55 protein-coding genes (1 of these 55 only partly in view) are annotated in these 55,434 nt (G+C 52.2%); 38 read left to right on the top strand and 17 right to left on the bottom strand.

The features are described 5' to 3' along the window. Positions 1-214: 214 nt before the first annotated feature. Together HZ297_RS04535 and HZ297_RS04530 are read right to left on the bottom strand one after the other, a co-directional pair. Complete coding sequence (locus HZ297_RS04535) at positions 215-934, bottom strand: VIT1/CCC1 transporter family protein (RefSeq protein WP_178861789.1); 720 nt, start codon at positions 932-934, stop codon at positions 215-217. A 76-nt stretch (positions 935-1,010) separates the two neighbouring features. Continuing rightward, complete coding sequence (locus tag HZ297_RS04530; protein WP_178861788.1) at positions 1,011-1,466, bottom strand: acyl-CoA thioesterase; 456 nt, start codon at positions 1,464-1,466, stop codon at positions 1,011-1,013. A gap of 73 nt (positions 1,467-1,539) precedes the next feature. Here HZ297_RS04530 and aroC point away from each other — a divergent pair, with 73 nt between their 5' ends. Together aroC and HZ297_RS04520 are read left to right on the top strand one after the other, a co-directional pair. Next, positions 1,540-2,640 (top strand): chorismate synthase, encoded by a 1,101-nt coding sequence (aroC, locus tag HZ297_RS04525; RefSeq protein ID WP_178861787.1) that lies wholly within the window; start codon positions 1,540-1,542, stop codon positions 2,638-2,640. After that, positions 2,627-3,817, top strand: a complete 1,191-nt coding sequence (locus HZ297_RS04520) for an MFS transporter (RefSeq protein ID WP_178861786.1) — start codon at positions 2,627-2,629, stop codon at positions 3,815-3,817. Before aroC ends, HZ297_RS04520 begins: the two co-directional genes overlap by 14 nt. A gap of 95 nt (positions 3,818-3,912) precedes the next feature. Here HZ297_RS04520 and HZ297_RS04515 read toward each other — a convergent pair whose 3' ends face one another. Next, entirely contained in the window at positions 3,913-5,934 is a 2,022-nt protein-coding gene (locus HZ297_RS04515; protein WP_178861785.1) for an EAL domain-containing protein, read from the bottom strand. Between the two features lie 136 nt (positions 5,935-6,070). Here HZ297_RS04515 and gloA point away from each other — a divergent pair, with 136 nt between their 5' ends. The 12 genes from gloA to ppnP all read left to right on the top strand — a co-directional run bounded on the left by gloA (position 6,071) and on the right by ppnP (position 19,075). After that, the gene (gene gloA / locus HZ297_RS04510; RefSeq protein ID WP_178861784.1) at positions 6,071-6,466 is read left to right on the top strand and encodes a lactoylglutathione lyase; all 396 of its coding nucleotides are present in this window, start codon (positions 6,071-6,073) and stop codon (positions 6,464-6,466) included. 230 nt (positions 6,467-6,696) lie between these two features. Then, complete coding sequence (locus tag HZ297_RS04505) at positions 6,697-9,372, top strand: methyl-accepting chemotaxis protein (protein ID WP_178861783.1); 2,676 nt, start codon at positions 6,697-6,699, stop codon at positions 9,370-9,372. A 146-nt stretch (positions 9,373-9,518) separates the two neighbouring features. Further along, positions 9,519-10,067, top strand: a complete 549-nt coding sequence (locus HZ297_RS04500) for a cytochrome b (RefSeq protein WP_178861782.1) — start codon at positions 9,519-9,521, stop codon at positions 10,065-10,067. A 70-nt stretch (positions 10,068-10,137) separates the two neighbouring features. Next, complete coding sequence (locus tag HZ297_RS04495) at positions 10,138-10,770, top strand: YceI family protein (RefSeq protein ID WP_246261620.1); 633 nt, start codon at positions 10,138-10,140, stop codon at positions 10,768-10,770. 93 nt (positions 10,771-10,863) lie between these two features. After that, a complete protein-coding gene (locus HZ297_RS04490) occupies positions 10,864-11,097 on the top strand; it encodes a DUF2798 domain-containing protein (RefSeq protein WP_178861781.1) in 234 nt (77 codons plus the stop codon). Between the two features lie 64 nt (positions 11,098-11,161). Next, complete coding sequence (locus HZ297_RS04485; RefSeq protein ID WP_178861780.1) at positions 11,162-12,103, top strand: LysR substrate-binding domain-containing protein; 942 nt, start codon at positions 11,162-11,164, stop codon at positions 12,101-12,103. A 239-nt stretch (positions 12,104-12,342) separates the two neighbouring features. Beyond that, positions 12,343-13,743, top strand: coding sequence for a ribulose-bisphosphate carboxylase (locus tag HZ297_RS04480; protein ID WP_178861779.1), 1,401 nt, complete (start codon positions 12,343-12,345; stop codon positions 13,741-13,743). 355 nt (positions 13,744-14,098) lie between these two features. After that, complete coding sequence (locus HZ297_RS04475; RefSeq protein ID WP_178861778.1) at positions 14,099-14,899, top strand: CbbQ/NirQ/NorQ/GpvN family protein; 801 nt, start codon at positions 14,099-14,101, stop codon at positions 14,897-14,899. Between the two features lie 159 nt (positions 14,900-15,058). After that, positions 15,059-17,323, top strand: coding sequence for a nitric oxide reductase activation protein NorD (locus tag HZ297_RS04470; protein ID WP_178861777.1), 2,265 nt, complete (start codon positions 15,059-15,061; stop codon positions 17,321-17,323). Between the two features lie 29 nt (positions 17,324-17,352). Continuing rightward, positions 17,353-17,790, top strand: a complete 438-nt coding sequence (locus HZ297_RS04465) for a ferrochelatase (protein ID WP_178861776.1) — start codon at positions 17,353-17,355, stop codon at positions 17,788-17,790. 185 nt (positions 17,791-17,975) lie between these two features. After that, complete coding sequence (locus HZ297_RS04460; RefSeq protein ID WP_178861775.1) at positions 17,976-18,632, top strand: carbonic anhydrase; 657 nt, start codon at positions 17,976-17,978, stop codon at positions 18,630-18,632. 131 nt (positions 18,633-18,763) lie between these two features. Next, positions 18,764-19,075: a pyrimidine/purine nucleoside phosphorylase gene (gene ppnP / locus HZ297_RS04455; RefSeq protein ID WP_178861774.1), complete on the top strand. Its 312-nt coding sequence runs from the start codon at positions 18,764-18,766 to the stop codon at positions 19,073-19,075. A 95-nt stretch (positions 19,076-19,170) separates the two neighbouring features. Here ppnP and HZ297_RS04450 read toward each other — a convergent pair whose 3' ends face one another. From HZ297_RS04450 to HZ297_RS12105, 6 genes are all read right to left on the bottom strand, one after another. Then, complete coding sequence (locus tag HZ297_RS04450) at positions 19,171-19,443, bottom strand: type II toxin-antitoxin system RelE/ParE family toxin (RefSeq protein ID WP_178861773.1); 273 nt, start codon at positions 19,441-19,443, stop codon at positions 19,171-19,173. Then, the gene (locus tag HZ297_RS04445) at positions 19,440-19,736 is read right to left on the bottom strand and encodes a hypothetical protein (protein ID WP_178861772.1); all 297 of its coding nucleotides are present in this window, start codon (positions 19,734-19,736) and stop codon (positions 19,440-19,442) included. Before HZ297_RS04445 ends, HZ297_RS04450 begins: the two co-directional genes overlap by 4 nt. Before the next feature lie 322 nt (positions 19,737-20,058). Then, on the bottom strand, positions 20,059-20,739 hold the full coding sequence (locus HZ297_RS04440) for an HhH-GDP family DNA glycosylase (protein ID WP_178861771.1): 681 nt from the start codon (positions 20,737-20,739) through the stop codon (positions 20,059-20,061). Between the two features lie 73 nt (positions 20,740-20,812). Next, complete coding sequence (locus tag HZ297_RS04435) at positions 20,813-21,448, bottom strand: phospholipase D-like domain-containing protein (protein ID WP_178861770.1); 636 nt, start codon at positions 21,446-21,448, stop codon at positions 20,813-20,815. A 261-nt stretch (positions 21,449-21,709) separates the two neighbouring features. Beyond that, a complete protein-coding gene (locus HZ297_RS04430) occupies positions 21,710-22,003 on the bottom strand; it encodes a hypothetical protein (RefSeq protein WP_178861769.1) in 294 nt (97 codons plus the stop codon). Between the two features lie 3 nt (positions 22,004-22,006). Next, the gene (locus tag HZ297_RS12105) at positions 22,007-22,138 is read right to left on the bottom strand and encodes a hypothetical protein (RefSeq protein ID WP_281357395.1); all 132 of its coding nucleotides are present in this window, start codon (positions 22,136-22,138) and stop codon (positions 22,007-22,009) included. Positions 22,139-22,241: 103 nt separating this feature from the next. Here HZ297_RS12105 and HZ297_RS04425 point away from each other — a divergent pair, with 103 nt between their 5' ends. The 5 genes from HZ297_RS04425 to HZ297_RS04405 all read left to right on the top strand — a co-directional run bounded on the left by HZ297_RS04425 (position 22,242) and on the right by HZ297_RS04405 (position 29,598). Then, entirely contained in the window at positions 22,242-23,822 is a 1,581-nt protein-coding gene (locus HZ297_RS04425; RefSeq protein WP_178861768.1) for a SulP family inorganic anion transporter, read from the top strand. 290 nt (positions 23,823-24,112) lie between these two features. After that, positions 24,113-24,694 carry an ANTAR domain-containing protein gene (locus HZ297_RS12165; protein ID WP_178861767.1) on the top strand — a complete coding sequence of 194 codons (582 nt, stop codon included), beginning with the start codon at positions 24,113-24,115 and terminating at the stop codon, positions 24,692-24,694. A 105-nt stretch (positions 24,695-24,799) separates the two neighbouring features. Then, positions 24,800-25,984 carry a sensor domain-containing phosphodiesterase gene (locus HZ297_RS04415; protein WP_178861766.1) on the top strand — a complete coding sequence of 395 codons (1,185 nt, stop codon included), beginning with the start codon at positions 24,800-24,802 and terminating at the stop codon, positions 25,982-25,984. Between the two features lie 32 nt (positions 25,985-26,016). Beyond that, positions 26,017-28,653 carry a methyl-accepting chemotaxis protein gene (locus HZ297_RS04410; protein ID WP_178861765.1) on the top strand — a complete coding sequence of 879 codons (2,637 nt, stop codon included), beginning with the start codon at positions 26,017-26,019 and terminating at the stop codon, positions 28,651-28,653. A 78-nt stretch (positions 28,654-28,731) separates the two neighbouring features. After that, positions 28,732-29,598, top strand: a complete 867-nt coding sequence (locus tag HZ297_RS04405; protein WP_178861764.1) for a PDC sensor domain-containing protein — start codon at positions 28,732-28,734, stop codon at positions 29,596-29,598. Positions 29,599-29,726: 128 nt separating this feature from the next. Here the strand turns inward: HZ297_RS04405 and HZ297_RS04400 are convergent, their stop codons facing one another. Beyond that, entirely contained in the window at positions 29,727-30,017 is a 291-nt protein-coding gene (locus tag HZ297_RS04400) for a peptidylprolyl isomerase (RefSeq protein ID WP_178861763.1), read from the bottom strand. A gap of 157 nt (positions 30,018-30,174) precedes the next feature. On the opposite strand from HZ297_RS04400, the gene HZ297_RS12160 reads away from it, so the two are divergent. Continuing rightward, positions 30,175-31,128 carry a PilZ domain-containing protein gene (locus HZ297_RS12160; RefSeq protein ID WP_178861762.1) on the top strand — a complete coding sequence of 318 codons (954 nt, stop codon included), beginning with the start codon at positions 30,175-30,177 and terminating at the stop codon, positions 31,126-31,128. Between the two features lie 203 nt (positions 31,129-31,331). Next, the gene (locus HZ297_RS04390) at positions 31,332-32,195 is read left to right on the top strand and encodes a Cof-type HAD-IIB family hydrolase (RefSeq protein ID WP_178861761.1); all 864 of its coding nucleotides are present in this window, start codon (positions 31,332-31,334) and stop codon (positions 32,193-32,195) included. A gap of 294 nt (positions 32,196-32,489) precedes the next feature. Here the strand turns inward: HZ297_RS04390 and HZ297_RS04385 are convergent, their stop codons facing one another. From HZ297_RS04385 to HZ297_RS04370, 4 genes are read right to left on the bottom strand one after another with little or no spacing between them, the layout of a single operon-like run. Further along, on the bottom strand, positions 32,490-33,398 hold the full coding sequence (locus tag HZ297_RS04385) for a metal ABC transporter permease (RefSeq protein ID WP_178861760.1): 909 nt from the start codon (positions 33,396-33,398) through the stop codon (positions 32,490-32,492). Then, positions 33,395-34,744: a metal ABC transporter permease gene (locus tag HZ297_RS04380; RefSeq protein WP_178861759.1), complete on the bottom strand. Its 1,350-nt coding sequence runs from the start codon at positions 34,742-34,744 to the stop codon at positions 33,395-33,397. Before HZ297_RS04380 ends, HZ297_RS04385 begins: the two co-directional genes overlap by 4 nt. A gap of 4 nt (positions 34,745-34,748) precedes the next feature. Beyond that, entirely contained in the window at positions 34,749-35,546 is a 798-nt protein-coding gene (locus tag HZ297_RS04375) for a metal ABC transporter ATP-binding protein (RefSeq protein WP_178861758.1), read from the bottom strand. Continuing rightward, positions 35,543-36,445 carry a metal ABC transporter solute-binding protein, Zn/Mn family gene (locus HZ297_RS04370; protein ID WP_246261619.1) on the bottom strand — a complete coding sequence of 301 codons (903 nt, stop codon included), beginning with the start codon at positions 36,443-36,445 and terminating at the stop codon, positions 35,543-35,545. Before HZ297_RS04370 ends, HZ297_RS04375 begins: the two co-directional genes overlap by 4 nt. A 300-nt stretch (positions 36,446-36,745) precedes the next feature. Between HZ297_RS04370 and HZ297_RS04365 the strand changes: the two genes are divergently transcribed. Beyond that, positions 36,746-37,540, top strand: coding sequence for a transporter (locus HZ297_RS04365; RefSeq protein WP_178861756.1), 795 nt, complete (start codon positions 36,746-36,748; stop codon positions 37,538-37,540). Positions 37,541-37,549: 9 nt separating this feature from the next. Here HZ297_RS04365 and rlmD read toward each other — a convergent pair whose 3' ends face one another. Further along, the gene (gene rlmD / locus HZ297_RS04360) at positions 37,550-38,785 is read right to left on the bottom strand and encodes a 23S rRNA (uracil(1939)-C(5))-methyltransferase RlmD (RefSeq protein WP_178861755.1); all 1,236 of its coding nucleotides are present in this window, start codon (positions 38,783-38,785) and stop codon (positions 37,550-37,552) included. Positions 38,786-38,834: 49 nt separating this feature from the next. Continuing rightward, a complete protein-coding gene (gene queE, locus HZ297_RS04355; protein WP_178861754.1) occupies positions 38,835-39,476 on the bottom strand; it encodes a 7-carboxy-7-deazaguanine synthase in 642 nt (213 codons plus the stop codon). A gap of 129 nt (positions 39,477-39,605) precedes the next feature. Between queE and leuC the strand changes: the two genes are divergently transcribed. The 15 genes from leuC (at position 39,606) to HZ297_RS04280 (ending at position 54,689) form a co-directional block, all read left to right on the top strand. Further along, positions 39,606-41,021, top strand: coding sequence for a 3-isopropylmalate dehydratase large subunit (gene leuC, locus HZ297_RS04350; RefSeq protein WP_178861753.1), 1,416 nt, complete (start codon positions 39,606-39,608; stop codon positions 41,019-41,021). A 17-nt stretch (positions 41,022-41,038) separates the two neighbouring features. Continuing rightward, positions 41,039-41,680 (top strand): 3-isopropylmalate dehydratase small subunit, encoded by a 642-nt coding sequence (gene leuD / locus HZ297_RS04345; RefSeq protein ID WP_178861752.1) that lies wholly within the window; start codon positions 41,039-41,041, stop codon positions 41,678-41,680. A 129-nt stretch (positions 41,681-41,809) separates the two neighbouring features. After that, complete coding sequence (gene leuB / locus HZ297_RS04340) at positions 41,810-42,883, top strand: 3-isopropylmalate dehydrogenase (RefSeq protein WP_178861815.1); 1,074 nt, start codon at positions 41,810-41,812, stop codon at positions 42,881-42,883. A 47-nt stretch (positions 42,884-42,930) separates the two neighbouring features. After that, a complete protein-coding gene (locus HZ297_RS04335; RefSeq protein ID WP_178861751.1) occupies positions 42,931-43,911 on the top strand; it encodes a M23 family metallopeptidase in 981 nt (326 codons plus the stop codon). Then, complete coding sequence (locus HZ297_RS04330; RefSeq protein WP_178861750.1) at positions 43,812-44,288, top strand: bactofilin family protein; 477 nt, start codon at positions 43,812-43,814, stop codon at positions 44,286-44,288. Before HZ297_RS04335 ends, HZ297_RS04330 begins: the two co-directional genes overlap by 100 nt. Positions 44,289-44,396: 108 nt before the next feature. Next, on the top strand, positions 44,397-45,419 hold the full coding sequence (locus HZ297_RS04325) for an aspartate-semialdehyde dehydrogenase (protein ID WP_178861749.1): 1,023 nt from the start codon (positions 44,397-44,399) through the stop codon (positions 45,417-45,419). A 15-nt stretch (positions 45,420-45,434) separates the two neighbouring features. Further along, the gene (gene truA, locus HZ297_RS04320) at positions 45,435-46,226 is read left to right on the top strand and encodes a tRNA pseudouridine(38-40) synthase TruA (protein ID WP_178861748.1); all 792 of its coding nucleotides are present in this window, start codon (positions 45,435-45,437) and stop codon (positions 46,224-46,226) included. 2 nt (positions 46,227-46,228) lie between these two features. After that, complete coding sequence (locus HZ297_RS04315; RefSeq protein WP_178861747.1) at positions 46,229-46,882, top strand: phosphoribosylanthranilate isomerase; 654 nt, start codon at positions 46,229-46,231, stop codon at positions 46,880-46,882. Beyond that, a complete protein-coding gene (gene trpB / locus HZ297_RS04310; protein ID WP_178861746.1) occupies positions 46,879-48,084 on the top strand; it encodes a tryptophan synthase subunit beta in 1,206 nt (401 codons plus the stop codon). Before HZ297_RS04315 ends, trpB begins: the two co-directional genes overlap by 4 nt. Before the next feature lie 167 nt (positions 48,085-48,251). Next, the gene (gene trpA / locus HZ297_RS04305) at positions 48,252-49,070 is read left to right on the top strand and encodes a tryptophan synthase subunit alpha (RefSeq protein WP_178861745.1); all 819 of its coding nucleotides are present in this window, start codon (positions 48,252-48,254) and stop codon (positions 49,068-49,070) included. A gap of 13 nt (positions 49,071-49,083) precedes the next feature. Continuing rightward, the gene (gene accD, locus HZ297_RS04300) at positions 49,084-49,938 is read left to right on the top strand and encodes an acetyl-CoA carboxylase, carboxyltransferase subunit beta (RefSeq protein ID WP_178861744.1); all 855 of its coding nucleotides are present in this window, start codon (positions 49,084-49,086) and stop codon (positions 49,936-49,938) included. A gap of 35 nt (positions 49,939-49,973) precedes the next feature. Beyond that, entirely contained in the window at positions 49,974-51,299 is a 1,326-nt protein-coding gene (locus tag HZ297_RS04295; RefSeq protein WP_178861743.1) for a bifunctional folylpolyglutamate synthase/dihydrofolate synthase, read from the top strand. After that, positions 51,300-51,872, top strand: a complete 573-nt coding sequence (locus HZ297_RS04290) for an SPOR domain-containing protein (RefSeq protein ID WP_178861742.1) — start codon at positions 51,300-51,302, stop codon at positions 51,870-51,872. 88 nt (positions 51,873-51,960) lie between these two features. Continuing rightward, positions 51,961-53,478: an amidophosphoribosyltransferase gene (gene purF, locus HZ297_RS04285; RefSeq protein ID WP_178861741.1), complete on the top strand. Its 1,518-nt coding sequence runs from the start codon at positions 51,961-51,963 to the stop codon at positions 53,476-53,478. A 26-nt stretch (positions 53,479-53,504) separates the two neighbouring features. Further along, positions 53,505-54,689 carry an O-succinylhomoserine sulfhydrylase gene (locus HZ297_RS04280; RefSeq protein WP_178861740.1) on the top strand — a complete coding sequence of 395 codons (1,185 nt, stop codon included), beginning with the start codon at positions 53,505-53,507 and terminating at the stop codon, positions 54,687-54,689. A gap of 57 nt (positions 54,690-54,746) precedes the next feature. Here HZ297_RS04280 and yhbY read toward each other — a convergent pair whose 3' ends face one another. Then, positions 54,747-55,055, bottom strand: coding sequence for a ribosome assembly RNA-binding protein YhbY (gene yhbY / locus HZ297_RS04275; protein ID WP_178861739.1), 309 nt, complete (start codon positions 55,053-55,055; stop codon positions 54,747-54,749). Between the two features lie 60 nt (positions 55,056-55,115). Here yhbY and rlmE point away from each other — a divergent pair, with 60 nt between their 5' ends. Beyond that, positions 55,116-55,434 carry the 5' portion of a 23S rRNA (uridine(2552)-2'-O)-methyltransferase RlmE gene (rlmE, locus tag HZ297_RS04270; RefSeq protein ID WP_178861738.1) on the top strand. 299 nt of this gene lie beyond the right edge of the window, so 319 of the gene's 618 nt are visible here — the first part of the coding sequence; it begins with the start codon at positions 55,116-55,118; its stop codon lies off the right edge, out of view.

Raw genomic sequence — 55,434 nt, 5'->3', positions numbered from 1 at the left:
GATAGACTTGCCCCCAATAACGTATTTGACGACTGGGTATGCCGGTGAGTGTTGAGAGAGCGGTAGAATTTTCGCCCTGAAGATAGCGCTTTGCTATGGTGACTTTTGTATTGCGACTGTATTTGGACATGAAAAACCCCCAAAGTTGGTGTCCAACATTTGGGGGTCACTTCAAATTGCCGGTTTTTTTGTGACATTTGCGGAGGGTGGGTAATCAGCCAGCAGCACCAAAAACCAAGCCCACATAAGTGGTCACGGCCATGGCGATGGCACCCCAGATAAACATGCGCACCGCACCGGTCAGCATGTTGGCGCCGCCGGTTTTGGCGGCCAGTGCGCCCAGAAACGCCAATAGCAGTAATGAAGCGCCGGCCACAATATATCCCATGTTTTCCATCGGGAGCAGGGCGACCAGCAGTACCGGCACCGCGGCACCGGAAACAAAGGAGGCGGCGGAAGCAAAAGCCGCTTGCAGCGGGCGGGCGCTGTGTACTTCATGCAAACCCAGTTCGTCTTTGGCATGTGCGCCCAAGGCGTCATGCTCCATCAATTCCAGCGCGACCTGATGTGCCGTGGCTTCACTGACACCGCGCTGGCGGTAGATGAGTGCCAGCTCGGCCAGTTCTGTGTCCCAATCCTCTTCAAGCGCAATGCGTTCTTTCTCCAGATCGGCTTTTTCGGTGTCGGATTGCGAGCTGACGGAAACATATTCGCCGGCCGCCATGGACAGAGCGCCGGCGACGAGTGCGGCGACGCCGACCAGCAATATCGAATCCTTGTCGGCACCCGAGGCGATGACGCCCACCAATAGACTCACCACCGAGATAATGCCGTCGTTGGCGCCGAGCACCGCCGCTCTGAGCCAGCCCATGCGGTGGCTGAAGTGTTCTTCGACCAGATGTTTTTCCAGCATCTCTTCGGTAAAGTGCGCCATGCCAATCTCCTTGTAAGCGGTTTGTCCCATCTTACCCGGCCCGTTGAGTTTGCAAAAGCCCTTTTTGAAAACGCTTTTATTCGTCGCTTTGCTGGCGGTACGGCTCTATAAAGGCATTAGGAATCGGGCGGGGTTTGTGTTTGACCAGGTCGATGCAGACATAGGTGGCTTCGGCGCTAAAGACGGTTTTGGCGTCGCGCGGACGGATAATCTGGAAATGACGTTTGCGTAGGCAGCAGCCAAGGCGTTCGCCGACCCAGGTGGCGATCAGAAGTTCATCACCTTCGTAGCAGCTGGCGTGGTAGTGCATGCAGTTTTCATAGACGGCCATGATGCGGTTGAGCTGTTTCTGTAGATCATGGTTGATGCCGACCGCTTTGGCATGCGCCCAAGCGACCTGTTCCATCCACGCTAGATAGCTTTTGTTGTTGACGTGGCCGAGGAAGTCGAGTTCGTCCTGGCTGACGGTGTGCGGCTGAATAAACGGGGCAGGATGTTGCCACTCAAGCGCGGCTGAATCGTTGGTTCGCATTACTTTTACAGGCTTTTTAGGTAGAATACTCCGCATTATAAAGAATTTAGCCAAGAGTTTAGAGAGACAGCTTATGTCGGGTAATACGTTAGGACAAAATTTTCGCGTCACCACCTTCGGTGAAAGCCACGGGATTGCGTTGGGTTGCATTGTGGACGGCTGCCCGCCGGGATTGGCGTTGAGCGAGGCCGATATTCAGATTGAACTGGATCGCAGAAAGCCGGGTACCTCCAAACACGCTACGGCGCGCCGCGAGGACGATGTGGTGCAGATTTTGTCGGGGGTGTTCGAGGGCAAGACCACCGGTACGCCGATCGGCATGATTATCCACAACACCGACCAGCGTTCGCAGGACTATTCCAAGGTGGCGGAAACCTTCCGTCCCTCGCATGCCGACTATACTTATACGCAGAAGTACGGCTTGCGCGATTACCGCGGCGGCGGGCGTTCTTCGGCGCGCGAAACGGCGATGCGCGTGGCCGCCGGGGCGATTGCCAAGAAGTACCTGAAAGAACGTTTGGGTGTGGAGATCAAAGGCTATCTGTCGCAGTTGGGGCCGATCAAGGTCGAGAACGTGAGCTGGCCGTTTGACAACGACAACGAGTATTTCTGCCCGACCGTGGAAAAGCGCGAAGAGATTCGCGTTTATATGGACAACCTGCTGAAACAGAAAGATTCGGTGGGCGCGAAGATCACGATTGTGGCCAAAAACGTGCCGGTGGGGTTGGGCGAGCCGATTTTCGACCGTTTGGATGCGGATTTGGCGCACGCCTTGATGAGCATCAATGCCGTGAAAGGCGTGGAGATCGGCGACGGTTTTGCGGTTGCCGGACAACGCGGCACGGAGCATCGTGACGAGATGACTCCGCAAGGCTTTGTGTCGAACCATTCGGGCGGGATTCTGGGCGGGATTTCCACCGGTCAGGACATAGTCGCGCATATCGCGCTGAAACCGACTTCCAGCATTATGACGCCGGGTCGCTCCATCAATACGCAGGGCGAGGCGATCGAGATGGTCACCAAAGGCCGCCACGACCCATGCGTAGGCATCCGCGCCACGCCGATTGCCGAAGCGCAAATGGCGATTGTGCTGCTGGATCACTTTATGCGCAACCGCGCGCAGAACGGCGACGTGGTGCCGCCGATCATCGATCTGGCCCATGCCGGAAAATAAGCCCTTAGCGGACACGTCAGACCATCGGGGCGAACGCCCCTGTTCCTATAAGACAGCCTATTCACGGCTGTCTTTGCATTATTTCTTCTATTTCAGCGTGCTCGGTGCGCTTTTGCCTTACCTAGGTTTGTATTTTCAATCACTGTCGTTTTCCGCCGTGGAAATCGGCCAGTTATTGGGCGTGTTGCTCGCCACCAAGGTGATTGCACCCAATCTGTGGGGCTGGCTGGCGGACCGTTCCGGTTATTCGATAAAATGGGTGCGGCTGGCCACCGGGCTGACAGTGCTGATCGGTGCCGGTTTGTTGCTGTTTGACACCTATTGGCCGCTGCTGCTGACCATCCTGTTTTTCAGTTTTTTCTGGCACGCCTCTTTGCCGCAGTTCGAGTCTTATACCTTTGGTTGTTTGGGGCACGAAAAACACCGCTATGGCGAGATCCGCCTGTGGGGGTCGGTGGGCTTTATTGCCGCCGTGCTGGCGATCGGCTGGCAGGTGGAGCACTGGGGCATCGGCGTCTTGCCGTGGGATCTGTTTGCCTTGCTCGGCGTGGTGTGGCTGACCACCTTTCTGGTGCGCGACTATCAGCGTCCGGTGGTGATGGACAACAGCGCAGGTTTTGTCGATATTCTGCGGCAGCCGGCGGTGTGGCATCTGCTATTGGTGAGTTTTTTGGTGCAGTTGTCGCACGGCACTTACTATGCGTTTTTTACGATTCAGCTGACCGATCTGGGGTATGACAAAACCGCCATTGCCTGGCTGTGGGCGTTGGGGGTGATTGCCGAAATCGGGGTGTTTCTGTACATGGCGCGCCTGTTTCAGCGCTACAGCGTGCGGTTCCTGATTTTGCTGAGTCTGTTGCTGACCTTTATCCGCTGGAGCATGAATGCGACGCTGGCGGAGTATTGGCCGTTAATGATCTTGGCCCAGCTCCTGCATGCGGCGAGTTTTGGTTTGTTCCACGCGGCGGCGATCCATTTGATTGACCACTATTTTCAGGGGCGTCACCACGGCAAAGGGCAGGCGATTTTTGCAGCCAGCAGTCATGGTCTGGGCGGGGCCCTGGGGATGTTGATGGCAGGCTATGCCTGGCAAAGCGGACAGGCCGGCTTGGCGTATGGCTTGTGCGCCCTGGCAGTCTTGATGGCCGGATGGTTTGCATGGCGCGGCGTGCGGTGATTTAAAGCCCTGTCCTAATCAACTGAGCACCCGGCCTGTTGCTTTTGAACAGGCCGGGTGCTCGACAGCTGGGGTTAATTGAGGTGCCCAGTTGTTTAGGGCAGGGTTTGTTCGAACTCCGCCAGTGGTTGCGGACGCCCGAAGAGGTAGCCCTGGTAATGCAGGCAGCCGAGGGTGGCAAGGGCTTTTTGCTGTTCCTGGGTTTCGACCCCTTCGGCAATGACGTTGAGCTGCAGTTCTTGCGCCAGGGTAATGACCATTCTGGCGATGGCGGCGTCGTTGGGGTCTTCGAGAATGTCGCGGACAAAACTCTGGTCGATTTTCAGCTGGTCGAGCGGCAGACGCTTGAGATAGCTCAGCGAGGAGTAACCGGTGCCGAAATCGTCGAGCGAGATGGCGATGCCGAGGGTTTTGAGTTCGCGCATTTTCTGCATCACCTGCTGAATGTCGGCCACAAACAGCGACTCGGTCAGTTCAAGTTTGAGTTTGTTGGCCGGTGCGCCGCTGCTTTGCAGTGCCCGGGTGACTTGTTCGACAAAGTCGGCCTGGTAGAACTGGTGGGCGCTGACATTGACCGCCAGCGTCAGATGCTGTAAAGCGGGATGCTGCTGCCAGTGGTAGAGGGTTTGGCAGGCCGATTGCATGACCCATTGGCCGATAGGCAGAATCAGGCCGCACTCTTCTGCCATAGACATAAACACATTGGGCGCGAGCAGGCCGCGTTGCGGATGGTGCCAGCGCAGCAGCGCCTCGGCGCCCGTGGTTTGTCCGTGTTCATCCACCTGCGGTTGGTAATAGAGTTCGAAGTTGTTTTCTAGCACGGCGGTGCGCAGGTCTTTTTCGAGTTCGCTGCGCGCGGTGATCTGCGCGAGCATGCTTTCCTCAAACAGCTTGTAGGTGTTGCGGCCGCTGAGTTTGGCCTGATACATGGCGACTTCGGCGAATTTGAGCAGTTCCTCGTGCGAACTTTTTTCGTCGAGCGCGAGGGCACCGCCGAGACTCACGGTAATCTGGTAGTCGCGCTGTTCGACCAGGTAGGGACGGTCAAGGTCGTCGAGCAGCAGACGGATGGTTTCTTCGAGCTGCAGGCGGGCAGCTTGCACGGAACGCTTGAGTTTAGGCAGCATGACGACGAATTCGTCGCCGCTCAGGCGTCCGGCAAAACAGGTGTTAGCGCAAAACTCGTTGAGTCGTCCGGAAACGGCCTGTAGCAGTTTGTCGCCGAACTTGTGGCCGAGGGTATCGTTGAGCAGTTTGAAATTGTCGATGTCGAGCAAAATCAAGCCTAAGCGGCCCCCCGGATGCGTTTGAGTGTGTTGGGCCAGCGTCTGTTCGATCAGATGGCGATTGGGGAGTTGGGTGAGATTGTCGTAATGGGCCAGATGCTGGATGTTGGCATTGGCCTGGTCGAGTTTCAGTTGATGACGCCAGGCTAGGCTGAAACCGAACAGGCCGATGAGCCATACCACGGCGTGGCTGATGGAGAGTTCGATGCGGCGCGTGGTTTGATGTTGCAGCAACGGTTTCATGGGTAGGTAGGCGGCAATGCCACCGCGCACATCGCCGACCTTGTAGCCCTGCTGGGCGTGGCATTTGAGGCAGGGCGCCTCCACGATAAACGGCACCATCATGCGCAGGTGCGTTTCGCCATCGATTTCGCCGAGCGACTGGACGCGTTCAGGTTTGATTTCAAAAGAATTGAGTGCGGCGGTTTCCCATTCGTCGGGAACGTTGTTGGGATTGATGGGGTTGAGGCTGGTAATGACGGTTTTGGTGCCGTATTGGTCGGCGAAATAGAGTTGCATTTCGCGGAGCATATAGGCTGGATTCATGAGGGTGAGCGCTTGACCGTCGGTGGTCATGACATTTTTGCCGGGCACATTCAGGTAGGGATTGGGCGGCGTGCGTTCGGTTGGCGGCACATAGACGCCACCGTGCGAGGTGGCCCAGTTGCGGTAACTGAGGTCTTTGTTGAGGGCGGCCAGTGCTGCGGACTCTGCCGTTTTCAGGGTGGCTTGCCAGAGGCTGTAAAAGTTGTAGCCCAGGGAAGCGAGAATCAAGCCCGTCCAAAGCAGCATAACGCCGATAAAACGGTGTGTGGCATTCTGTAAGGTCATGATGATTCGGCCATAAACCCCATAAAAAAGACAATAAAAAAGACTTTGAACCGCGCGTTTCGCCATCTTAACACGCGTAAGTGTTTTTTCGGTACAATTTGGGTTTTAAAACGTCTGGATGTAAAAGGAGCAGGTTATGAGATTGTTGCACACAATGTTGCGGGTGGGTGATTTGGACAGATCCATCAAGTTCTACACCGAGGTGTTGGGCATGAAACTGCTGCGCCAGAAGGATTATCCGCAGGGGGAGTTTACCCTGGCGTTTTTGGGTTACGGTAACGAGGAAGAGAATACCGTATTGGAACTGACTTATAACTGGGGAGTGGACAAGTATGAACTGGGTACGGCGTATGGTCATATCGCCATTGAAGTGCCGGATGTCTATGCGGCTGCGGAAGCGATCAAGCAGGCTGGCGGCAAGATTATTCGCGAAGCCGGACCGATGAACGCCGGCACCACCATTATCGCCTTTGCGGAAGATCCGGATGGCTATCAGATCGAGTTCATTGGCGCAGACCATGTGCGCAGTTGATTGCTGGCATCCAAGTTAAAATCATGAAGAGACCCGGCCTGCCGGGTTTTTTTATGGGTGAAATCGGCCAATAAACCTACATGATTACTAGGGTGATTACTTTTTTCTTTGACTCTTAAAGTAATTTTGATGCGTATTTGTACCATATCGGTAAAGACTTCTGCCGCATTTGTGTAATATATCCAGTGGTTTAACCATGAAATGATTATGGCTTTCAGAAGAGGATGTCTATGCGCAATAATCAGCCCGTAACGGATAATGAGTATAAGGTCCCGCAAGGTGTGACCTTGGTGTCGGAAACCGATTTGCATGGAACGATTACGCATTGCAATGATGCGTTTGAAATCGCCAGCGGATTTTCCCGCCGTGAATTGATCGGCCAGCCGCACAATATTGTGCGCCATCCGGATGTCCCCGAGGCGGTGTTCGAGGATATGTGGCAAACGTTGAAGACCGGGCATCCCTGGACGCAAGTGGTCAAAAACCGTCGGGCCGATGGCGGATTCTATTGGGTGAGGGCCAATGTGACGCCGGTGTATAACAACGGCGATTTGCGCGGTTATATGTCGGTAAGATGCGCGGTTTCCGCCGAGGAGATTGATGCGGCCGAAAGGGCCTACGAAGCGATCAGAACCGGGGTCAGTCGCATTAAACAGGGGCACCTTGTTGCCGGCTACGACTGGCAGCGGCTGAATGTTTTCGCGCATCTGAATCCCGCGGTGCAACTGATGCTGTGGGTTTTCCTGTTGTATCTGGTGCCGGTGCAGGTTTACGCGGCGGTCAATCAATTGGAGATGGCCGGCCCCTTGAGTTTTGCGCTGTTGGGTTTGATTCCGCCGTTGGTGTACGGCTTGAGAAAGCAGCGCGCACATCGCCAGGGATTGCACATACTGCAACGCATCGCCAACTGCGAAGAGGTTGAGTTTGAGCGTTTTAATCCAAAAAATCTCACCGGACGATTGTTGAGTGCGATGAAAGCCGCTTCGATTGCGATGCGCGCCCGCAATGAAGATTCGTTGTTTCAGCTGGACAAGGCCAAGCAGCTGGAAATTGCCATGGAACAGATCAGTTCCAATATCATGATTGCCAACAGCAAGCTTGAAATCGTCTATATGAACAAACATATGCGCCATTTTTTAAAAGAGCGTGAAGAGGCGTTTAAGTTGGCGCTTCCGGATTTTGATGCCGATAGGCTTTTGGGCGCGAATATTGACAGCTTTCACCGCCATCCCGAGCATAACCGCGCGATGCTGCAACAGATCAAGAGTCCGACATTAACCGAGATCACGTTGGGCAGTTTTCATCTGGGATTGATGATTATCCCGGTCTTCAACCGCAACGGCGAACAAATCAGCACGTTGGTGGAGTGGCAGGATAAAACGGCCGAGAAACAGTTGATTGAACAGATTGGTACGGCGGTGAAGGCGGCCGAAGAAGGCTTGCTGGATCGACGCATCGATCTGTCGCAAACCAGCGGAATCGTCAAACAGTTGGGCGAGTCGGTCAACCGCTTGTTGGAGACGATTGAAAACCCGATTAAAGAGGCGGTGAATGTGTCGGTCGCGCTGGCGGAAGGCAATCTGACCGAACACGTGGAAGGCGATTATCTGGGACGTTTTGCGGTGTTGAAAGAGAGTTTGAACGTGGCGGTGGATAATTTGAGTTCCATGATGGCGCAAACGCGCATCGCCGCGCATAACGTGTTGCAGGGAACCGAGCAGATTAATCGCGGCAGTCAGGATTTGAATGCGCGCACCCAGAATCAGGCGATTTCGCTGGAACAGACCAGCGGCAATATGGCTCAGATGACCTCGGCGGTGAAACAGAGCGCCAATAATGCCGCCGCGGCGGAGACGATTACCCAGAAGACCGCCAGTATGGCCGAATCGGGTGTTGAGGTGATGCAGAATGCGATCCACTCCATGGAGCAGATTCATGCGTCGAGCCAGAAAATTCAGGACATTATCGAGTTGATCGATTCGATTGCCTTCCAAACCAATCTGCTGGCGTTGAATGCCTCGGTGGAAGCGGCACGTGCCGGAGAACATGGTCGCGGCTTTGCCGTTGTGGCCTCGGAAGTGCGGAATCTGGCGCAGAAATCGGCCGATGCCGCAGAGGATATCCGTAAACTCATCGAGGATACGACGCGCAAGGTGGCCGACGGAACGCAAACCGTCAAGGCTTCGGGCGAGGCGTTGAATGAGATTGTTGCGTCGGTTAATCACGTCAAACAGATCATTGAGGAGATCTCGCACTCCAGTACCGAACAAAGCGATGGAATCGGGCAGGTGAATCAGGCGATCACCGCGATGGACGGTGCCGTTCAGCAGAATGCCGCCCTAGTGGAGGAGACGGCGGCGACGGCGGAGGCGCTGCGCAAGATGTCGGATATGATGATTACCACCGTCAATCATTTCAAAATCAGCGAAGCGGTACTGCAGCAGACCAGTGTTTCTGCAGAGGAGTTTGACTTTGCCTCCGCCAAGCGGGCGCATCGCCGTTGGCGGGTGAATGTACGCGCCTATATCAACGATGTGGATGTGCATTTCAATAAGCAGGCTGCGACCGACCCGACGGCGTGTGCGCTGGGGCAGTGGCTCTACTCCGCCGGCAAGCATTTCGCGCAGTTACCGGCCTACCAAAAGCTGGAGAAGGTTCATGCCGAAATGCATGCGTTTATCGGAACGATTATTGCATTGAAAGATATTGGCGATATGGAACAGGCGAATCAGCTGATCGAAGGGATGAAACCGCGCAGTGAAGAGGTGATTGCCTGCATTGACGAACTGGAACGTGCACTGACCGGCGCCGTGCAGGTGCTGCCGCAATCCGGGAGGGCGAGCGGCGCGTCTTCCCGTCTGCCCGACTCCTCCGACAAGGCATCAGCAGTGCGGCAAATCGCCTAAATGAAGGTTAGCTCTTCAAAATAGCGCCCGCCTCGCCGCGGGCGCGATTCTTATTGTTGCTGCAATAGCAACAGTCTTTTGATTTATTGTCTATTTCTCAAGCCTTAATCCCCCGTTAAGATAAGCAAAAAGCAGGGGAATGCGTGATGTTCACAAACAGTACTCAGGGATATGGTTTGATCAGTGTGCTTTTCCACTGGTTGTTGGCGCTGCTTATTCCGGGATTGTTTGCGTTGGGCGTGTGGATGGTGGAGTTGGACTACTATTCCGAATGGTATCACCGCGCGCCGGCTATTCACAAAGCGGTCGGCGTGTCGGTGGTGGGTCTGATGATTTTGCGCTGGATATGGCTACGGCTCAATCCGCGGGTGTTACCGCTGATGCATGCCGATTGGGAACATCTGGCCGCTAAAACCGTCCATGCGCTGCTTTATCTGGGCGTGCTGCTATTGGGCACGAGCGGTTATCTGATTGCAACCGCGGAAGGACAGGGAGTGAAGGTGTTCGATGTGTTTGAAGTCCCGCCCTTGAGTGCAGAAGCCTTGTTTGAACGCCAGGCGGATTTGGCCGGTGAAATCCATGTGTATGTGGCCTATGGCTTGATGGCGTTGGTGGTATTGCATGTGGCGGGTGCTTTGAAACATCATTTCATCGACCGCGATGCGACGCTGCGAAGAATGCTTGGCAAGCGCTGAAACCTTGGCAGGAGGCGCTCGGTGTAACGCCGCTTAGGACACTTTGTGAATTGATGGGAAGGAGAAAGCGATGGCAATTAATACAATGAAAAGGGTAGCCGCAAAACAGGCGGGCACCCGATCCAACAAAAAAGTGGCGGCCGCGCTGCTGGCGAGTGCTTTGCTGGCCTTGAGTCCGATGGTTGCGGCGGCGCCGGTGAACTATACGATTGACACGCAGGGGATGCACGCCTCGATCAACTTCAAGATCCAGCATTTGGGATATAGCTGGCTGACGGGGCGTTTCGAGAAATTTGGCGGAAGTTATGTGTATGATGCGGACAATGTGGCCAACAGCAAGGTGGAGGTCGAGATCGATACCGCCAGCATTAACAGTAACCATGCCGAACGCGACAAGCATCTGCGCAGTGCCGATTTTCTAAATGTACAAAAATATCCGCAGGCGCGTTTTGAAAGCCGCAAAGTCAGCGGCTCGGACAGCGAAATGGTGATTGATGGACAGTTGACCCTGAACGGCGTGACCCGCGATGTGACCATTACCGCGCACAAAATCGGTGAAGGCAAAGACCCATGGGGCGGTTATCGCAGCGGCTTCAGTGGCGCAACCGAACTGACGTTGGCCGACTACGGCATCACCTACAATTTGGGGCCGGCTTCCACTAAAGTGTGGTTGGAGCTGAATATTGAAGGTGTTCGAAAATAGCGATTTGTTTTAAAATAAGCGGATTCAACCAGGCCGGAGAGCGTTGCCGTTCTCCGGCTTTTTTATTGGTAGTGCAAGATGGAGTAATAAAGAGTGATTGATGCCAAGTATCAGCACATTGTGTTTGCGTTTTTTATGGCGCTGTTTATGTCCTTTTTGATGTCGGCGGCGATCAGTGCGATCAATTTGGGATTCCCGGAGAATTTCTTCTCAATCTGGATGCATGCATGGATTTCGGCGTTTGTCATCGCCTTTCCGATTGTGATCTTTGTAGGGCCAATGGTCAGAAAGATTGTCGCCAAGCTGATTCGCACGCCGCAAAATTAACGCTTTCAAAACTCAACAGGCCGGGTGTACGATGAGTGTGGGTTTGAGAAGGTAGGGAACAGATATGCCGGAAAAAGGTTCATTATTAGCACGCAACGCCACCTTAAGGCAGTTGCAGGTATTTGAAAGCATTGCCCGCAATCAAAGCTTTACCAAAGCCGCCAAAGAGTTGCATCTGACGCAGCCAACGGTGTCCATGCAGGTCAAGAAACTGGCCGATGTGCTGCAGGCGCCGCTGTTCGAGCAGATCGGGCGCAAGGTATATCTGACCAATGCCGGGCTGGCATTGTATGAGGCGGCCAACGCCATTCTGGCGAAGTTATCGATTGCCGAGCAGAAGATCAACCATTTAAAGGGGTTCTCCGGCGGTAACGTCAAGTTGTCGGTGATTTCGACCGCGCAATATTTTGTGCCCAAAGTCATTCACGAGTTCACCCAGGCCTATCCGGATGTGACGGTACTGATGCGCGTGGGCAATAAAGAAAACCTGCTGGATCGCATTGCCAAAAACAAGGACGACTTCTATCTGCTCGGCCAGCCGCCGGAAGGTCTGAACGTGGTTTCCGAACCCTTGGCGATCAACCCGTTGGCGTTTGTGGCCAATGCCAAGCATCCGTTGGTGGGCAAGGAGCTGACCATCGAGGATTTGAAGGACGAGCCGTTTCTGATGCGCGAAACCGGGTCGGGCATCCGCGCGCAGGTCGAAAAGGTGTTTGGCGAATTTGATTTTCAGCCCAGTGTCAAAATGGTGCTGGGCGGTAATGAGGCGATCCGTCTGGGCCTGCTGCAGAATCTGGGGATTACCGTGGCATCCGTGCCGACACTGATGAACGAAATCAGTCGCGGCGAAATCGCCATCCTCAAAGTGAAAGGCTTTCCGGTCAACCGCCACTGGTACCTGGCCTATCCGACCGGCAAGATTCTGTCGATTGCCGCGGAAAAGCTGATTGAACTGCTGAAGGTGGAAGGTAAGCAGTTGAGTGAACAGGCATTTGCCAAGCTCTAACAAATTGGGTAAGCTAGCCAAATCAAAAAAACCATATCTTTTAAAAGGGTATGGTTTTTCTTTTTTGGATAATGTATAGATGGAAAGCAATCAAATAAATCAAAATTATTGATTTGTATTTATCCCTCGCTTCTCTATAATTCACCTTGTTTTCGGGAGTTGAGTCAGATCGGGGTTTGGCTCAACTAAAAATTAAGGACGTATTCTTTATTTAACGTCCCAAACTTGAGGTAAGAAAAATGGATCAGTCGAATCGTTACGCTGACTTAACTCTTTCAGAAGATAAATTGATTGCTGATGGTAATCACCTTCTTGTTGCATACCGTCTGAAACCAGCTGCTGGTTACGGCTTCCTGGAAGTTGCGGCTCACGTTGCTGCAGAGTCTTCAACAGGAACTAACGTTGAAGTTTCTACTACTGACGACTTCACTCGTGGTGTTGACGCGCTAGTTTATGAAATCGACGAAGCTGCATTCGGTGAGCAAGGTGGTCTGATGAAGATCGCTTACCCAGTTGCGCTGTTCGATCCTAACCTGATCGATGGTTTCTACAACGTTTCTCACATGTGGTCTTTGATCCTGGGTAACAACCAAGGTATGGGTGACCATGTTGGTCTACGTATGTTGGACTTCTTGGTTCCAGAGCAAATGGTTAAGAAATTCGACGGCCCAGCAACTGACATCTCTGACCTGTGGCGCGTTCTAGGTCGTCCAGAAGTTGACGGTGGTTACATCGCTGGTACGATCATCAAGCCAAAACTAGGTCTGCGTCCTGAGCCATTCGCGAAAGCATGTTATGACTTCTGGTTGGGCGGCGACTTCATCAAGAACGATGAGCCACAAGCTAACCAAACTTTCTGCCCAATGGAAGTGGTTATTCCTATGGTTGCCGAGACTATGGATCGTGCGCAACAAGCAACTGGTCAAGCTAAATTGTTCTCTGCGAACGTAACGGCTGACTGGCACCAAGAGATGATCAAGCGTGGTGATTACATCCTGAGCGAATTCGCTAAGTACGGTAACGAAAAACACGTTGCGTTCCTGGTTGACGGTTTCGTAACTGGTCCTGCTGGTGTAACGACTGCACGTCGTGCTTTCCCTGATACTTACCTACACTTCCACCGTGCAGGTCACGGTGCGGTAACTTCTTATAAGTCACCAATGGGTATGGATCCTTTGTGCTACATGAAGCTTGCTCGTTTGATGGGTGCTTCTGGTATCCACACTGGTACTATGGGTTACGGCAAAATGGAAGGTCACGGTGACGAGCGCGTACTAGCTTACATGCTTGAGCGTGACGAGTGTCAAGGTCACTACTTCTATCAGAAGTGGTACGGCATGAAGCCTACTACGCCAATCATCTCTGGTGGTATGAACGCGCTGCGTCTACCTGGCTTCTTCGAGAACCTGGGTCACGGTAACGTAATCAACACTTGTGGTGGCGGATCATTCGGTCACATCGACAGCCCAGCTGCGGGTGGTATCTCTCTAGGTCAGGCTTATGACTGCTGGAAGACGGGTGCAGACCCAATCGAATACGCTAAAGAGCACCCAGAATTTGCTCGCGCATTCGAATCATTCCCACGTGATGCAGACAAACTGTATCCGGGCTGGCGTGAGAAGTTGGGCGTTCACAAATAATCGTTCCTTTAGGGATGTTTATTTAGAAACCCAAAAAAGAACCTCTGTCTTCGGGCAGGGGTTTTTTTAACTCTCTAATTTATTGCCTACTTTTTCACTAGGTTATTTAACACGCTGTTTTGGCTTGCTTGTCAGAATGGGGCGTTAAGTGATTTTCTTTCTATAAGAGAGCGTTGCACGAGGTGAGTGCACGAATAAAAATGGTTAGAATTCGTCTGGTTTTTGTTGGAAAACTTGCCAATAGCTGGCTATTAGCTGCGTTTTCCGCCTCAATCAGCCAAATTTTTCCTCATTTTTCTTTCGCGCCACACTCGTACAACGCTCTCTATAACCATAACTGTTACGGGGAACAACTATGGATATTTCGCAATATAAAATTGAAAACGAACCTTTTTACGATGCTCAATCTAACGAAGTAGAGCTATACGAAGCCGCTTATGCGGCGCGCTTGCCGGTAATGGTGAAGGGGCCAACGGGGTGCGGTAAGTCACGTTTTGTGGAACACATGGCGTGGAAACTGGGTAAGCCAATCATCACCGTTTCTTGTAACGAAGACATCACCGCATCCGACCTGGTAGGTCGTTACCTGCTGGATGCCAACGGCACGCGTTGGGTCGATGGTCCTCTGACGATGGCGGCGCGTTATGGCGCAATCTGTTACCTGGATGAGATCGTTGAAGCGCGTCAAGATACCATGGTTGTTATCCACGCTTTGACCGACCACCGTCGTGAATTGTCTTTGGATAAAAAAGGTGAACTCATCAAGGCGCACCCGGATTTCCAGTTGGTAATCTCTTATAACCCGGGTTATCAGTCCTTAATGAAAGACCTGAAACAATCCACCAAACAGCGTTTCTGCGCGTTGGATTTTGATTATGCGGCTCCGGACGTAGAAGCGCACATTCTACAAAAAGAAGGTAGCGTTGACGAAGCGACTGCCAAGAAGTTGGTGCAGATCGGTGAAACCGCCCGTAACCTGAAAGGTCACGGTCTGGATGAAGGGATTTCTACGCGTTTGATGGTCTATGCGGCTACGCTGATCAATAAAGGCATCTCTCCGGTTGAAGCCTGTAAGATGGCGCTGGTGCGTCCGATTACGGATGATGCCGACATTCGCCAAACCCTCGACAATGCCATTGAGATGATCTTCGGCTAAACGTTTTAACCACAGAGACACAGAGACACAGAGAAACTTGTGTCTTGAGTCTTTGGGGATTAAAACGATTCATTCTTTTCGAGTCGCAGCGACAAAGTGTTTTGACTTAAAAACTCCGTGTCTCTGTGTCTCTGTGGTTAATTCAAAAGAGTCATGATTATGAATGAAGAATTATTAGCCGAATATCAGCCCAAGTTCACCTGTAAGTTTCCGAAGGCGGTCGAGCTGTTTCCCGAGCTGATCAATTACGCTGTGGCTAAACTGTCGCCACAGGGTGTTGAAGCTTATTTAGACGGCGCAAACTTTCTCTGTAAAATCGGGCAGGGCGTTGAACCTGTTTTGGTCTACATGGAAGTAATGCCGGATATTGCAGCGCATTTGGGGCAGGGCACCAACAAGCGGGTTGCTGACTACGCCTATCTGTTGGCGCGCAGCCCCAACAAAAAAGCCCTTATCCCGTTTTTGAACTCCTTGCGCAGTGTGTGTCGCCGTATCGATCGAATTGAAGATTTAGAGCTGTATCTGCAGATTATTGATGAATATGTCGACAAGACGCAGACGGTGATTCATGGCCATCACTCTTTGTATGAGAGTCCGGGGATGGTTGCGTTGCTGGAATCCATGCCGCAGCTGATCTCCAAGCTATGTCTGAACGGTATCCGCAACTTCATCGACTACGGTGCGCGCAACTATCTGAACGCGCCCGACGAGCAGATTGCTTACTTCAAGCTGGAATCGCACGATGCCAAGAGCATTATTACGCGTGAGCGTAAAGGTACGACCTTTAAAGATGTCGAACGCCACATGAATATGCTCAAGGATTGTATGTGGGATTGCGATTTGCCGTTCCAGACCTTTTCGACCGCCTTTGACCAGCTACGCAAGCCGGTGCCTTATCTTGATGATGAGATCATCGCCATGCCGGATGTGTATGACGTTGAGAATGGCGTATCGGGAATCGACCGTTATCGTGCGACCTTGGCGCACATGATGGCGCATAAGAGATGGTCTGGTAAGTTAATGGCGGACAACTTTGCACCGCACATGCAGTTGTTTATCTCCGTGTTCGAAGATTGTCGTGTTGAGCATTTGGCGATTCAGCGTTACCCGGGTCTGAAGAAATTGTTTCTGGCACTGCATCCCTATCCTGAAAAAGGCGCTTGTGACGATAGCAAACAGTCCTGTCTGCGCTACCGTGCGACGCGTATGTCGCGTGCTTTGCTGGACGAGAATTTTGATCCCGAAAACCCATTGCTGGAAGAGTTCCGCGAGCGTTTCCATAAAATCATGGCCGAGAAGGGCGAGAATTCCAGTACGAAGGATATGCAGGAGCTCGGGATTGATTTTTATGTGAAGACGCGCAAGCAGTCGTCGGATAGTCAACCAAGCGTGTTCTTTGATGATACCGAAGTCTCGTATCGTGATGACAACCGTTACATCTGGTTCTACTACGAAGAGTACGATGAATCCGATGAGATCATGCCTAACGAGTATGAAAACGAAGAGCCGGTGATTAGCAACGAGGGTGGTTTGCCGCCGCGTCATTATGACGAATGGGATTATATTTCGGAAGGCTACCGTCCGGATTGGACCACGGTCTACGAGCGTTTGCATCCGAGCGGTGACGCCGGCAAGATCGACCGCTTAATGGACAAGCATGCTGATTTGGCGAAGCGCTTGAAGAAAATGATTGAAGCTTTGAAGCCGCAGAACAAAAAGCGTATTCGCTTCCAGGAGGAAGGCGAGGAGCTGGATCTGGATGTGGCGTTGCGTTCGGTCATCGACTTCAAGAGCGGGCAGGCGCCCGATCCGCGTATCAACTACAGCCATACCACCGATAGTCGTAATATCGCGGTGATGTTGCTGGTGGATACGTCGCAATCGTTGAATGAGCGTAATCCGGAAACGGGGCAGACCTTGTTGGAGCTTTCCGAAGAGGCCTTGGCCATTACGGCCTGGACCGTCGAGAAGCTGGGCGATAAGTTTGCGATTGCCGGTTTCTGTTCCGATACCCGCCATGAAGTGCGTTACCAGCACATCAAAGGCTTCTCGGAAGGCTATACGGACGAAGTGAAAGCGCGCATTGCGGCGATGGAAGCCTCTTATTCAACCCGTATGGGTGCGGCGATGCGTCATGCGGCGCATTATCTTGAAGCGCAGAAAGCGGAGAAAAAGCTGATGTTGGTGTTGACCGACGGCGAGCCGGCGGATATCGATGCCAAAGACCCGCAAACGCTGATTCAGGATACCCACAAGGCGGTCGAGGAGTTGCAGAGTAAAGGCATTTACTCCTATTGCATCACGGTCGACCCTAAAGCGGATGAATATGTGGCGGATGTGTTCGGTAATCAATATACGGTGGTTGACCGTGTTGAGAAGTTGCCGGAATTGTTGCCGCAAGTCTTTATGAAGTTGACACATTAAATAAGGCTGATAAGGGGCGAGTGGAAGTGATGAAATCAATCATAACGGTGCGTTCAGAATTCGATTTTCGTGGTGAAACCTTTTGCTATGAATCCGATATTGATCTGCCGGACACTATTGATGATATCGATCTGTTTTTGGAACAGCTTCCGAGTCGAATTGCGAAACTGAATGACTTGGATGTCATCTCTTATAAGTTTGAGATGCTGGAATCCAGTGAGATGGAAGTGGTTAAGTTTCAATCGCGCATTGCGTCGGCGATCCCGAACTTGCCAATGCGGGTTGAAAGATTTCTGGAGCTTTATCAGGAAATCGGCCCCGAGGCATATTTGCAGGAAATTGCAGAGAACTATCAAATTGATCTGCAAGCCAACCCGCATATCGCCAAGGCGCTCAGAGCGGCTTACGAGCTGGGTAACGAGCATAAGCACAAGGAGAAACCGGTTAACACCAATACCTGGTTTTAACCGGTTTTCCAAGGAAGGTGCGAAAAACCCTGCTTGCTGTATAATACGCTTCTAAATCCGTAACAAATGCCCTTACCCAGGGCATTTTTTATGTTCTGATAACACGCTGAATCGGGTTTAGACCATGCCGCCATATACGGGGATAATGGCGGGCGTGGTGCCGAGCCGTCTCAAAAGGATCGACTATGTGCCAAAAATGCTGTGAAACTCACCCCTCGATTGACCTGCTACTCAACAACAACAAACAATGGGTAGACGAGGTTAATGCCGCCCGTCCTACATTCTTTTCCAATTTATCCGCCCAGCAAAAACCCGAATATCTGTGGATTGGCTGCTCAGACAGTCGCGTGCCTGCAAACGAGCTGGTGAAGATGGATCCGGGCACGATTTTCGTACACCGCAATATCGCCAATCTGGTCAACTCCAGCGATATGAATGTGCTGAGTGTCATTCAATACGCGGTTGAAGTGCTCAAAGTGAAGCATATTATCGTCAACGGCCATTACGGCTGCGGTGGCGTCATGGCGGCCATGGAAGAGACCAATCCCGATCTGATCGACCACTGGATTCGCCCGATCCGTAAATACTATCGCCGCGCCCAGCAGGAGTTGGATGCCATGCCTTACGAGCAACGCGTCAACCGCCTGTGTGAGTTGAACGTAATGGAGCAGGTGCGCAATATCTGTCATATTCCGGCCGTGAAAAAGGCCTGGAAAAAAGGCCAGGAGTTGTGTATTCACGGCTTTATTTACGACATCAAGGACGGTCGTATTCACAACCTCAACGTCTCCATTTGCGACTTGGACGCGGCCGAACAGGCGGTGTTAAGAAACGACGATTGAGGTTGATGCGCTCACGCCGTCGCTGCGGCGCGAGCATGCACGCTGTGAGAATAGTTAGTGCTCGGTGGCGCTTGAGGCTATAATCTGCGACGCATTTTTTAAAAGAAATCAAACGAATCAAAGGAATCAAGATGTCACAATTTGACAATGTTACAGTCGTTAAAAAAGCGAATATCTATTTTGACGGTAAAGTCACTAGCCGCACTGTATTGTTTGCTGACGGCACTAAAAAGACCTTGGGTATTATGATGCCGGGTGACTACGAGTTTGGTACAGACGCCGCCGAAATCATGGAAATGATGGCCGGCGAAGTCGAAGTATTGCTGCCGGGCGAAACCGAGTGGAAAGCGATTCCAGCCGGTCAAAGTTTTGAAGTGCCAGCCAACTCCAAGTTTGGCATTAAGGTCAAAACCGTTGCCGACTACTGCTGTTCTTACCTGTAATTAACCGTTTTTAACGGTTATTTAAAGCCAAAAACCCGGCCTGCTGAAAACTCAACAGGCCGGGTTTTGTTTTTTCTGTGTCGACTTTCTCATCCCTAACGTGCTCCCCATTTGAAAATATCCAGCAACACCAGCCGGTCTGTTTCAATCTTATAAATCAATGTGTAGCCCTGATGAATTAAATCACGGTAGGATTCGTCATGCATATAATGAGACGCCCTGCACAAATACGGTTGTTGGCTAATCAAATTCAGTTTAGCCGTTAACGATCTGTCAAAACTTAGCGCAGCATGAGGATTATTTAACGCAATAAAACGCAGAATATTCTGCAGTTGCTGAAGGTAAAACCGGGTTTTAACCAGTTTCATCGTATCAAACCAAGTTCGTTGGCAAAAAACTCGTCCATAGCGTGCTCATATTCTTCATCGCTTAATTGATAGGACGCTTCAGATTCCGCGATTCTTTGCGCCGCGGCCTCCTTGGAAGAAACCGCTATCTGTTTTCCCAACAGCGCCTTTTGTTCTTCTAAGGCTTTCTGGCGGTTTAAATAGTCCACAATTCCCGCTCTTGCCAGCGTTGATTTGTTTTGTTGCAACACTTCCGAAAAATGCGTGAGCAAGGCTTCTGTTTCCTCGTCTAATCTAAGCGTTAAAGACCCCATGTTCATTCTCCTTTGCTTTGCGCGTGTAAGACATTGTAAGACAAGTGGGCCTCAAGTGAAAGAGGGGGGAGAAGGTTAGAAAGCGGCTTTGCTTTTATTTGTATTGCAAAAGAGCCTATTGTAAATAGCGTTCATTTTTCGCCGCCAAAAACTCAACAGGCCGGGTAGAGAAGCTCTTTACCCGGCCTGTTGAGAATTTCTGGCGATGATTTTAAAACCAATTTAAATCAATCGAGTTTGGCTCTATGGATTTTTTATGTATAACGATCAAGTTGTGCGGCAAACGTAGCGTAACGTAGTCTGTGTTCGAACAAGCGTATTGTTAGGCATTTGTGATACCGCGTTCAAAATCATCTCTGAAATTGTACATCAAGCGATCGAGTTCCCAGCCGTTGAGGCCCGCTTTGCTAGCTACATCTTGAAAGAACTTCTCATGCTCTTCGTATTTCCTGAAGGAAAGCCCTAGCGTTTCAGATATGGCTTTGATTCGAGCATCAATAGCTATACTATCTCTAAAATCTTCATGGTAAACATCCATCATGATATTTCGTGCGTACTTTGGACCTATGCCCGGGAATTGTTTGAGAAATTTAATTTTTGCTTCCCGCCCAGGCTCAGCCAAAAGCATACTTTTGGTTGCTTTTAACCCGCCTAGTTTTGTCACTAAATCGTAGCAACCAAGAATATACTGCGCCTTCTTGTCCGGCATCCTCACTTTGGCGGTGCGACATACATATTTAACTGTTTTTTCTCTTGTTACTGCATCGTGCTTAGACAAAGCCTGAAATGTAATTCGGTTGTAATTGTCTTTATTGCCAATAAGCCCTTTCCATCCAGAAGATCTTCCCATAGTGGAGAAACTCTGTAGAAGAAAATGCCAAATAAAATCATCACGCTCCAGTTCGCTGTATCCCTGTTTAAGTGTGTCGAGATAGCCTGAATGCCGCTCATTTATTTTTTTTGCAATATTTGCCAATTTGGTAGATTGTGAATCGTGTGACATAGGTTCCTCATATGCCTTACGTTTAAGCTAACAGGCCGAACGTTAGCGCGGTCGGGTTGAGTGCATTGTTAGATTATTCCTCAAGTTGAGCATTTTCAAATATATCTTGTTCCAGTTTTTTAACTTTTTCTACTAGTGTGAGGTTTCCATTGCGCCAATCTTCTGGATCATATTCTGAAATAACTACTTCATCCGATTGATCAAGACTTGCCTGAAATAATTCATTAAGTCTTTCTGAAATTGAATTTATCGAATCATCCCAGATTATGACATCACTCTCGTAGTTAAAATTCATGTTTTTTCCAAAGGCTCTTCTAGTGATGTTACTACTACCTATACTTGCTATTACTGGCTGATTATTTTTTTTTCCAACCATTATTTTCGCGTGCCATTTCATGCCAGGTACTCTAAATTTTTTAACCGTTAGGCATGCGGGACAATTGTTATTAACTACTCCCTGACAGAAAGCATCAAAATCTCCTCTCCAGTTGTAGCTATATAGGCCAACCACTTTTAGTGTCTTTTTGTTTTTTCCACAAATGTTTTTAAAATCATTACTCGCCATATAATGCTTGTTTTCTTGAAAAAATCCGGAACACAAAATCATTTCTGAAACATCTGGCGATTCAAAGGTTGTAATAATCGCATCTCTAAATCTATTGATAGTCCAGTTTTTTCGAAGAAATATCGCGATTTTATTTAATGCCATGTAACTCCTTTAAAAATCTAACATTTATTATCAGGCAATCTTGCCAATATATTGGTTATTAAGCACTTTATCAGGTTAAATTAAGGTGTTGTATTTCATTAATTTGAAAAAATGCGTTGGTGAAAATTCTACCTCAATAAAGCCGCTATTTTGTAAAAATACGTAGTGATTTGCATTAGAGCGATTTGTTTGGCTGCTGGAAGCGAAAAACCCCGGTTAAGTTGAACTTAACCGGGGTTTTGAATTTTAGGGGTATGAGTTTTATATCCAAAAAGACGCGGTGTAGCTGACAACAAAGTTTAGAACGGTCGCCAAAATGCCCATGGGCAGGATCATGAATTGCGACGGATTAAGCGGGTCTTTGGATTGGGCGATTTTTTCGTATGTCAATGTGAGCAGGGTTACGAGTACGGCGCCGATGGCCATGTAGAAGAACCAGTCGCGGATTTGTTCGGCGGAAGCAAAGAACAGCATATAGAGCGAAAACGGGCCGCCGACCCAGAAGAACACCAGATAAATCGTGCCAACCAGAAATCCAAGGAATTTGATTAACATGGGTTAATCCTCTTTTTGTGCATCCTTTTGTTTTTTAACACGTTTCGCTTTGAAAAGGAAGTGCAGTCCAAAATGCAGGACGATCAGCAAGATAAAAAATCCCATGGCGATTTCGCCGATATGGTTGATCCACATAGATTAGATTCCTTTGTTGGAGCGGAGTGTTTAAAGGCCCTTAGTCGGGCAATTTTAGCGGGTTTTTGCTAGAATTTGCAGCACTTTATATTGAGGAGTTCACATGGAACAGAAAGTGCCGTTCAATTGGCGGACCTATAAAAACGATACCTTGTCGGGCATTACCGTGGCGCTGGCGTTGGTTCCGGAAGCGGTGGCGTTTGCCTTTGTGGCCGGCGTGCATCCGTTGGTGGGATTGTATGCGGCGATTATCGTGGGCATGATTACCGCCATTTTCGGTGGGCGTCCGGGCATGATTACGGCGGCGGCGGGTTCGTTGGCGGTGGTGATGATGCATCTGGTGATGGAGCATGGCGCGTCCTATCTGTTTTTGGCGGTCATTCTGATGGGCATGATGCAGATTTTCATCGGCGTGATGAAGTGGGGGCGGTTTATCCGCATGGTGCCGTCGCCGGTGATGCTCGGCTTTGTGAACGGTTTGGCGCTGATTATTCTGGTGGCGCAGTTCACGCAGTTTAAGGATGCGGAGGGCCAGTGGCTGACGGGCGACAGTCTGAATATCATGCTGCTGATTATTGCGGCGACCTTGGCGATTATCTATCTGCTGCCGCGTTTGACCAAGGCGGTTCCCTCGGCGTTGGCGGCGATTGTACTGGTGTCGGTTGCGGTGGTGCTGTTTGATATCAATGCGATTACCGTGGGTGATCGCGCGGCGGTTTCCGGCACTCTGGAATCCTTGGTGTACGGTGACGGCACGGCGGGCGGCTTTCAGGGCTTGAGCTGGTTCACCACCTTGCCGGCGGATTTCTGGAGCTTGCAGACGTTGTGGATTGTGCTGCCGTATGCGGTGATTCTGACGATTATCGGTTCGGTGGAGTCGTTGCTGACGATGACGCTGATTGACGACATTACCGAAACCCGCGGCAAGGCCAATAAAGAGTGTATCGCTCTGGGGGCGGCCAACTGCACGGCGGGTACTTTCGGTACGATGGGCGGTTGTGCGCTGATCGGCCAGTCGATGATTAACGTCAAATCCGGCGGCACGGGGCGTTTGTCGGGCATTACCGCAGCGTTGGGTTTGCTGGTTATTGTATTGGTGGCGTCGCCGCTGATCGAGCAGGTGCCGATTGGCGCGTTGGTCAGTTTGATGTTCTTTGTGGTAATTGCAACCTTTAACTGGTCGAGCTGGAACATTATGCGCGGCATGACCAAGGCGGATGCCTTTGTGATGCTGTTGGTGACGGCCTTGACGGTGATTTTTGATTTGGCGGTGGCGGTGATTGCCGGCGTGGTGGTGTCTGCCTTGGTGTTTGCGTGGCAGCATGCGCAGCGCATTTTGCTGGAAACGTCGCTTGAAGAGCGTGACGGCAAAACCGTTAAAACCTACAAGGTGCAGGGGCCGCTGTTCTTTGCCTCGGCGAAGAACTTCATCGACAGTTTTGACCCTAAAAACGATCCGGAGTGTGTGCAGATCGATTTTATGCATTCGCGCGTCTACGACCACACCGGGTTGGAGGCGATTGACAGCCTGACCAAGAAATACCGCGCAGCCGGTAAGAAATTGGTGTTGAAGCATTTGAGTCCGGAATGCCATGTGTTACTGGAGGATGCCAAGGATCTGATTGAGATCAATGTCTCCGAAGACCCGCATTACCATGTGTCAACCAGCGGCAGGCAGGCCTGAAGAGTGCGTTGACCTACCCGGCCTGTTGAGTTTTTGCAGGCCGAAAAATCCTTTCTTTTTTAAAGCCCCCTTAAGAGCGTCTTAAGGGGGCTTTTTTATTGTTCTTGCGTTACTCTGCTTTATTGTCTTTTTTTATTTTGGTGCAATCCTGCATTTAAATGGCATTTATTTGCTTTTGTGAAATCTTGTTGAATGATTAACAGGTTGAATAATAATGGTATTTTATTATTGGATTGAAATTTGTTTTTGTAATTGTGTTATGGGTCACGCTGTGAATTCTGGAGGCTGAAGTGAGTTTAGAGGTATTGCTGGTAAGTGATGCGCCGGATGGCAGTCAGGTTTTGTTGGAGGGGTTGCGGGCTTTGGACGCCAAGCGCGTCGAGGTGATTTCTGTGACCGACAATGTATTGAAGGCGCTGACGACGACCCCGGCGGATTTGATTGTGCTGGATGTGGCCAAGCCGTCGGCGTCGTTATTGGAGCAATGTGCGGTGGTGCATGAATATTGCCCGAAACCGGTGGTCTGTTTCAGCGCCGTGCATGATTCGCATCTGATTGCGCGCTCGGTCAAGGCCGGTATCAGCGCCTTTATTGTCGACGGTAAAACCAGTTCAAGGGTGCAGTCGATCATTGAGGTGGCAATGGCGCGTTTCAAACTGTGTCAGAGCATGAAAAAAGAGCTGCTGCAGGTAAAGGACAAGTTGGCTGAGCGGGCGGTGATTGAGCGGGCGAAGGGGTTGTTGATCGAGCATAAAAATATGTCCGAGGATCAGGCCTATAAAACGCTGCGTAAAATGGCAATGGATCAAGGCAAGAAAATCTCGGTGGTCGCGCATGAGGTCTGTGATGTGGTCGCCGCTTTGTCGGCGTAGTTAATGGAGTAATGGCGGGTAAGCCAAATAGTGGACAGTGCAAAAATGGGAGCAAGTGTTATTCAATTTCATCCTAACAGGGAGGTAGATGAGCCGTTAAGTCCAATGACAGACCGCGAGTTGTTTTCGGTATTCCAGCCCATTTACAGCTTTTCGAATCAGGCGTGCATTGGTGCCGAGGCGTTGATTCGGGGCCGTTCTTTAAATGGAAAGTTATTGGGGGCGGCGGAGTGTTTGACGCCGCCCGCTCATATTAAGGCCGCCGATTACGCGCGCACCCTGAACTGGATGCATCTGCTGCATTGGCAGAAGGTCAAGCCCGAGGAGAGTTGGCTGTTTTTGAATCTGGATTTTGCCAATCTGCAGAGTCTGGAGGACTTCTGTTTGGAGGATCTGCTGGCTCAATTGAAAGTCAAAGGCCATGAGATTGTCATTGAGATTGTCGAGAGCGAAATCGCCGACGAGGCTTTGTTTGAAAGACTGATCGGCATGTTCCGCGAGATCGGTTGTTTGATTGCGCTGGATGACTTCGGTGCGGGCCACTCCAATATCGACCGTATCTGGAAGGCGCAGCCGGATATCGTCAAGCTGGATCGCCGCGTGCTGCTGGAAGCCAGTAAAAGCCTGCGCAGCCAGAGCATTCTCAGAAATCTAAACCGTTTGATCAAAGAGGCGGGCAGCATCTCGTTGATGGAAGGCATCGAAACCCGCGCCCAGGCGCTGATGGCGATGGATGTGGGAATCGACTTGGTGCAGGGGTTCTATTTTGCCCGGCCGCATGAAGCGCTGGACAAGTTGGCCGACGGTGAGCAGCGCATTAAAGAGATTACCGCGCATTACCCGACTTATCTGAATGAGAAGCACTTTATTCGCCATATTCAGAAAAAAGGCTATGAAGCGCTGTTTGACGAGCTGGATGCGCCCTTGAGTCTGGAGGGGCTGGAGAGCAAGATGCGGCAGATTTCGGCGCTCTCGTTTGTTAAACGCTTTTTTATTCTCGATGAAGACGGTTATCAGGTCAGCGAAGAGTGGGAGAGCACCAAGACGGGGATGCACGCGATTTTAAAAAAGGGCAAGGGGCTGTGCTGGAAAAACCGCCGCTATTTTATGAAGGCGATGGAGCTGCCCGGCCGGATTTATGTCTCCAACCCTTACCGGTCGTTAATTGATATGCAGCTGTGTTTAACGGTTTCCAAAACGGTCAGTTTATCGACAGGGGAGCTGCATGTGGCCTGTTTTGATGTGTTTTATCACGATAAGTCCGTTGAAACCGTGCAGATATCCGTTTAGAAAATGATCACAATTCAACATTAGGAAAGGTTATGGATCGCGCAGTAACAGAAACCGAAGTCGATATTTCAGGATTGGGTACGCTGGTCTCAAAGACCGATTTGACTGGCACCATCGTCGAAGTCAATGATGCCTTTGTGGAGGCGAGCGGTTACACACGAGAAGAGCTAATCGGCCAACCGCATAATCTTCTGCGCCATCCGGCGGTTCCTAAAGCTGTTTTTAAAGATATGTGGCAAACAATCCAAGCGGGTAAGCCTTGGGTTCAAGTGGTCAAAAATCTTACTAAAGAAGGGCATTATTATTGGGTAGAGGCCAATGTGATCCCCAGAGTGCAGGATGGAAAAATCATCGGCTACCTGTCCGTTAGAAAGCCGATTGACGCATCCCGCAAGCAGCAAGCGGAACGGTTCTATCAAGAGGTTGAGCAAGGCCGGGTTATTTTGCGAAACGGTTTTAAAATCACACCCTTGCAGCGCATTTATCTGTTCAATGAAATTCATCCGTTTAATTTGATGTTGACGATGATCGGGCTGCTCGGCATTGGAGCTACGTTGATTCAGTCCGGCATCGTGAATATTCCGGTCGCCTGGGTTGCGGCTATCAGTGTGTTGTTCTTCGCTTATGCATGGGCCGGCAAAAAATATGCGTATATCCGTCTTGGCCAAGCTAAAGCGTTAATCGACAAAATGCGCGAAGGCGACTTTTCGGGGCAGGTGAATACTTACGGTCAACACTCGCTCAGCAAGTTGGTCTCGGCGGTTAAGGTCATGCAGGTTCAGCTGGGTGAAATGTATGACGATGCGCAGACACGTTTGAATCGAAGCACTCGCCTGAAATCGGCATTGGACAGCGCTTCATCGCAGATAATGATGGTGAACCGTCGCGGCAACATTCTCTATATGAATGAGGCCTTGCAAACGTTTTTTAAGGATCATCAAACCGCTTTACAGCAAGTTTATCCGCAATGCGCCACCGAGCGTCTGATTGGACAGGGTATTGCGGCATTGTTTCATAATGAAAAGCGTTTCGAAGATCTCGCCAAAGAACAGGACTTTGAGGCACAGCTTGCAGGGTTTATTTTTAATATCAAAATCCGTCCGGTTTATTCTGAGCAGGCAAATGAGCAGATAGGTACGGTGATTGAATGGTTGGATCTTACCCAGCAGAAGCAGATTGAAAATACCCTCAAATCCACGTTGAAAATGGCCGCCATCGGGCATACGAATTTGCATTTGGACAGCCAGAAACTCGAAGGTTTCTTTTTGGATACCTCTAACAATATCAATGAGTTGTTTTCTGCTTTAAATGCGATTATTGAAGACGTGGTTTTTGTTATGAACAGTCTGGCAACCGGTGATGTTCGCGGACGCATACAAAAAGATCTGCAAGGCTCGTTGGCGGCCATGAAAGGCGCAACCAACGTCTCCCTGGACAACTTGAGTTCGATTATCTGGTATATCAAGCAGGCTTCGGAAACGGTGAATCATGCGGCCGAAGAGTCTTCAAAGGCATCGCAAGATCTGTCAAAGCGCACACAGCAAGCTGCGGCGACCTTGGAGGAGATTAATGCAACCATGCAGAATGTCAACCAGACTCAAATTGAGAACGGTCAGGAGCTCTCGCGGGTTGTAAAAATCGCCGAGGGTGCGGTAATGGAGAACGATAACGCGAAGGTGGCGTTGAGTTCTACTGTAGAGGCTATTAAAGATATTCAGTCCACGTCGGATAAAATTTCGGCCATTATCGGGTTGATAGACGGTATTGCATTCCAGACTAATTTGCTCGCGTTAAACGCGGCTGTTGAAGCCGCCAGAGCCGGTGAGCATGGCAGAGGGTTTGCCGTGGTGGCTGGAGAGGTGCGCAGTTTGGCACAAAAATCGGCAGAGGCGGCAAAAGAAATCAAGGGTCTGATAGATGAATCCTCCGTTAAGGTCACGCTGGGGGCAAATAAGGTTCAAGAAACCGAAAAGGCCTTTACGGTCGTGAATGAAGAGGTCAGACGTATTGGTTATACGCTTTCACAGGTGATGGATTCGATTCGGGAACAGCAGCATAGTGTGCATGAGGTTTCGCAGGCGATTCAGGCGTTGGACTCCAACATACAAAATAATGCTGTTTTGGTCGAGAAAACCTCGGAAGCGGCAGATGCGTTAAAAATTCAGGCGGATTTGCTGGCGAACGAAACGGGCAAGTTCCAGATCGATGAGGTTAGAGCCCGGGCGTTAATACAGGATACGCCTCCGATTTTCGGCGTCAGGATGGCCGATGTCCGCCAAAAGATGCGAATCTGGTTAACGAGTGCGCAATCCTACCTCAATGGCGTGAATGTTAACATTGATGTTGATAAAGTCTCGGATGACACGACCTGCCAAGTCAGCCAGGCGTTGCAAGCGCTGATTGCGGCAGATGCATCCATTCAAACCTTGCCGCAGTATGAACGAGTCAGTTTATTGCATCAGGAGCAACATGCCTTAGTCAAAGAAGTGTTAAATATGAATGCGCAAATGGGCGGTACCGATTTTGAGCAGATGAAGCTCAGAGACCAGAAAATGGATCGGTTTGTCGGTGTTTCGATGGAGTTGGATGCTGCACTGAATGACTTAAACAAGGTTTGTGTGGAGCGTTCGATGACATCCTATCCGGCCATTTCATCTGTTGCGGCGTAAGTATTGGAAAGTCGCCGTTTCTCATTGTTACAAAATTTTTTACTAACCTTTTTCAACGAAGAAAACCGGGAATGAATCATGCAAGAGTTTATTAGCCTTTATAACGAGAACCGAGAGGATATCGAGAAGTTTTTGATTGAAACGCTGCGCAACAACGGTCAGATCATGCATAACAACGAGGCTGAAATACAGCGGTTTTTTCGCGTTTTTCCGAGTCTGGAGCTGGTGTATGTGACCGACAGCGATTTTGTGCAGGTGTCGTCCAATATCTACAAGAACCGCCGCGTTGAAGAGGCCAAGGGCAAAAACCGCGCCTATCTGGTCTCCAAAGTCGAGCCGAAAGAGCAGAATGTGTCGATCAGCAGTCCATACATCAGTTCGGCAACCGGTGAAACCTGTGTGACGGTGCTGTTTTACGGGGAAGACTACAACTACTTTTTTGACTTTAACCTCACCACGCTGCTGACGCGTTTTGGTTTGGTTGAGCGTCATCCACTGTTCAACCAGTTTTCCAAGGGGTTTTATTTCATTATCGGTTTGTCGTTGACGTTTTTTTCGGTGATGTCGATCGGCTATGCGTTTTACGACTATTTCCTGCAGCTGGTGCATCCGGCGGAATATTCGTTGGAGAGCGTGTTTAAGCCGATTGTGGCGCTAACTATGGGGCTGGCGATTTTTGACCTGGCGAAAACCCTGCTGGAACGCGAGGTGTTCTTCAAGGCCTATTCCGACAAGAAAGACGAGTCGCGGCTGCTGTCGAAGTTCTTGAGCGCGATCATCATTGCCTTGTCGATCGAGGCGTTGATGGTGGTCTTCAAAACCGCGCTGAACGATCCGACGCAGATGCTCTATGCGCTCTACCTGATTATCGGCGTGGCGCTGATTATTCTGTCGCTGGCGCTCTACAACAAACTGGTCATTAGAGATGGCGAGTGCAAAGAGTAGGGCAGTTCTTTACTGAATCAGCGCCCTCAATAGCGGAATAAAAGTGCTGATATCCTGTGGATAAGTTGTGTATGTTGTGAACAGTCGACACCACGTGTGCAGAAAACAGCGCTTTACTGCGGGCGTGATTACCTGCGTCTGGCGATCCAGATCAGGTGATAGCCGTAAGCCGTCTTGACTGGGCCGTGAATCTGGCCGATTTCTTGATTGAAGACCACCTCATCGAACGCCGCTGCCATTTTGCCCGGGCCGAAAATGCCGATATCGCCGCCCACTCGGGCGGATGGACACAGGGAGTGCTCTCTGGCGAGTCTATCCAGATCTTCCAGCGTGTGAATCTGCGCTTTGAGCTGTTGGCAGAGCGTTTCGCTTTCGACTAACAGATGGTAAACGCGGGCGCGCTGCTCGGGATTCGGCATGTTGTTCACTCCAAACGATCTCTTCAAGCAAATTGTATCGAATAAGCCCGGTTCTGTCTGTATCGGCGCAAATACCTTAAGTAACTGCGGATTGTTGCGGATTAATCAGGAATAAGGCAAGATTGCACCATCCGCCGTTGCACACAAGGGGCTTAGAGTGCAGAACAAACGCAGACATTTCCGGGTAAACGCGGAAATTCCAATTTATGTGTACCGCTTGCAGGAACATGCGCCGGCAGCCAGCCTGCAGCGCATGGCCTTATCTGCCGAAAATCGACAGCAGATTGAGCAGGCCAATCTGACATTGGCGCGTTTGTTTTCCGAACCCAAACATGTTGCCAACGGCGCGGCGGCACTCTTTATGCAATTCGATCAGCAGCTCGATTTTGTGTTTTGGATGCTGGAGCGTTTTTTTAATCAACAAAACCCTCTGGAACACGCCGAGTTTCGCGAGCGGCGGGCCCAGGCCTTGGCCCCGTTGCAGTATGAGGCGTTGCGGCAATCCAAGGTGTATCCGTTGATGCAGGCTTTTAACAAACACGTTGAGGGACTGATTTACTTTCTGCTGTTAATGGCCCAATGCAGTCACAGCGACCGGGTTTTGTATATCGGCAATAAGGGCGGGGCGCCTTTTTCGGCGGATAGTTATTTACATAATTTGAATGCGTTGGCGGAGCAGGGGAATTGGCTTTCCCAGGTATTGGTGGCGCTGGTTGCCAAGCTGAATTTGTATGAGTCGGCCTGCCGGCAACTCAAGCATTACGGCGACGGGGTGCCCCAACCGGGTGAATGGGCGTTGCAACAAGCCAATTTGAGTGTGGGCGGTATCGCCATTCATACGCCAGATAGTTATGAGGTGTCCGAATCTGTGGTGCTGTTTTTGCAGATAGAGTCGCACCCGCAGGTGGTGGAGGCGCGTGTGGTCAATGTGCTGCGTCTGGAGGACGACGACCCGCATGGGGCAAGCACGCCGAGCACAGTGTCAAAGGATAAAGCACCGCAGTATCGAGTGGCCTTTGAGTTTGAACATCTCGGCGCGGATCAGTTGGCGCTGATCACCCGTTTTGTTACCGCGCAGGAACTTGCTATGGCGCATCCTCCGGCCGTTTAGCGCTCTGGCTGGCTGTTTATTGCAGCGCACCGAGATTGATTCGACCGTTGTTTCAGGGCACAATGGACGGGTTTGAGCGTTGATGCCGGTAAGGGGGCGTCAGCAAAGAAAAGAAAACCGCACTTCAAGAATGCGCAGGCCGGGTAAGCGGCTTGGCGTCTCTGGTGAACGTTCGCGGCTAAGTTGAATAGACTGAAAACACCATGCAATCCTCACCTCAACCCCTTTCATCTATAAAAGAGACTCCTTCAAATATCCGTCTGGTCGTCTGCGATCTGGATGGCACGCTGCTTAACCACAACCATAAAATCACCCCGCGTACCGTGGCCGCCGTGCAGTCGTTGGTGGCGGCCGGTGTGCAATTTATGCTCGCCACAGGGCGGCATTATGAAGATGTGTATCTGCTTGCCAAACGCCTCGGCATACCGATGTATCTGATTACCTCCAACGGCGCGCGCGTGCATAATCAGGATGGGCATGTGCTCTATGAAAATCACATGCCGGCCGAACTGGTGGCGCAGGTGCTCAAGCTGTCGCGCGGTTTTGAAATCCATCGCAATCTCTACAAACAGGATTTGTGGCTGGTGGAGGAACCGCACGAGGAGCTGCTGGCCATTCACGACGCTTCGGGCTTTGAATATCAGTTGAGCGATTTCAGCGCGCTGGATTTAAGCCATATCGACAAAATCTACTTCACCGCCGATCACGACGCCCTGGTGCCGTTGGAGACGCTGTTGCAGCAGCATTTTCACGGCAAACTCAGCATCACCTTCACGTCGCCGGAATATCTGGAAATCATGAACTTCGGGGTCTCCAAAGGGCGCGCGCTGGAGCGCGTGTTGGCGCAAATCGGTATCGATGCTCAGGAAACGGTAGCGATGGGCGACGGCATGAATGACAAGGAGATGCTCAACCTGGTCGGTCATCGCGTGGTGATGGATAACGCCACCGATGCGCTCAAGGCGTTGATTCATCATCCGGTCATCGCCAAATCCAATGCCGAAGAGGGGGTGGCCGATTATATTGAAAACACCCTGCTGCCGTTATTGGAGGCGCAAACCGGATAGCCGGGAAGACGCCTACCCGGCCTGTTGAGTTTTCGGGTTCAATATTTTGTGATGGATAGGTTGATGATGATTTAAAACCACGAAGCACACGAAGAGTACGAAGTTTTTCTAAGAACTTGATATATCTTCTTAATGCATCTGATCGATTTGAAATGTTTTTCAAACTGCTTTAAAGCGCGGACGTAAAAATAACACCGAAAACTGATTAATGCTCAAAGTCTTCGTGCTCTTCGTGTACTCAGTGGTTCAATAAATCAATCATAAAATGCGGTTTCCCGGGTTTTATTTCGGTTTTTATGCGAGCGTTTTGACGGCCCGCTTTTGCAGGCGCAGTTTATGGATTTGCAATCCCACGACCGTCAAAAACAGCAGTAGGCCGGCACAGACCGCAATCGAGGCGGAGATCGAGCTGTCCAGCCAGACTGCCAGCGCGTACCCCGTCAATACCGCCACCTCCGCATAGAGAGCCGCCAGCCACAGCATATTTTTGAGCGATTTGGCGAGCAGATAGGCGCTGGCCGCCGGAATCACCAGCAGGGCGACCACCAGAATCGCGCCGACGGCGTCGAACGACGCTACCGTGGTCAGCGACACCAGGGTCATCAGAAAGTAGTGCCAGAATAGAACGTTGATGCCCAATGAGGCGGCCAGGCTCGGGTGGAAGGATACGGTTTGCAGGCGTCCGAATGCGATCCAGATGCTGGCCAGCACCAGTGCGAACACAATGGCGATGCTCCAGAAGGCGCGAGGCCCCAAATCAATGCCGTTTTCCATGTCGCCCCAGATAATGGTATCGAAAGGCACAAACGCGATTTCACCATAGAGCACGCACTCCTGGTCCAGGTCGATCTGTCCGGCATAGAGAGAGATCAGAATCACGCCGATGGCAAAAAACAGCGTAAAGACAATGCCGATGCCGGCATCTTTTTGCAGATTACCGACCTTGTGAAGGCTGTCGCTGAGCCAGGCGGTGACCAGACCGATGAGGACGGCTCCGCCCAATAGCACCGGCAGATCGCGGGTGCCGCTCAACATAAAGGCCAGAACGATGCCCAGCAGTACCGAGTGGCTGATGGCGTCGCCCATCAGCGACTGGCGGCGCAGAATCAGGAATACGCCCACCAGCGCGCAGGAGATGGCCACCAAAGAGGCGGTCGCCAGAATCCAAAGGTCTGAGAGGTGGTCTTGAATAAACGTCGTCATCTCGCGTCTCCGGATTTGGCGGTGGCGGCCGGAATCGGTTGGCCGTGCGGGTCGGTTTGCGTTGAACTCAGTTCCGCCTCGATCTGGCGGCTCTGTTCATCGGTCAGGATGTGTTCGATGCGTTCCGCCTGCAGATGAATCTGTTCGGGTGTGAGGTCGGCGCGTTCGTTCAGATAACTCTCCCACAGACGGTGGCGGCGCGTCAGCAGACTGGCCTGTTCAAAACCGGCGTCGGTCAAACACCAGCCTTGCGGACAGTGGCTGACCAGGCCGTTTTTGGCAAGGCGCTGCAAATGAATCTGCAGGCGGCTGACCGGCATGGCGCGCAGTGCCTGAATCTCGGCAAGACTGAACGAGCGCGTATGGAAATCGCCGCGTTCGCACAGTTTATAGAGGGTGCGCAACAGGTTTTCCTCGGCGACCTTGTGACGCAAACGGCGTTGCTGCCAGGCGCGTTGCAATAGCCCCTTTTGCGGCGCAAAGAGCAGTGACGCGACAAAGAGGATCGCAAGGCTGACGACCATCCACGGGCCGGTCGGCATGGCGGGCGCCAGATAGGAGATTTGCGTGCTGATGAGCGCGCTCAGAGCGCCAAGCAGGCCGGCAATCAACAGGATGGTTTTGAGGTTGTCGCTCCACAGGCGCGCCGCCGCCATCGGGGTGAGCAGCACGGCGGCCATCAAGACCACGCCCACCAGCTGCAGTCCGACGACGACCGCCATCACAATCAGCAAGGCCAATACCAGTTCGTAGAAGGCGATATTGATGCCCAGGCTTTGCGCATAGAGGCGGTTAAAGGCGATCAGACGGAACTTATGGAAGAACAGGGTCACGACGAGCAGAATAAAGACGGTGACATAAGCCAGCAGGCGGATGTCGTCCTGCGTCATGGCGGCGGCCTGGCCGAAGAGGATTTTATCGAGCCCGCTTTTGTTTTCCACTTCCAACCCCTGGATATAGGAGAGTAGCATCAGGCCGAGGGCGAAAAAGAAGGAGAGGGTGATCGCCAGCGCAGCATCGGGTTTGATTTTGGTATGTTTGGGTAGCCAGTCGATAATGAAAAAACCGATAAAACTGCTTGCCAGAGCGCCGCTGAACATAATCCATGGGTCGCGGCTGTGAAACAGCAGAAAGGCGGTCATCACACCGGGCAGGGCGGCGTGCGCCAAAGCGTCACCGATCAAAGAGCGTTTGCGCAGGAAAGCGAAGCTGCCGATCACCGCCGCGCCCATGCCGAGCAGCAAGCTGCCCATCAGCACCCACAGGGCGTTGATGTCCTCGAAGCGCCAGAAGCTGAGCCAGAGTTCCCAGACATCGGGTTGGTTGAGTAAGGTAAAGTCCTGCATGGTTTCAGTCGTGCTCGTGAGCCTGGTTCAGGCGGCTGCGGTACATGGCTTCGGTCAGTTCGTTCAACAGCGACAGGCGACCGCCATAGGTTTTGTGCAGGTTTTCCTGCGTTAGAACTTCTTTCACCGGGCCGGCGGCCACCAGACGGGCGTTGACAAACAGAATCCAGTCGAAATATTCTCCGACGGTGTTGAGGTCGTGGTGCACGCAGACAATGGTTTTGCCCTGTGCCTTAAGCTGTTTGAACAGTTCGATAATGGCTTTTTCGGTGGCGACATCCACGCCGGCAAAAGGCTCGTCCATCAGGTAGAGACTGGCCTGTTGCGCCAAGGCGCGCGCCAGAAAGACGCGCTGCTGCTGTCCGCCGGAAAGTTGGCTGATCTGGCGGTCGCGGAACTCCCACATATGGAGGTCTTTGAGGGCCTGTTCGGCAATGGCGATGTCTTCGCGGCTGGGTCTTTGCCAAAGGCGCAGCTGGCCGTGGCGTCCCATGAGTACCACATCCATGACATCGATCGGAAAATCCCAATCCACCTCTTCGCGCTGCGGCACATAGGCGGTGACCAGGCGCTTCTGGGCTAAGGGTTCGCCAAAGAAGCGCACTTCGCCTTCCATCAGCGGCAGCAGTCCCATCATCCCCTTGAGCAGGGTGGATTTGCCGGCGCCATTCGGGCCGACAATGGCGACGGTTTTGCCGGCCGGAATCTCAAAGCTGACATCTGTGAGCACCGGCTTGTGGTGATAGCGCATATTCAGATTGCGCACCGCAACCGGAGCGGGCGAGAGGGGCGTGTTTTTCATGGGTTTCCTTGCGCTGTCTGTTGATCCTTAAGCGTGCTGTGAATAAGGGCGCTGACAATGGTGCTGACATTGTGGCGTACCATGCCGATGTAAGTGCCTTCCGGCGTGTCGGCCAGCCCCATGGCGTCGGAGTATAGCTCTCCGCCGATATGCAGCTGATGACCTTCCGCCGCCACGCCTTTGACCAGCGATTCAATAAAGCGCGGCGAGACGCTCGATTCGACGAAGACGGCGTTGATATGGTTGGCGACAATCACGTCCTTGAGTTGTTTGATGTCCTGCAAGCCGAACTCCGCCGCGGTGCTGATGCCTTGCAGTCCCATAACGTTCAGGCCATAGGCCTTGCCGAAATAACCGAAAGCGTCGTGGGCGGTGATGAGGATGCGTTTTTGTTGCGGAATCTGCTGGATTTGCTGTTGTACCCAGCTGTCCAGTTCAGCCAGTTTGTTCAGGTAGTTTTGAGCGCGCTGCTGGTAGGCTTTGGCGTGTTCGGGGTCTTGTTCGGCCAGAATTTCGGTAATGCGTTTGCCGGCTTCAATCCACAGTTGCACGTCAAACCAGATGTGCGGGTCGTGAACGGCGCCGTGACGAAGCAAACGTGTTTCGGCAATGCGATCGCTGATAGCGAATACCGGTTTTTTGCGGGCAAGTTTGTCAAAAATCTCCTGCATCTTGCCTTCCAGATGCAGGCCGTTGTAGAGCACCAGATCGGCTTGGGTGAGGCGTCTCAGGTCGCCTTGGGTGGCTTTGTAAAGATGCGGGTCGACGCCGCTGCCCATCAGCGCGGTCACCTTGACGTTTTCACCGCCGATATTCTCGGTAAGATCGGCAATCATGCCGGTGGTGACGGTCACGTTGAGTTGCGCTGCGGCATTCTGCACCCAGGAAAAACTGAGCATAACCGCGGCAGCAAACTGCAGAATAATCTTGGATTTTATTGCGTTTGATTTTAATGGGTTCTTGAGTGTTTTCATAAATATCTATCTTAAATGAAAAAGTTTGCCTGCGCTCTATCTTGCAACAGCCCGTTTCTTAAATGGTATGGATGGCAAGGTGCTTAATGTCCGGTTCTTATGTCGGCTTTGAGCGCAAATTAATGTTGCGAATTTTTAAGGTATAGCTTAGTCTAATAAAAAAATTAGTCAAGGCTAAGTTATGGCTTTTTTAATCTTCGGTTGTTTAATGAGAGTGTTTGGTTGATGAATAAGAAGACGAAATTGGGTTTGAATGCGCTTGCTGTTTGGGGGATGTTGGGGGTGCAGTCGTCCTATGCTCAGGACGGGTTAAGGCCGCTGGCGGCCGACCGTCCGGATGCGACAGAAAGTCCGCAAACGGTGGATAAAGGGCATTGGCAGGTTGAAACGACGCTTGTCGGGTTTGCGCAGGATCGTGCATCCGGTGAGACGGTTCGCAGCTATGAGGCTTTTAGCACAAACTTGAAATACGGAGTCACGGATTCGGTTGACCTGCATTTGGTTGTCTCCCCGTATGTGTATGAAGAGGTGAGTGCGCTGGGTGTAACGCATTCCCGCAGCAGTCATGGCGATTTTGAGTTGCGCAGTAAAATCAATCTTTGGGGAAATGCTGGCGGTGAAAATGCCCTGGCGCTGCTGCCTTATGTGAAAATCCCCAGCGGCGCCTTGAGCAATGATAAGACCGAGGGCGGGATTATTGTGACTTATGCGTCCGACTTGGGCGGGTTTGGGGTTGGTTTGCAGGCGCAGGCGGATTATCTGTATGACGAGTCAAAAGATGAAATGGGCTGGTCGGGAAGTCATACGGCTGTGCTGGGGTTTGATGTGGGGTCGCAAGTGGGCGGTTATGTTGAATATATCGGCGAAAGGGATCTGGCCGCAGAGTACGTGCCTTACGCCAGTTTTGGGCTAACCTACCAACCCGATGCGAATCGACAGTGGGATGTGGGTTCCAAGGTGGCCTTGGATAAGCAAGGCCAGGATTTCGAAGTCTTTTTCGGGGTTACTCAGCGCTATTGATGTCAGCGCTCAAAACTTAAAAGCCGGACGTTTTTTGCGGTCGGTTTGCGTTGTTTTGGTTTTTTTGAGCTGCACCATCACCTCGGTATGGGTGGTGTGCGGGAACATGTCGATCAGGCCGGCGCGCGTCAGGCGGTAGCCCTGTTTTTCCAGTTCTTTGATGTCGCGGATCAGTGTAGCGGCATTGCACGACACATAGACAATCAATTCCGGTTTGAGCTGGTGCAGCGTTTTGCTGATTTCAAAGGCGCCTTGTCTGCCCGGGTCGAGCAGCACGCGGTCGTAACGCTGTTTTTTAAACCACCGCTGATGGCTGACGTCGTCAAACAGATCGGTCTTGTAAAACTGGCACTGCGGCAGCTGGTTGTCTTTGGCGTTGTCGTTGGCGGTGGCCACCAGTTCTTCCAAGCCTTCCACGCCGATGGCCTGTTTGACCTGTCGGCCGATGGGCAGGGTGAAGTTGCCGATCCCGCAGAACAGATCCAGCACGCGATGCTGCGGTTGCAGTTCCAGCCACTCGAGCGCCTGTTTGACCATTTGGCGGTTGATGTCGGCATTGACTTGAATAAAGCCGTCGCTCGGAAAGCGCAGTTGCAATCCGTCAAGCGTATAAAACGGCATGTGCGGCGCTGGGGTTTGTTCGACCGCCCCGCTGACAAAAACGCCGTTGTCGGCCTCGACCAAGGTGATTTCCTTGTAGGCGCGGCTGGCCTGCGATAGCCACTCTTCCCGTTGTGCTGCCAAGGTGGCGTTGAGTGTATCGGACAGAACCGGACAGTGGGGAATGTCGACCAGTTCATTGGAGGCTTTTTGGCGGAAGCCCAGACGTGCCTGTTTGTCATGTTTGGAAATGGCCAGGCCAAAGCGCGCGCGACGGCGGTAGGCTTGTCCTGCGCCAATAAGGGGAGCGGCGATCTGACACTGTTTGGCGTCCACCGCCTGGGTCAGGCGGGTAATGAAGTTTTCGGCTTTCCAGTAGCGTTGCGCGTCCAGCGTCAGGTGCTGCAGCTGGCAGCCGCCGCAGGTGTTGTAGTGTTCGCAGAAGGGCGCGGTGCGCTCGGCCGAGGGCTGTTCGATTTCGAGCAGTTGCGCCACGTCGAATTTAGGTTGGTGTTCGACCAGACGGGCATTGACGACGTCGCCCGGTACGGCACCATCGATAAAAACCGCTTTGCCGTCAAGACGCGCGACGCCGCGACCGTCGTGGGTGATGCCTTCGATTGTGAATTGTTGAATATTTTTCATAGACCCGGCCTGTTGAGTTTTTGGGAGGCGATTTTTTGCGAGTTGGAATTTAGTCGATGCCGAGCAATTTATGCGTTTGCAGGCTGAGTTTCCATTGCGGGTGAGTCAGACAGTATGCGACGGCCTGACGGACATTGTTAACGGAGATCTCAGGGTCGGCATCCGCCATCGGTTGCAGATAAAAGAATTTGAAATCCAGATGCGCGACTTTTTCCGGCAGCAATGCCGGTTGCGGATAGACCAGTTTGAGTTCGTCGCCGTGGTCGAGCAGCAAAGGCGCGCCGGCTTTGGGGCTGACGCAAACCCAGTCGATGCCGTCCGGTGCCTGTTTGGTGCCGTTGGTTTCAATGGCGATTTCAAAACCGTGTTGGTGCAACGCATTTATCAGGGCTTGATCGACCTGCAGCAGCGGTTCGCCGCCGGTGAGCACCACAAAAGGCGGAATGTTGGCGTCAGGCCAGAAAGCGCGCAGATGCCGGCAGAGCGCTTTGGCGTCCTTGAAGCGACCGCCGTTTTGCCCGTCGGTGCCAATAAAATCGGTGTCGCAGAACTGGCAGACGGCATCGCTGCGATCCTGTTCGCGGCCGGTCCACAGGTTGCAGTTGCTCAGGCGGCAGAAAATCGCCGGGCGGCCGCTGTGGAAGCCTTCACCCTGTAATGAATAAAACACCTCTTTTACCGAATAACTCATAACAAATGCACTTTCTGCTTGGGGGAGAATCTTGCGTGTATTTTACCCTTTAGAAGCGTTTATGAAGTGATATAATTTCAAGCTATTTGTTAAATTTCAGTTAAACATCACTTAAGTTGGGTTGCAATAATGGCAGGAAAAACTTTATACGATAAGTTGTGGGACGCCCATGTAGTGCGTCAGGAAGAGGACGGCACGGCCTTGATTTACATCGATCGCCAGCTGCTGCACGAAGTAACTTCACCACAGGCATTCGAGGGGCTGCGCCTGGCGCACCGCAAACCTTGGCGTGTAGAGACCAACCTGGCCACGTGCGACCATAACGTGCCGACCACCGAATTGAAAGGCGGTCCGGAAACCATCGAAGACCCGGTGTCGCGTATTCAGGTGATTACGTTGGGCAAGAACGCTCAGGAGTTCGGCATTACCGAATTCGGCATGGGCGATCCGCGTCAGGGGATTGTGCATGTTGTGGGGCCTGAAGAGGGCGCGACGCTGCCGGGGATGACGGTAGTGTGCGGCGATTCGCACACGGCCACGCACGGCGCTTTGGGTGCGTTGGCGCACGGCATCGGTACCTCCGAAGTGGAGCACGTGATGGCAACCCAGTGTTTGATTCAGAAAAAGATGAAAAACATGCTGGTGAAAATCGACGGCAAACTGCAGCCCGGCGTGACGCCTAAGGATGTGGTGCTGGCGATTATCGGCAAAATCGGTACGGCCGGCGGAACCGGCTGCGCGATGGAGTTCGGCGGTCAGGTGTTCCGTGACATGTCGGTGGAAGGCCGTATGACGGTCTGTAATATGGCGATTGAAGCCGGTGCGCGTGTCGGTCTGGTCGGCGTGGACGATAAGACGGTTGAATACGTCAAAGGCCGTCCTTTCGCGCCGAAAGGCGAGCATTGGGATTTGGCGGTGGAAGCCTGGAAAGAGCTGCATTCGGATGACGATGCCAAGTTCGACATCGTGGTCGAGATGGACGGTTCCAAAATCGAACCGCAAGTCAGCTGGGGAACCTCGCCGGAGATGGTATTGGATATCAACGGCATGGTGCCGAATCCGGACAAGGAAACCGATCCGGTCAAGGCCAACGGTATTCGCCGCGCCCTGGATTACATGGGCCTGAAAGCCGATATGCCGGTCAAGGATATTCCGGTGGAGTATGTGTTTATCGGCTCATGCACCAACTCGCGTATTGAAGATTTGCGTGCCGCGGCCAGCGTGCTGAAAGGTAAGAAAATTTCCGACAAGGTGGAACTGGCGATTGCCGTTCCAGGTTCCGGTTTGGTGAAGCAGCAGGCGGAGCAGGAAGGGCTGGACAAGATTTTCATCGAAGCTGGCTTTGAGTGGCGCAACCCCGGCTGTTCAATGTGTCTGGCGATGAACGCCGATCGCCTGCCTGCCGGCAAGCATTGCGCCTCAACGTCCAACCGTAACTTCGAGGGGCGTCAAGGTGCGGGCGGACGCACTCACCTGGTGAGTCCCGAAATGGCGGCGGCCGCAGCGGTAGCCGGTCATTTTGTTGATGTGCGTGATTATCTGTAAGCAGCGGAGGAAGAGAAATGGATAAGTTTGTCAAGTTGACAGCCATCGTTGCGCCGATGGATCGTGCCAATGTGGATACGGATGCGATTATTCCGAAACAGTTTTTAAAGTCGATCAAACGTAGCGGCTTTGGCCCTAACCTGTTTGACGAATGGCGTTACGAAGACGTCGGTCAGCCGGATGCGGATAACTCGGGCCGTCCGTTGCGCAAGGATTTTGTGTTGAATCAGCCGCGCTATCAGGGTGCGAAGATTCTGCTGACGCGCGAGAACTTCGGTTGCGGTTCGAGCCGTGAACACGCGCCTTGGGCGTTGAAGGATTACGGTTTTGATGTGATTATTTCCCCGAGTTATGCGGATATCTTCTTCAATAACAGCTTCAAGAACGGCATTCTGCCGATTATTCTCGACGACAAGATTGTCGATGCGCTGTTCCAGGAAGTGTATGCCACGGAAGGTTATCAGTTGACTGTGGATTTGCAGGCGCAGCAGATCATCAAGCCGAACGGCGAGACCATTGCGTTTGAAGTGGATAGTTTCCGCCGCCACTGCCTGTTGCACGGTCTGGACGATATCGGTCTGACTTTGCAGCATCAGGAAGACATCAAGGCGTATGAGGCCAAGCGCAAGCAGCAGGCCCCTTGGTTGTTTGCGAATTGAACGTTGATGCTAGTTAACCACGAAGAACGCGAAGTTCACGAAGGTTAATCCTTTACAAGAAAATCGAAAAATGGCTAATCACTTCGTGCTCTTCGTGAGTTTCGTGGTGAAAAGAAAAAGAGAATGAAGATGACAAAACATGTGTTGATTTTGCCGGGTGACGGCATTGGTCCTGAGATCACTGCAGAAGCAGTGAAGGTATTGAACAAGCTGGTTGAAACCGACGGTTTGGATATCACCATGGAAGAAGACCTGGTGGGCGGTGCGGCTTATGACGTGCATGGCGTGCCTTTAGCCGATGCGACCATGGATAAAGCACATGCGGCCGATGCCGTGTTGTTGGGTGCCGTGGGCGGTTACAAGTGGGAGTCGTTGGATATCTCCGTCCGCCCGGAAAAAGGGCTGCTGCGTCTGCGCAAAGAGATGGGGTTGTTCGCCAACCTGCGTCCGGCGTTTTTGTATCCGCAATTGGCGTCGGCTTCAACGCTTAAGCCTGAGATTGTTGCCGGTCTGGATATTCTGATTGTGCGCGAATTGACGGGCGGCATCTATTTCGGCCAGCCACGCGGTATCCGTATTCTGGAAAACGGCGAGCGTCAGGGCTTCAACACTTACGTTTATTCCGAGTCTGAAGTGAAGCGCATCGCGCATGTCGCTTTCCAGGCGGCGATGAAGCGTAACAAAAAACTGACTTCGGTGGATAAGGCCAACGTTTTGGAAGTGACCGAGATGTGGCGTGAAGTGGTCAATGAAGTGGCCAAAGAGTACCCTGAAGTTGAAGTCAAACACATGTACGTCGATAACGCGGCGATGCAGTTGGTGTTGAATCCGAAGCAGTTCGACGTGATGGTGACCGGCAATATGTTCGGTGACATTCTGTCCGACGAAGCCTCGATGTTGACCGGTTCGATCGGTATGTTGGCGTCGGCCTCTCTGGATGCCAACAACAAAGGCATGTACGAGCCAAGCCACGGTTCGGCGCCGGATATCGCCGGTCAAAACAAGGCCAACCCGTTGGCGACGATCCTGTCGGCGGCGATGATGTTGCGTTATTCGTTGGGTCGCGAAGACTTGGCGGTGAAGATCGAAGATGCGGTCGGCAAGGTGTTGGACCAAGGTCTGCGTACCGGCGACATCTGGTCGGAAGGCATGACACGCGTGACCTGTAGCGAAATGGGTGACGCGGTGGTCGCGGCGTTATAAGAGCCGGCCTGTTCAGTTTTTGAACGGCCGTTTCTGCCTGATTGTCGATGCGAAACCATTTTACGATTACCATTAGCGATGTGCATGGCGCACGCGATTATTCGTTTAAACAGATTTTTAAACGTTTCGCGTGGCTGCTTATGCTGGTGTTTGTGCTTGTCTGGGCAGGTGTGATTGCGGCCATCTGGTTTTTGAGTTCGGAAGCGCAGGCCATTGAAGACAAGCACGAGATGGCCGTGCAGCATTACGAAAAGGTGCTCAACGACAAGAAGAGCGACTTTATCCATCTGGCGTCCGAAAAGCGCCTGCTGGAAGCCGAATTGGAAGAAAAATCCAAGCAGGCCGAAATGCTGGATCAGACCTTGCAGGGGCTGGAGGAGCTGATCGGTACCAGTACCAGCACCGATGAACCGGAAAAGGCGGTCGAAGAGCGCATCAAGCTGGTGCAGCTCAGTACCCTTGGCAAGAGCATGATGCTGGAGATGATTCCCAACGGCCGTCCGGTGGCGGATTTTGCGGGGGTCAGCAGTTCTTATGGTTGGCGTACGCATCCGGTGACCGGGAAGCGTCAGTTTCACCGCGGTATCGACTATCGCGGTGAAGCGGGCGCAAATGTGGTCGCCACTGCGGATGGCGTGATTGAGTTTGCCGGTTACAGCAAAAATAGCGGATTCGGCAATCTGATTATCGTTTCACATGCCAACGGTTTTAAAACCCACTTCGGCCATTTAAGCCGTTTGGATGTCAAAACCGGACAGTATGTGCGTAAGGGTGATGTGATTGGCGGTATCGGTTCAACCGGCCTGTCATCGGGCAATCATCTGCATTATGAAGTGTCGTTTGTGCAGCGCAAGCTCGACCCCGCTCCTTTTGTGCAGTGGGACTTGCAACGCTACGACAGTATTTTCCAACAGGTGGAAGGGGTGCCATGGGGTTCTTTAACGCAAGCCGTAAACGATCAGGTTCAGAAGGTGGAAAAACAATTATCGCTCCGGGGTGTGCCTTTAGCGGCGAATTCAGCCAGATAGCCGGCCCGCTGCATGTCGACGGGCGCATAGACGGGATTATCGAAACCGGCTACGACGTGTCTATCGGCACGCAGGGTGAGGTTAAGGGCTTTGTCAAAGCGCGCTCGATTGTGTTGAGTGGCGTGCTGGAAGGCAAGGTGGCGTGCGAACGCATCGATATTCTGGCCACCGGCAAGCTGATCGGCGAGTTGATCAGCGGCGAGATGACGATTGAGGCGGGCGGTAAATTCATCGGTGAAAGCCGTGAACTGACCGAGGCCGGACTGATTGTCAGTCTGCCCGAAGACCGTCACTACCAGACGGCACCGGTGAATATTCAGGATGTGGTGGTCGATCCGCAGGCGGTCGAAACAGAACAAAAGACTGAAAAAGCGTAACCCTAATTTAAACGAATCCTGTTCTTGCCGAGCCTGCTTTCGGGGTCGACAGGGGCGAACAAGTATCAAGCGGGCATAAACCCCCGCAGAAAAGGAAGTAGAAAGAGTATGACAAAGTTGTATGACATTGCAGTTGTAGGCGCTACCGGTGCGGTGGGCGAAACCATTCTGAAGGTATTGGAAGAGCGTAACTTTCCGGTAGGCAAACTCTACCCATTGGCCAGTAGCCGTTCAGCCGGTAAAAAACTGCCTTTCAAAGGCGGTTGGGTCGAGGTTCAGGATCTGGAAACCTTCGATTTCTCCAAGGTGCAGTTGGGCCTGTTCTCGCCAGGCGCGAGCGTGTCTGCCATCTACGCGCCTAAAGCGGCGGCGGCAGGCTGTGTGGTTGTCGACAACACCTCTCAGTTCCGTTACGACGATGATATTCCGCTGGTAGTTCCAGAAGTTAACCCGGATGCGGTGGCGGGTTATACCAACCGCGGCATTATCGCCAACCCCAACTGCTCGACGATTCAGATGTTGGTGGCGTTGAAGCCGATTTACGATGCGGTGGGCATCAAGCGTATCAACGTGGCGACTTACCAGGCGGTATCCGGTACCGGTAAGGAAGCCATTGAAGAGTTGGCAAAACAGACTGCCGACCTGCTGAACATGAAGCCGATTGAAACCAATGTCTATCCAAAGCAGATCGCTTTCAACTGTATTCCGCAAATCGACGTGTTTATGGATAACGGCTACACCAAAGAAGAGATGAAGATGGTGTGGGAAACCAAGAAGATCATGGGCGACGATTCCATTATGGTGAACCCGACGGCGGTACGCGTACCGGTCTTCTTCGGCCACTCCGAGGCTGTGCATATCGAAACCGAGAAAAAGATCACGGCTGAAGAAGCCAAGGCGCTTTTGGCCAAGTCAGATGGTATTGTGTTGATCGACGAGCATGTTGATGGCGGCTATCCAACGGCAGTAACCGATGCGGCGGACACCAACCCGGTGTATGTTGGCCGTGTGCGCGAAGACATCTCGATTGAGAAAGGTTTGAACCTGTGGGTGGTTGCGGATAACGTCCGTAAGGGTGCCGCGACCAACACGGTGCAGATCGCCGAATTGTTGATTGCAAAATATCTGTAAGTCACTGGAGCACGAGTGAGTCGTCAGCGTATCGCCCTGCGGGTTGAATACCAAGGCAGCCGTTATTGCGGCTGGCAGCGCCAGGGGCATTGCGACTCGGTGCAGCAGCAGGTCGAGCAGGCGTTGACGCAGATCGCCAACGAGCCGGTTGAAGTCCATTGTGCCGGACGTACCGATACCGGCGTGCATGCATTGGGGCAGATCATCCATTTTGAAACGGCGGTAGAACGCCCGCTTAGAGCGTGGATTCAAGGCGTCAATACCAAATTGCCTGCGGATATCCGTATCAGTTGGGCGGCGCCAATGGCGGACGATTTCCATGCGCGCTTTTCGGCAATTGCCCGCCAATACCGCTATGTGATTTTCAACAGGCCGGTGCATTCCGCCATTCTGGCGGACCGGGTTACCTGGGAGAGCCAGTGGCTGGATGTGGACAAGATGCAGGCGGCGGCGCAGGACTTGATTGGCGAGCGTGATTTTTCGTCATTCCGTGCAGCGGCCTGTCAGGCGAGTCATGCACGCCGTGAAGTGCAGTGGATTGAGGTGAGTCGCCGCGGCGATTTTGTCTTTATCGATATCCGCGCCAACGCCTTTTTACATCACATGGTGCGCAATATCAGCGGCACTTTGATGGAGATCGGTCGCGGCGAACGTCCGGTGAATTGGGTCGCGGAATTGATGGCGATCCAGGACCGCACACAGGCGGGCGTCACGGCGCCGGCCAGCGGTCTCTATTTTGTGAATGCGTTCTATCCCGAGGAATATGCGGTTCCGCAGGTGGCGCTCAACGAACTTCTATGGCAATAGCGATGAATTCAGTTCCAAGCGCCGTCAAAACACGGCGCACACGTGTTAAAATCTGCGGCATTACCTCGCCGGCCGATGCATTGATGGTGGCGCAAAGCGGTGCCGATGCGATCGGCCTGGTGTTTTACGAACCCAGTCCGCGACATGTGGAAATTGAACAGGCCGGGTCAATCGCCCGTGCCGTGCCGGCGTTTGTGACCAAAACGGCGTTGTTTGTGAATCCGTCGGCTGACTATGTGCAGGCGGTTTTGCAGCAGGTGGCGATTGATTTGATCCAGTTTCATGGTGATGAAACACCGGAGTTTTGCGAGCAGTTCGGCAAGCCTTATATGAAGGCGGTGCGTATGCAGGAAAGCACGGATCTGTTGATGCTGGCACAAACCTATTCGTCGGCGAACGCGCTTTTGCTGGATACCTACAAGCCCGGTGTGCCGGGCGGTACCGGCGAGCAGTTCAATTGGCAGTGGATACCGAAGGATTTTCCCAAACCGCTCGTGTTGGCCGGCGGTTTGACGGCGCAGAATGTAGCGCAAGCCATCGCTGAGGTTAAGCCCTGGGCGGTGGATGTAAGCGGAGGCGTTGAGCAGAGCAAGGGCGTCAAATCTGCACAGCAGGTCACCTTATTTATGCAACAAGTAATGAGTACAGTGGAATGACAATCGATTTCTCCAAGTTTCCTGACGAGCACGGACATTTTGGACCTTACGGCGGTATTTTCGCACCTGAAACCCTCATGGCGGCGCTGGAACAGCTCAGCCAGGAGTATCAGAGCGTCAAGAACGATCCGCAGTTTTTGTCTGAAATCAGTGATGATCTGCGTGATTATGTCGGACGTCCGACGCCTTTGTATTATGCAAAGCGCTGGAGCGAGAGCTTGGGCGGCGCCAAGATTTATTTGAAGCGTGAAGACCTGAACCATACCGGTGCGCACAAGGTCAACAATACTATCGGTCAGGCATTGCTGGCGAAACGTTTGGGCAAAAAACGCATTATTGCCGAAACCGGTGCGGGTCAGCACGGTGTGGCCAGTGCGACTGTCGCGGCGCGTTTGGGATTGGAATGCGTAGTCTATATGGGTGCGGACGATGTGGTACGTCAGGCGCCGAACGTGGCGCGCATGAAAATGCTCGGCGCGACCGTCGTCGCTGTGGAATCCGGTTCGCGTACCTTGAAAGACGCCTTGAACGAAGCGATGCGCGACTGGGTTACGAATGTCGACGACACTTTCTACATTATCGGCACGGTGGCCGGCCCGCACCCTTATCCGGCGATGGTGCGCGACTTCCAGGCGGTTATCGGCCTGGAAGCGCGCGAACAGATTCTGGAGAAAGAAGGCAAGCTGCCGGACGCGTTGATTGCGTGCGTGGGCGGAGGTTCCAACGCCATCGGTCTGTTCCATAAATTTTTGCCGGATGAGAGTGTCCAAATCTATGGTGTCGAGCCGGCGGGTTACGGTCTGGAAACCGGTAAGCACGCGGCACCGTTGTGCTGCGGTAAGCCAGGGGTGTTGCACGGCAACCGTACTTACTTGATGCAGGACGAGCACGGCCAGATTCTGGGGACGCACTCCATTTCCGCCGGACTGGATTATCCGGGCGTTGGTCCTGAACATGCATGGTTGAAAGATATCGGCCGCGTCAATTATGTCGCGATTACCGATGAGGAAGCGTTGCAAGGTTTCCGTGATTTGACCCGTTTCGAGGGGATTATCCCGGCGCTGGAGTCGAGCCATGCCATCGCTTATGCGACCAAATTGGCGCCGACCATGCGTAAGGATCAGACGATTATCGTCAACCTGTCGGGGCGCGGCGATAAGGATATGAATACAATAGCCCAAATCGAAGGTTTCAAATTCTAACCTATTGCGGTTTGCAAACTCTTTGTTAAAAGCTGGATTCAAAAATGCTCATTTGCTATAGCAAACTGCGCTTTTTTCACCGAGCTTTTGCCGCGATTTTGCTAACCTCATAACGGTTAGAATAAATTGCGGTCGTTTTTTAAAATGATGAAAAGAATTTAGACATTATGAGCAGAATTCAACAAAAACTGGCCAGTTTGAAAGCCGCTGGCAAAACCGCTTTGATTCCTTACATTACGGCGGGTGACCCGCGTCCGAATGCGACGGTGGCTTTGATGCATCTGTTGGTGGAAAAAGGCGCCGACATGATCGAATTGGGCGTGCCTTTCTCCGATCCGATGGCGGACGGCCCGGTCATTCAAAAGGCGGTGGAACGTGCTCTGGAGCATAACGTCAGTTTGGATGATGTGTTGGAGTATGTGCGTGCGTTCCGTGAGAAGGATAGTAACACCCCGATTATCCTGATGGGCTATTTGAATCCGATTGAGGCGATGGGCTATGAGGCGTTTGCCGCCGCCGCCAGCTCGGTGGGGGTGGATGCGGTGCTGACGGTGGATATGCCGCCGGAAGAGTCCGTGGGCTACTTGCCGGCTTTGCGTAATGCCGGCTTGGATCGCGTCTTTTTAGTGTCTCCGACCACGCCGCAATCCCGTCTGGCGGCCGTCAATGAAAAAGGCAGCGGCTTTGTTTATTATGTGTCGTTGAAGGGCGTAACCGGTTCCAAAGAACTGGATGTGGCGGATGTCACGGCGCAAATTAACCGTTTAAAAGACAAAATCAATCTGCCGATCGGCATCGGATTCGGTATCCGCGATGGCGAGGCTGCTTTCCAGATGGCCCAGTTGGGCGATGCCGTGATTGTGGGTTCGGCCTTGGTCAGTCTGATCGAAGCGAATGCGCATCAGGATTTGTATACGATTGAACTGGCAGTCGGTGAGAAGATGACAGAATTCCGTGCGGCGATTGACCGCGCTGACGCACTATAAGGTGGAGAAAGTAATGAACTGGTTTGAAAAGATTCTTCCAAGCATCAAGCAGGTGACCGAGCGCAAGAGTTCGGTGCCTGAAGGGTTGTGGACCAAATGCCCTAAATGCGAAAGCACGCTGTATCGTGCCGAGGTGAAGCGCAATCAGGAAGTGTGTCCGAAGTGCGAACACCATATGCGTTTGGGCGGCAGAGCGCGTTTGCACGCTTTTCTGGATGAAAATTCCGGTCAGGAGTTGTCCGGCACGATTTCGCCGGTTGATGCGTTGAAATTCAAAGATCTGAAAAAATACAAAGACCGTATCAGTCAGGCCCAGAAAGCCACCGGTGAAAAGGATGCGTTGATTACCCAGGTCGGTACCATCAATGGCTTGGAAGTCGTGGTTGCGGCGTTCGAATTCAACTTTATGGGCGGTTCGATGGGTTCGGTTGTCGGCGAGAAGTTTGTGCGTGCCGTGAACGAAGCGATTGAGCGCAACTGTCCGTTTATCTGCTTCTCCGCCAGCGGCGGGGCGCGTATGCAGGAAGCCTTGTTCTCGTTGATGCAGATGGCCAAGACCAGTGCGGCGTTGGGTCGTTTACGCGCCAAGGGCTTGCCTTATATCTCCGTGTTGACTGATCCGACCATGGGTGGTGTGTCTGCCAGTTTTGCGATGTTGGGTGATATCAACGTGGCCGAACCGAAAGCACTAATCGGTTTTGCCGGTCCGCGTGTTATCGAGCAGACGGTGCGTGAGAAACTGCCGGAAGGCTTCCAGCGCAGTGAGTTCCTGCTGGAGCACGGCGCGATTGACCGTATTATCCATCGCCATAAATTGCGTGACGAGTTGGCATCGATGTGTAAGATGCTGCTGAACAAACCAGCCTGATAGGGCGATATTAGCCATCTCATAAAAGTAGCTACATGGAAACACTCTCCCAACATTCAAGCCTGCAGGCTTGGATTGATGGTTTATTGGCGATGCACCAGCAGGAGATCGATTTGGGTCTTGAGCGGGTGAGTGACGTCGCCCGCCGCCTTGAGGTGACCCGGCCTGCTGAGTTTGTGATCAGCGTTGCCGGCACCAATGGCAAAGGCTCCAGTGTGGCCATGCTGTCTGCCGTACTCGATGCGCAAGGCTATCGGGTCGGCACCTATACTTCCCCGCATATTCTGCGTTTTAACGAGCGCATTCAAATCAATGGTCAGCCGGTCGAAGACCGTGAAATCGTCGAGGCTTTTGTGGAGATCGAAGCGATCCGCGGCCAAACCAAACTGACCTATTTCGAATTTTCCACTTTGGCGGCACTGTTGATCTTTAAACGTCACAAGGTGGATGTTGCCGTGCTCGAAGTGGGGCTTGGCGGGCGTCTGGATGCGGTGAATCTGGTGGATGCCGACGCCGCTTTGATTACCGCCATCGATGTCGATCATGTCGACTGGCTGGGCGATGACCGTGCTCAGATTGCGTTGGAAAAAGCCGGCATTACCCGTGCAGGCAAGCCGGCGGTGTGTTCCGATCCGCATCCGCCGGCAACGCTTGCGGCCTTTGCCTCGGCGCAGGGGGTTCCCTTGTGGCAGTTGGCTGAGGATTTCAGTTTTCAGAAAACTCAACAGGCCGGGTTGATAACCTTTAAGCACGCTTTGACGCAGGATTGGCCCGCTGCGTTTGAATTTCCGCAGCCGGCTTTGCTGGGCGAGTTTCAATGGCAGAACGCCGCCGGCGTGGTGGCCTTGTTGGCGCGTATCGGTGATCAACTGCCGGTTTCGCTGCAAAGTCTGGCGAGTGGATTAACGCAGGTTAAACACCCCGGGCGGCTGCAGCAATTCACCGTCGTGACGCCATCCGGCCAGCAGCAATGGCTGGTCGATGTGGCTCATAATCCGCAGTCGGCGCAGGCCTTGGCGGACTATTTGGCATCGCAGGAAGATTCCCGTCAGGCTTATATCAGTTTGTTTTCCGTTTTGAATGATAAAGACAGTCTGCCGATGGTCAAACAGTTGGCGCCTTATATCGCCAAGTGGATGTTGGCCGATTTGCAGATACCGCGCGCCAGCAGCCTGGAGCGATTGCAGCAACTGATGCAGCAGGCCGACGTGTCTGCGGATCAGGTCGGGAAATGCACATCAATGGAGCAGGCGGTCACAGAGGCGCTAGCCATGCCGGCCAAGAAAGTGCTGGTGTGGGGGTCTTTCTTTACGGTTTCGCAAGTCTTGGAGGCGCTGCATCGTCAGGCGCAATGTGTTTAGATGGTTGAGATGGATGAGGTAGGCAAATACAGGCTGCTGGGTGCGGCCATCTGGTTGACCTTGTTGATCCTGATTGTGCCCGGATGGTATAGCCATCCGGTAAATTTTCAGCCGCAAGGTGCCGAGTCACAGCAGGTTGAGATGGACAGGCCGCTGGTTGAGCAGGCTTATGTCTTGCCTGTAAAACAAGCGGAAGGCAGAGCCTCGGCCGAACCAGAGGCGGATTCCGTCAAGCGATCTGTAACCGAGGTCGCTTCGCAAGCGCCGGCATCGGCGCCGAAAGCGCCCGCAGTCGTTGCAAGCGGCGCATCGGCCGCCAAGCCAAGTTCAGTGCAGAACGTCGTCAAAGGTCAATGGCTGGTCAAGGTGGCCTCTTACAAAGAGCTTAAAGAGGCGAACGAGTTGTTGGGTCGTCTGGATCGGGATTATCCGGTGTGGATCAAGGAATTTACTAAGAGTAAGACGTATTCGGTGCGTACTGGGCCTTATTCCAGTCGTGATGAAGCGCAGCGAGATAAACAAAAAATAGATAAAGCATTCCATACCCAAGCGATAGTTGTGCAGGTAAAATAACCCTTTATGACTCATCGCTTGGCAAAGTTATTTTAATTTTGCATTTTTGTTCGTTTGAACAGTTATTGATTACAAAGAGAGTGACCCTATGTGCGGTATAGTCGGGATAGTTTCTGTTGGTAGCGCCTCCGTTAACCAAGAAATTTATGATGCCTTAACCATTTTGCAACATCGCGGCCAGGATGCCGCAGGGATTGTGACCTGCGAAAACGGTCGTTTCTATCAGCGCAAAGATAATGGTCTGGTAAAGGATGTGTTCCGGACACGTCATATGCGTGATCTGTTCGGAAAAGTGGGGATCGGGCATGTCCGCTATCCGACAGCGGGCTCCTCTTCGAGTGCCGAGGCGCAGCCGTTTTATGTAAACTCCCCTTACGGCATTGCAATGGGGCACAACGGTAACCTGACCAATGCCGAGCAGCTGAGTCAGGAAATCTGGCGTCAGGATCTGCGCCATTTGAACACCAATTCCGATTCGGAAGTACTGCTGAACGTGTTTGCGCACGAGTTGATGCAGCAGAAGAAACTGTTTATCGACCATAACGATGTGTTCAACGCGATCCGTGCCGTGCATAAGCGTGCGCGCGGCGGTTACGCGGCCGTGGGTCTGATCGCCAATATGGGGTTGTTTGCTTTCCGCGATCCTTACGCCCTGCGTCCAGCGGTGGTCGGTAAGCGCGTGACGGACGCCGGAACGGACTATATGGTCGCGTCGGAGTCGGTGGCATTGGACGGGCTTGGCTTTGAGTTGGAAAAGGACTTGGCGCCGGGTGAGGCGGTGGTGATTACCGAAGACGGCAAGATTTTCTATCAGCAATGTGCGGAAAACCCACAGTATTCGCCGTGTATTTTCGAGTTCGTGTATTTCGCACGCCCTGATTCGATGATTGATGATATCTCCGTGTACAAATCGCGTCTGCGCATGGGCGAGAAGCTGGCCGACAAGATTTTGCGCGAATGGCCGGATCACGATATTGACGTGGTGATGCCGATTCCGGACACCAGCCGTACCTCGGCGCTGGAATTGGCTTCCAAGCTGGGGGTGCCTTACCGTGAAGGTTTTATCAAAAACCGCTATATTGGCCGTACCTTTATTATGCCGGGACAGACGTTGCGTAAGAAGTCGGTGCGTCAGAAGTTGAACCCGATCGATCTGGAGTTTGAAGGCAAAAACGTTTTGTTGGTCGACGATTCTATTGTGCGCGGCACTACGTCGGGGCAGATCGTTGAGATGGCACGTGAAGCCGGGGCCAATAAGGTCTATTTTGCTTCTGCCGCTCCACCGGTGCGTTACCCTTATGTGTACGGCATTGATATGCCGTCGGCGTCAGAGCTGGTCGCGAGCAACCGCACGGTTGAAGAGGTAGCGGAGTTTATCGGTGCGGACAAATTGATTTATCAAGACCTGCACGATCTGGTGGAAGCGGTGGGTGCCGGTAACGAGCAGATCAAACTGTTCGACACCTCCTGTTTTAGCGGTGAATATGTCACAGGCGACATTACGCCCGAATATTTGGCTTCTATAGATAGTGCGCGTAATGACGATGCCCAATCAGCCAAACAGGCAACTGGTCAGGAACCCGTTGGTATTTATAACGGTAATTGAACGCGTAGAAAAAAGGATTAAACGGCATGCATTACGATATCGAAACGCTTGCGGTTCGCGCGGGCTACGAGCAGACCGCCGAGCAGGAGAATAGCGAGGCGATTTTCCCGACGTCCAGTTTCCGTTATCACTCCGCTGCACAGGCTGCCGCGCGTTTTAGCGGCCAGGAGAAGGGGAACGTCTATTCCCGTTTCACCAACCCGACGGTCAGAACCTTTGAAAACCGTCTGGCGCTGATGGAGGGCGGCGAGTCGTGTGTGGGTACGGCCTCGGGGATGTCTGCCATCCTGTCGACCTTTATGGGGTTGTGCCAGGCGGGTGATCATGTCGTTTCTTCGCAAAGTATTTTCGGTACAACCAAGGTCTTGTTTACCAAATACCTGGCCAAGTTTGGCTTGGAAGTGACCTTTGTTTCCCAAACCGATATCGGCGAATGGCAGCAGGCGATCAAACCCAATACTAAAGCATTTTTTTTGGAGACGCCTTCCAATCCTTTGACGGAAGTGGCCGATTTGGAAGCCTTGTCCACCTTGGCCAAAGCCAATAATTGCCTGCTGATTGTTGATAACTGTTTTTGCAGCCCGATTTTGCAGCGTCCTTTGGAACAGGGGGCGGATATTGTGATTCACTCCGCCACCAAGTTTCTGGATGGGCAGGGACGTGCCATCGGCGGTGCGGTCGTCGGTTCGGCGGAGTTGATTGAGGAACCGGTACGCGGCTTTATGCGCACCGCGGGTCCGGCGATGAGTCCGTTTAACGCCTGGATTTTCCTGAAGGGTTTGGAAACCTTGCCGGTGCGTATGCGTGCGCACTGTGAGAATGCACTGGAACTGGCCAAATGGCTGTCACAGCACGCCGCGGTTGAACAGGTCTTTTATCCGGGATTGGAAAGCCATCCGCAGTATGCGCTAGCACAGAAGCAGCAGTCGGCAGGGGGTGGCCTGGTCACTTTTAGGGTAAAGGGCGGTCAGCCTGAAGCGTGGTCGGTGATTGACAGTACTCAGATGCTTTCGATTACCGCTAATTTAGGGGATGTGAAGACCATTATTACCCACCCGGCAACCACGACCCATTCACGCGTGTCGCCGGAGGACCGCCTAAAAGCTGGGATTACGGATAACCTGATCCGTATTTCGGTTGGTTTGGAGTCGATTGAGGATATCAAGCGTGATTTGGCGCGTGGTTTGGACAGATTATTGACCAATAAATAACGTGTTGGAGATCATGGAAAAGCCGGCATTGCCGGCTTTGTTTTCCTAAAGGCAGGGTTATTTTTTAGGTAGTGGTACGTTGGTTTCTTCATTTTGGCGATAGATAACAAATGTTTTGCCAATGCTTTGCACTAAGAGTGCACCGGTTGCCTTAACGACATAATCGATCATCTCTTTACGGTCTTCGCGTTCGGCAGAGGCGATTTTGATTTTAAGCAGCTCGTGATGGCTTAAGGTGCTGTCAAGCTCCGCCATGAGGCTTTCGGTTACGCCATTGGCGCCGATAATGATGATTGGATTGAGACCGTGAGCAATACCGCGCAGGTATTTTTTTTGGTTAATCGAGAGTTTTTCAGGTTGGCTCATTGAAAATTCCAGCAGTGATTATTATTAAAGATGACACATATTGTAGTAGAAATTAAATAGATGGCGAGAAGTAAATCCAGTACCGGTTGGTTAAAAGAACATTTTGACGATCATTATGTCATGAAAGCGAAGCAGGAAGGCTGGCGTTCGCGCGCAGTCTATAAGCTGCAGGAAATCGATGAGAAAGATCACCTTTTCAAGCCCGGTATGTGCGTTGTGGATTTGGGCGCTGCGCCGGGCGGCTGGTCGCAATGGACCACGCATAAGGTCGGCGCCAGCGGTGAAGTCTTTGCATTGGATATTTTGCCGGTTGAGCCGTTTGCCGGTGTGACCTTTATTCAGGGTGACTTTCAGGACGATGAGGTCTATCAGGCGTTGC

The sequence above is a fragment of the Thiomicrorhabdus cannonii genome (assembly GCF_013391695.1).
Taxonomy (GTDB): Bacteria; Pseudomonadota; Gammaproteobacteria; order Thiomicrospirales; family Thiomicrospiraceae; genus Thiomicrorhabdus; species Thiomicrorhabdus cannonii.
The sequence above is the reverse complement of the archived record's forward strand: the minus strand, read 5'-3'. Positions and strand labels throughout refer to the sequence as shown.

Bases quoted from the DNA above. Each gene is read 5' to 3' on its own strand.
- HZ297_RS04535 (WP_178861789.1), bottom strand. From the start codon at position 934: ATGGCGCACTTTACCGAAGAGATGCTGGAAAAACATCTGGTCGAAGAA.
- HZ297_RS04530 (WP_178861788.1), bottom strand. From the start codon at position 1,466: ATGCGAACCAACGATTCAGCCGCGCTTGAGTGGCAACATCCTGCCCCG.
- aroC (WP_178861787.1), top strand. From the start codon at position 1,540: ATGTCGGGTAATACGTTAGGACAAAATTTTCGCGTCACCACCTTCGGT.
- HZ297_RS04520 (WP_178861786.1), top strand. From the start codon at position 2,627: ATGCCGGAAAATAAGCCCTTAGCGGACACGTCAGACCATCGGGGCGAA.
- HZ297_RS04515 (WP_178861785.1), bottom strand. From the start codon at position 5,934: ATGACCTTACAGAATGCCACACACCGTTTTATCGGCGTTATGCTGCTT.
- gloA (WP_178861784.1), top strand. From the start codon at position 6,071: ATGAGATTGTTGCACACAATGTTGCGGGTGGGTGATTTGGACAGATCC.
- HZ297_RS04505 (WP_178861783.1), top strand. From the start codon at position 6,697: ATGCGCAATAATCAGCCCGTAACGGATAATGAGTATAAGGTCCCGCAA.
- HZ297_RS04500 (WP_178861782.1), top strand. From the start codon at position 9,519: ATGTTCACAAACAGTACTCAGGGATATGGTTTGATCAGTGTGCTTTTC.
- HZ297_RS04495 (WP_246261620.1), top strand. From the start codon at position 10,138: ATGGCAATTAATACAATGAAAAGGGTAGCCGCAAAACAGGCGGGCACC.
- HZ297_RS04485 (WP_178861780.1), top strand. From the start codon at position 11,162: ATGCCGGAAAAAGGTTCATTATTAGCACGCAACGCCACCTTAAGGCAG.
- HZ297_RS04480 (WP_178861779.1), top strand. From the start codon at position 12,343: ATGGATCAGTCGAATCGTTACGCTGACTTAACTCTTTCAGAAGATAAA.
- HZ297_RS04475 (WP_178861778.1), top strand. From the start codon at position 14,099: ATGGATATTTCGCAATATAAAATTGAAAACGAACCTTTTTACGATGCT.
- HZ297_RS04470 (WP_178861777.1), top strand. From the start codon at position 15,059: ATGAATGAAGAATTATTAGCCGAATATCAGCCCAAGTTCACCTGTAAG.
- HZ297_RS04465 (WP_178861776.1), top strand. From the start codon at position 17,353: ATGAAATCAATCATAACGGTGCGTTCAGAATTCGATTTTCGTGGTGAA.
- HZ297_RS04460 (WP_178861775.1), top strand. From the start codon at position 17,976: ATGTGCCAAAAATGCTGTGAAACTCACCCCTCGATTGACCTGCTACTC.
- ppnP (WP_178861774.1), top strand. From the start codon at position 18,764: ATGTCACAATTTGACAATGTTACAGTCGTTAAAAAAGCGAATATCTAT.
- HZ297_RS04450 (WP_178861773.1), bottom strand. From the start codon at position 19,443: ATGAAACTGGTTAAAACCCGGTTTTACCTTCAGCAACTGCAGAATATT.
- HZ297_RS04445 (WP_178861772.1), bottom strand. From the start codon at position 19,736: ATGGGGTCTTTAACGCTTAGATTAGACGAGGAAACAGAAGCCTTGCTC.
- HZ297_RS04440 (WP_178861771.1), bottom strand. From the start codon at position 20,739: ATGTCACACGATTCACAATCTACCAAATTGGCAAATATTGCAAAAAAA.
- HZ297_RS04435 (WP_178861770.1), bottom strand. From the start codon at position 21,448: ATGGCATTAAATAAAATCGCGATATTTCTTCGAAAAAACTGGACTATC.
- HZ297_RS04430 (WP_178861769.1), bottom strand. From the start codon at position 22,003: ATGTTAATCAAATTCCTTGGATTTCTGGTTGGCACGATTTATCTGGTG.
- HZ297_RS12105 (WP_281357395.1), bottom strand. From the start codon at position 22,138: ATGTGGATCAACCATATCGGCGAAATCGCCATGGGATTTTTTATCTTG.
- HZ297_RS04425 (WP_178861768.1), top strand. From the start codon at position 22,242: ATGGAACAGAAAGTGCCGTTCAATTGGCGGACCTATAAAAACGATACC.
- HZ297_RS04415 (WP_178861766.1), top strand. From the start codon at position 24,800: ATGACAGACCGCGAGTTGTTTTCGGTATTCCAGCCCATTTACAGCTTT.
- HZ297_RS04410 (WP_178861765.1), top strand. From the start codon at position 26,017: ATGGATCGCGCAGTAACAGAAACCGAAGTCGATATTTCAGGATTGGGT.
- HZ297_RS04405 (WP_178861764.1), top strand. From the start codon at position 28,732: ATGCAAGAGTTTATTAGCCTTTATAACGAGAACCGAGAGGATATCGAG.
- HZ297_RS04400 (WP_178861763.1), bottom strand. From the start codon at position 30,017: ATGCCGAATCCCGAGCAGCGCGCCCGCGTTTACCATCTGTTAGTCGAA.
- HZ297_RS04390 (WP_178861761.1), top strand. From the start codon at position 31,332: ATGCAATCCTCACCTCAACCCCTTTCATCTATAAAAGAGACTCCTTCA.
- HZ297_RS04385 (WP_178861760.1), bottom strand. From the start codon at position 33,398: ATGACGACGTTTATTCAAGACCACCTCTCAGACCTTTGGATTCTGGCG.
- HZ297_RS04380 (WP_178861759.1), bottom strand. From the start codon at position 34,744: ATGCAGGACTTTACCTTACTCAACCAACCCGATGTCTGGGAACTCTGG.
- HZ297_RS04375 (WP_178861758.1), bottom strand. From the start codon at position 35,546: ATGAAAAACACGCCCCTCTCGCCCGCTCCGGTTGCGGTGCGCAATCTG.
- HZ297_RS04370 (WP_246261619.1), bottom strand. From the start codon at position 36,445: ATGCTCAGTTTTTCCTGGGTGCAGAATGCCGCAGCGCAACTCAACGTG.
- HZ297_RS04365 (WP_178861756.1), top strand. From the start codon at position 36,746: ATGAATAAGAAGACGAAATTGGGTTTGAATGCGCTTGCTGTTTGGGGG.
- rlmD (WP_178861755.1), bottom strand. From the start codon at position 38,785: ATGAAAAATATTCAACAATTCACAATCGAAGGCATCACCCACGACGGT.
- queE (WP_178861754.1), bottom strand. From the start codon at position 39,476: ATGAGTTATTCGGTAAAAGAGGTGTTTTATTCATTACAGGGTGAAGGC.
- leuC (WP_178861753.1), top strand. From the start codon at position 39,606: ATGGCAGGAAAAACTTTATACGATAAGTTGTGGGACGCCCATGTAGTG.
- leuD (WP_178861752.1), top strand. From the start codon at position 41,039: ATGGATAAGTTTGTCAAGTTGACAGCCATCGTTGCGCCGATGGATCGT.
- leuB (WP_178861815.1), top strand. From the start codon at position 41,810: ATGACAAAACATGTGTTGATTTTGCCGGGTGACGGCATTGGTCCTGAG.
- HZ297_RS04335 (WP_178861751.1), top strand. From the start codon at position 42,931: ATGCGAAACCATTTTACGATTACCATTAGCGATGTGCATGGCGCACGC.
- HZ297_RS04330 (WP_178861750.1), top strand. From the start codon at position 43,812: ATGGGGTTCTTTAACGCAAGCCGTAAACGATCAGGTTCAGAAGGTGGA.
- HZ297_RS04325 (WP_178861749.1), top strand. From the start codon at position 44,397: ATGACAAAGTTGTATGACATTGCAGTTGTAGGCGCTACCGGTGCGGTG.
- HZ297_RS04315 (WP_178861747.1), top strand. From the start codon at position 46,229: ATGAATTCAGTTCCAAGCGCCGTCAAAACACGGCGCACACGTGTTAAA.
- trpB (WP_178861746.1), top strand. From the start codon at position 46,879: ATGACAATCGATTTCTCCAAGTTTCCTGACGAGCACGGACATTTTGGA.
- trpA (WP_178861745.1), top strand. From the start codon at position 48,252: ATGAGCAGAATTCAACAAAAACTGGCCAGTTTGAAAGCCGCTGGCAAA.
- accD (WP_178861744.1), top strand. From the start codon at position 49,084: ATGAACTGGTTTGAAAAGATTCTTCCAAGCATCAAGCAGGTGACCGAG.
- HZ297_RS04295 (WP_178861743.1), top strand. From the start codon at position 49,974: ATGGAAACACTCTCCCAACATTCAAGCCTGCAGGCTTGGATTGATGGT.
- HZ297_RS04290 (WP_178861742.1), top strand. From the start codon at position 51,300: ATGGTTGAGATGGATGAGGTAGGCAAATACAGGCTGCTGGGTGCGGCC.
- purF (WP_178861741.1), top strand. From the start codon at position 51,961: ATGTGCGGTATAGTCGGGATAGTTTCTGTTGGTAGCGCCTCCGTTAAC.
- HZ297_RS04280 (WP_178861740.1), top strand. From the start codon at position 53,505: ATGCATTACGATATCGAAACGCTTGCGGTTCGCGCGGGCTACGAGCAG.
- yhbY (WP_178861739.1), bottom strand. From the start codon at position 55,055: ATGAGCCAACCTGAAAAACTCTCGATTAACCAAAAAAAATACCTGCGC.